59 protein-coding genes (2 of these 59 running past the window's edge) are annotated in these 54,653 nt (G+C 67.8%); 38 read left to right on the top strand and 21 right to left on the bottom strand.

Annotated features, from left to right (window positions below):
* The 9 genes from BLT73_RS13780 to BLT73_RS13740 all read left to right on the top strand — a co-directional run.
* Positions 1–692, top strand: the final stretch of a protein-coding gene (locus tag BLT73_RS13780) for a carboxyl transferase domain-containing protein (protein WP_090524746.1). 913 nt of this gene lie to the left of the window's left edge; only the last 692 of its 1,605 coding nucleotides appear in the window; its start codon lies beyond the left edge, outside the window; its stop codon occupies positions 690–692.
* 55 nt (positions 693–747) lie between these two features.
* Positions 748–1,122: an ASCH domain-containing protein gene (locus BLT73_RS13775; protein WP_090524745.1), complete on the top strand. Its 375-nt coding sequence runs from the start codon at positions 748–750 to the stop codon at positions 1,120–1,122.
* A 121-nt stretch (positions 1,123–1,243) separates the two neighbouring features.
* Positions 1,244–3,178 carry an acetyl-CoA carboxylase biotin carboxylase subunit gene (locus BLT73_RS13770; RefSeq protein WP_090524743.1) on the top strand — a complete coding sequence of 645 codons (1,935 nt, stop codon included), beginning with the start codon at positions 1,244–1,246 and terminating at the stop codon, positions 3,176–3,178.
* Positions 3,175–4,038 (top strand): hydroxymethylglutaryl-CoA lyase, encoded by an 864-nt coding sequence (locus BLT73_RS13765; protein ID WP_090524741.1) that lies wholly within the window; start codon positions 3,175–3,177, stop codon positions 4,036–4,038. The genes BLT73_RS13770 and BLT73_RS13765 overlap by 4 nt, the downstream gene beginning before the upstream one ends.
* Positions 4,035–4,823: a crotonase/enoyl-CoA hydratase family protein gene (locus BLT73_RS13760; protein WP_090524739.1), complete on the top strand. Its 789-nt coding sequence runs from the start codon at positions 4,035–4,037 to the stop codon at positions 4,821–4,823. The genes BLT73_RS13765 and BLT73_RS13760 overlap by 4 nt, the downstream gene beginning before the upstream one ends.
* A 131-nt stretch (positions 4,824–4,954) precedes the next feature.
* Entirely contained in the window at positions 4,955–5,965 is a 1,011-nt protein-coding gene (locus BLT73_RS13755) for an NADP-dependent oxidoreductase (protein ID WP_090524738.1), read from the top strand.
* 364 nt (positions 5,966–6,329) lie between these two features.
* The gene (fabF, locus tag BLT73_RS13750) at positions 6,330–7,592 is read left to right on the top strand and encodes a beta-ketoacyl-ACP synthase II (RefSeq protein ID WP_090524736.1); all 1,263 of its coding nucleotides are present in this window, start codon (positions 6,330–6,332) and stop codon (positions 7,590–7,592) included.
* Positions 7,592–8,764 carry an endolytic transglycosylase MltG gene (gene mltG / locus BLT73_RS13745; RefSeq protein ID WP_090524733.1) on the top strand — a complete coding sequence of 391 codons (1,173 nt, stop codon included), beginning with the start codon at positions 7,592–7,594 and terminating at the stop codon, positions 8,762–8,764. The genes fabF and mltG overlap by 1 nt, the downstream gene beginning before the upstream one ends.
* A gap of 112 nt (positions 8,765–8,876) precedes the next feature.
* A complete protein-coding gene (locus BLT73_RS13740; RefSeq protein ID WP_090524732.1) occupies positions 8,877–9,359 on the top strand; it encodes a hypothetical protein in 483 nt (160 codons plus the stop codon).
* A gap of 46 nt (positions 9,360–9,405) precedes the next feature.
* Here BLT73_RS13740 and BLT73_RS13735 read toward each other — a convergent pair whose 3' ends face one another.
* Positions 9,406–9,795: a hypothetical protein gene (locus BLT73_RS13735; RefSeq protein ID WP_090524730.1), complete on the bottom strand. Its 390-nt coding sequence runs from the start codon at positions 9,793–9,795 to the stop codon at positions 9,406–9,408.
* A gap of 524 nt (positions 9,796–10,319) precedes the next feature.
* Between BLT73_RS13735 and BLT73_RS13730 the strand changes: the two genes are divergently transcribed.
* From BLT73_RS13730 to cysE, 19 genes are all read left to right on the top strand, one after another.
* Complete coding sequence (locus BLT73_RS13730) at positions 10,320–10,607, top strand: permease (protein ID WP_245727335.1); 288 nt, start codon at positions 10,320–10,322, stop codon at positions 10,605–10,607.
* A complete protein-coding gene (locus BLT73_RS13725; RefSeq protein WP_090524727.1) occupies positions 10,558–11,904 on the top strand; it encodes a DNA-packaging protein in 1,347 nt (448 codons plus the stop codon). Before BLT73_RS13730 ends, BLT73_RS13725 begins: the two co-directional genes overlap by 50 nt.
* A 332-nt stretch (positions 11,905–12,236) precedes the next feature.
* Entirely contained in the window at positions 12,237–13,421 is a 1,185-nt protein-coding gene (locus tag BLT73_RS13720) for a phage portal protein (RefSeq protein ID WP_090524724.1), read from the top strand.
* A gap of 1 nt (position 13,422) precedes the next feature.
* Positions 13,423–13,653 (top strand): GTA head formation protein, RCAP_rcc01685 family, encoded by a 231-nt coding sequence (locus BLT73_RS13715; RefSeq protein ID WP_090524722.1) that lies wholly within the window; start codon positions 13,423–13,425, stop codon positions 13,651–13,653.
* A gap of 19 nt (positions 13,654–13,672) precedes the next feature.
* Positions 13,673–14,221 carry an HK97 family phage prohead protease gene (locus BLT73_RS13710; protein ID WP_090524721.1) on the top strand — a complete coding sequence of 183 codons (549 nt, stop codon included), beginning with the start codon at positions 13,673–13,675 and terminating at the stop codon, positions 14,219–14,221.
* Positions 14,222–14,308: 87 nt separating this feature from the next.
* Complete coding sequence (locus tag BLT73_RS13705) at positions 14,309–15,472, top strand: phage major capsid protein (RefSeq protein WP_090524719.1); 1,164 nt, start codon at positions 14,309–14,311, stop codon at positions 15,470–15,472.
* 142 nt (positions 15,473–15,614) lie between these two features.
* The gene (locus tag BLT73_RS13700; protein ID WP_090524717.1) at positions 15,615–16,220 is read left to right on the top strand and encodes a head-tail connector protein; all 606 of its coding nucleotides are present in this window, start codon (positions 15,615–15,617) and stop codon (positions 16,218–16,220) included.
* Positions 16,220–16,555, top strand: coding sequence for a head-tail adaptor protein (locus BLT73_RS13695; RefSeq protein WP_090524786.1), 336 nt, complete (start codon positions 16,220–16,222; stop codon positions 16,553–16,555). Before BLT73_RS13700 ends, BLT73_RS13695 begins: the two co-directional genes overlap by 1 nt.
* Positions 16,552–16,971 (top strand): DUF3168 domain-containing protein, encoded by a 420-nt coding sequence (locus BLT73_RS13690; RefSeq protein ID WP_090524716.1) that lies wholly within the window; start codon positions 16,552–16,554, stop codon positions 16,969–16,971. Before BLT73_RS13695 ends, BLT73_RS13690 begins: the two co-directional genes overlap by 4 nt.
* A gap of 12 nt (positions 16,972–16,983) precedes the next feature.
* Positions 16,984–17,397 carry a phage major tail protein, TP901-1 family gene (locus BLT73_RS13685; protein WP_090524714.1) on the top strand — a complete coding sequence of 138 codons (414 nt, stop codon included), beginning with the start codon at positions 16,984–16,986 and terminating at the stop codon, positions 17,395–17,397.
* Entirely contained in the window at positions 17,397–17,711 is a 315-nt protein-coding gene (locus BLT73_RS13680) for a gene transfer agent family protein (RefSeq protein ID WP_090524711.1), read from the top strand. Before BLT73_RS13685 ends, BLT73_RS13680 begins: the two co-directional genes overlap by 1 nt.
* 5 nt (positions 17,712–17,716) lie before the next feature.
* Positions 17,717–17,983, top strand: coding sequence for a rcc01693 family protein (locus BLT73_RS13675; protein ID WP_342705175.1), 267 nt, complete (start codon positions 17,717–17,719; stop codon positions 17,981–17,983).
* A complete protein-coding gene (locus BLT73_RS13670; RefSeq protein ID WP_425438826.1) occupies positions 17,937–18,635 on the top strand; it encodes a phage tail tape measure protein in 699 nt (232 codons plus the stop codon). The genes BLT73_RS13675 and BLT73_RS13670 overlap by 47 nt, the downstream gene beginning before the upstream one ends.
* 9 nt (positions 18,636–18,644) lie before the next feature.
* On the top strand, positions 18,645–19,274 hold the full coding sequence (locus BLT73_RS13665) for a DUF2460 domain-containing protein (protein ID WP_090524707.1): 630 nt from the start codon (positions 18,645–18,647) through the stop codon (positions 19,272–19,274).
* Positions 19,271–20,167 (top strand): DUF2163 domain-containing protein, encoded by an 897-nt coding sequence (locus BLT73_RS13660; RefSeq protein ID WP_090524705.1) that lies wholly within the window; start codon positions 19,271–19,273, stop codon positions 20,165–20,167. The genes BLT73_RS13665 and BLT73_RS13660 overlap by 4 nt, the downstream gene beginning before the upstream one ends.
* Complete coding sequence (locus BLT73_RS13655; RefSeq protein WP_090524703.1) at positions 20,164–20,598, top strand: C40 family peptidase; 435 nt, start codon at positions 20,164–20,166, stop codon at positions 20,596–20,598. The genes BLT73_RS13660 and BLT73_RS13655 overlap by 4 nt, the downstream gene beginning before the upstream one ends.
* A gap of 11 nt (positions 20,599–20,609) precedes the next feature.
* Complete coding sequence (locus BLT73_RS13650; RefSeq protein ID WP_090524701.1) at positions 20,610–24,470, top strand: baseplate multidomain protein megatron; 3,861 nt, start codon at positions 20,610–20,612, stop codon at positions 24,468–24,470.
* Positions 24,470–25,183 (top strand): DUF2793 domain-containing protein, encoded by a 714-nt coding sequence (locus BLT73_RS13645; protein WP_090524699.1) that lies wholly within the window; start codon positions 24,470–24,472, stop codon positions 25,181–25,183. The genes BLT73_RS13650 and BLT73_RS13645 overlap by 1 nt, the downstream gene beginning before the upstream one ends.
* Positions 25,184–25,236: 53 nt before the next feature.
* The gene (gene cysE, locus BLT73_RS13640; RefSeq protein ID WP_090524697.1) at positions 25,237–26,088 is read left to right on the top strand and encodes a serine O-acetyltransferase; all 852 of its coding nucleotides are present in this window, start codon (positions 25,237–25,239) and stop codon (positions 26,086–26,088) included.
* Here cysE and BLT73_RS13635 read toward each other — a convergent pair.
* The 4 genes from BLT73_RS13635 to ade form a co-directional block, all read right to left on the bottom strand.
* The gene (locus BLT73_RS13635) at positions 26,085–26,759 is read right to left on the bottom strand and encodes an NAD-dependent deacylase (RefSeq protein ID WP_090524695.1); all 675 of its coding nucleotides are present in this window, start codon (positions 26,757–26,759) and stop codon (positions 26,085–26,087) included. The two genes, cysE and BLT73_RS13635, sit on opposite strands and share 4 nt — an antisense overlap.
* A 1-nt stretch (position 26,760) precedes the next feature.
* Positions 26,761–27,060, bottom strand: a complete 300-nt coding sequence (locus tag BLT73_RS13630) for a hypothetical protein (protein WP_090524693.1) — start codon at positions 27,058–27,060, stop codon at positions 26,761–26,763.
* 176 nt (positions 27,061–27,236) lie between these two features.
* Complete coding sequence (locus BLT73_RS13625; protein WP_090524782.1) at positions 27,237–27,422, bottom strand: heavy-metal-associated domain-containing protein; 186 nt, start codon at positions 27,420–27,422, stop codon at positions 27,237–27,239.
* Positions 27,423–27,505: 83 nt separating this feature from the next.
* Positions 27,506–29,209, bottom strand: a complete 1,704-nt coding sequence (gene ade, locus BLT73_RS13620; RefSeq protein WP_090524691.1) for an adenine deaminase — start codon at positions 29,207–29,209, stop codon at positions 27,506–27,508.
* Positions 29,210–29,315: 106 nt separating this feature from the next.
* Here ade and lepA point away from each other — a divergent pair, with 106 nt between their 5' ends.
* Positions 29,316–31,115 (top strand): translation elongation factor 4, encoded by a 1,800-nt coding sequence (gene lepA / locus BLT73_RS13615; RefSeq protein WP_090524689.1) that lies wholly within the window; start codon positions 29,316–29,318, stop codon positions 31,113–31,115.
* Between the two features lie 451 nt (positions 31,116–31,566).
* Entirely contained in the window at positions 31,567–32,667 is a 1,101-nt protein-coding gene (locus BLT73_RS13610; RefSeq protein WP_245727334.1) for a Hint domain-containing protein, read from the top strand.
* A 121-nt stretch (positions 32,668–32,788) separates the two neighbouring features.
* Here the strand turns inward: BLT73_RS13610 and BLT73_RS13605 are convergent, their stop codons facing one another.
* From BLT73_RS13605 to BLT73_RS13580, 7 genes are all read right to left on the bottom strand, one after another.
* Entirely contained in the window at positions 32,789–32,932 is a 144-nt protein-coding gene (locus BLT73_RS13605) for an entericidin A/B family lipoprotein (RefSeq protein WP_090524687.1), read from the bottom strand.
* 78 nt (positions 32,933–33,010) lie between these two features.
* Positions 33,011–33,412, bottom strand: a complete 402-nt coding sequence (locus tag BLT73_RS13600) for a hypothetical protein (RefSeq protein WP_090524685.1) — start codon at positions 33,410–33,412, stop codon at positions 33,011–33,013.
* A gap of 9 nt (positions 33,413–33,421) precedes the next feature.
* Positions 33,422–33,589: a hypothetical protein gene (locus BLT73_RS17360; RefSeq protein ID WP_176805104.1), complete on the bottom strand. Its 168-nt coding sequence runs from the start codon at positions 33,587–33,589 to the stop codon at positions 33,422–33,424.
* A gap of 110 nt (positions 33,590–33,699) precedes the next feature.
* Positions 33,700–34,176 (bottom strand): hypothetical protein, encoded by a 477-nt coding sequence (locus BLT73_RS17355; protein WP_176805102.1) that lies wholly within the window; start codon positions 34,174–34,176, stop codon positions 33,700–33,702.
* A 71-nt stretch (positions 34,177–34,247) separates the two neighbouring features.
* On the bottom strand, positions 34,248–34,997 hold the full coding sequence (locus BLT73_RS17350) for a hypothetical protein (protein WP_176805100.1): 750 nt from the start codon (positions 34,995–34,997) through the stop codon (positions 34,248–34,250).
* Complete coding sequence (locus BLT73_RS13585; protein WP_090524679.1) at positions 34,934–35,620, bottom strand: hypothetical protein; 687 nt, start codon at positions 35,618–35,620, stop codon at positions 34,934–34,936. The genes BLT73_RS17350 and BLT73_RS13585 overlap by 64 nt, the downstream gene beginning before the upstream one ends.
* Before the next feature lie 171 nt (positions 35,621–35,791).
* The gene (locus BLT73_RS13580) at positions 35,792–36,565 is read right to left on the bottom strand and encodes an alpha/beta fold hydrolase (protein ID WP_090524677.1); all 774 of its coding nucleotides are present in this window, start codon (positions 36,563–36,565) and stop codon (positions 35,792–35,794) included.
* Positions 36,566–36,632: 67 nt separating this feature from the next.
* Here BLT73_RS13580 and BLT73_RS13575 point away from each other — a divergent pair, with 67 nt between their 5' ends.
* The 3 genes from BLT73_RS13575 to BLT73_RS13565 all read left to right on the top strand — a co-directional run bounded on the left by BLT73_RS13575 (position 36,633) and on the right by BLT73_RS13565 (position 38,743).
* Positions 36,633–37,016 carry a hypothetical protein gene (locus BLT73_RS13575; protein WP_090524675.1) on the top strand — a complete coding sequence of 128 codons (384 nt, stop codon included), beginning with the start codon at positions 36,633–36,635 and terminating at the stop codon, positions 37,014–37,016.
* A gap of 81 nt (positions 37,017–37,097) precedes the next feature.
* Positions 37,098–38,411, top strand: coding sequence for a tRNA (N6-isopentenyl adenosine(37)-C2)-methylthiotransferase MiaB (gene miaB, locus BLT73_RS13570; protein WP_090524673.1), 1,314 nt, complete (start codon positions 37,098–37,100; stop codon positions 38,409–38,411).
* Positions 38,411–38,743, top strand: coding sequence for a DMT family transporter (locus tag BLT73_RS13565; protein WP_090524672.1), 333 nt, complete (start codon positions 38,411–38,413; stop codon positions 38,741–38,743). Before miaB ends, BLT73_RS13565 begins: the two co-directional genes overlap by 1 nt.
* A gap of 29 nt (positions 38,744–38,772) precedes the next feature.
* On the opposite strand, the gene BLT73_RS13560 is transcribed toward BLT73_RS13565, so the two are convergent.
* From BLT73_RS13560 to gatB, 3 genes are all read right to left on the bottom strand, one after another.
* Complete coding sequence (locus tag BLT73_RS13560; RefSeq protein ID WP_090524671.1) at positions 38,773–39,402, bottom strand: DUF4177 domain-containing protein; 630 nt, start codon at positions 39,400–39,402, stop codon at positions 38,773–38,775.
* Between the two features lie 61 nt (positions 39,403–39,463).
* Positions 39,464–39,949, bottom strand: coding sequence for a hypothetical protein (locus BLT73_RS13555; RefSeq protein WP_218132547.1), 486 nt, complete (start codon positions 39,947–39,949; stop codon positions 39,464–39,466).
* On the bottom strand, positions 39,946–41,460 hold the full coding sequence (gene gatB, locus BLT73_RS13550; RefSeq protein WP_090524667.1) for an Asp-tRNA(Asn)/Glu-tRNA(Gln) amidotransferase subunit GatB: 1,515 nt from the start codon (positions 41,458–41,460) through the stop codon (positions 39,946–39,948). The genes BLT73_RS13555 and gatB overlap by 4 nt, the downstream gene beginning before the upstream one ends.
* Before the next feature lie 258 nt (positions 41,461–41,718).
* On the opposite strand from gatB, the gene BLT73_RS17345 reads away from it, so the two are divergent.
* Positions 41,719–42,366: a lytic transglycosylase domain-containing protein gene (locus tag BLT73_RS17345; RefSeq protein WP_176805098.1), complete on the top strand. Its 648-nt coding sequence runs from the start codon at positions 41,719–41,721 to the stop codon at positions 42,364–42,366.
* 62 nt (positions 42,367–42,428) lie between these two features.
* Here BLT73_RS17345 and BLT73_RS13540 read toward each other — a convergent pair whose 3' ends face one another.
* Positions 42,429–43,811: a M20/M25/M40 family metallo-hydrolase gene (locus tag BLT73_RS13540; RefSeq protein WP_090524666.1), complete on the bottom strand. Its 1,383-nt coding sequence runs from the start codon at positions 43,809–43,811 to the stop codon at positions 42,429–42,431.
* Between the two features lie 155 nt (positions 43,812–43,966).
* On the opposite strand from BLT73_RS13540, the gene hemA reads away from it, so the two are divergent.
* The 3 genes from hemA to fnrL all read left to right on the top strand — a co-directional run bounded on the left by hemA (position 43,967) and on the right by fnrL (position 47,571).
* Positions 43,967–45,196: a 5-aminolevulinate synthase gene (hemA, locus tag BLT73_RS13535; protein WP_090524663.1), complete on the top strand. Its 1,230-nt coding sequence runs from the start codon at positions 43,967–43,969 to the stop codon at positions 45,194–45,196.
* A gap of 114 nt (positions 45,197–45,310) precedes the next feature.
* The gene (locus BLT73_RS13530) at positions 45,311–46,597 is read left to right on the top strand and encodes a helix-turn-helix domain-containing protein (protein ID WP_090524662.1); all 1,287 of its coding nucleotides are present in this window, start codon (positions 45,311–45,313) and stop codon (positions 46,595–46,597) included.
* 212 nt (positions 46,598–46,809) lie between these two features.
* Positions 46,810–47,571: a transcriptional regulator FnrL gene (gene fnrL, locus BLT73_RS13525; protein ID WP_090524661.1), complete on the top strand. Its 762-nt coding sequence runs from the start codon at positions 46,810–46,812 to the stop codon at positions 47,569–47,571.
* A 5-nt stretch (positions 47,572–47,576) separates the two neighbouring features.
* On the opposite strand, the gene BLT73_RS13520 is transcribed toward fnrL, so the two are convergent.
* From BLT73_RS13520 to BLT73_RS13510, 4 genes are all read right to left on the bottom strand, one after another.
* Positions 47,577–48,284, bottom strand: a complete 708-nt coding sequence (locus BLT73_RS13520; RefSeq protein ID WP_090524658.1) for a M48 family metallopeptidase — start codon at positions 48,282–48,284, stop codon at positions 47,577–47,579.
* A gap of 145 nt (positions 48,285–48,429) precedes the next feature.
* The gene (locus tag BLT73_RS13515) at positions 48,430–49,611 is read right to left on the bottom strand and encodes a vWA domain-containing protein (protein WP_090524656.1); all 1,182 of its coding nucleotides are present in this window, start codon (positions 49,609–49,611) and stop codon (positions 48,430–48,432) included.
* A complete protein-coding gene (locus tag BLT73_RS17340; protein ID WP_176805096.1) occupies positions 49,611–49,775 on the bottom strand; it encodes a hypothetical protein in 165 nt (54 codons plus the stop codon). Before BLT73_RS17340 ends, BLT73_RS13515 begins: the two co-directional genes overlap by 1 nt.
* Complete coding sequence (locus BLT73_RS13510) at positions 49,772–51,436, bottom strand: 2-isopropylmalate synthase (protein ID WP_090524655.1); 1,665 nt, start codon at positions 51,434–51,436, stop codon at positions 49,772–49,774. The genes BLT73_RS17340 and BLT73_RS13510 overlap by 4 nt, the downstream gene beginning before the upstream one ends.
* A 117-nt stretch (positions 51,437–51,553) precedes the next feature.
* Here BLT73_RS13510 and BLT73_RS13505 point away from each other — a divergent pair, with 117 nt between their 5' ends.
* Positions 51,554–53,224 (top strand): NAD+ synthase, encoded by a 1,671-nt coding sequence (locus tag BLT73_RS13505; protein WP_090524653.1) that lies wholly within the window; start codon positions 51,554–51,556, stop codon positions 53,222–53,224.
* 126 nt (positions 53,225–53,350) lie between these two features.
* On the opposite strand, the gene BLT73_RS13500 is transcribed toward BLT73_RS13505, so the two are convergent.
* Positions 53,351–54,653: the 3' portion of an FkbM family methyltransferase gene (locus tag BLT73_RS13500; RefSeq protein WP_090524651.1), read on the bottom strand. It continues 158 nt past the right edge of the window; the window shows 1,303 of its 1,461 coding nt (coding positions 159–1,461); its start codon lies beyond the right edge, outside the window; its stop codon occupies positions 53,351–53,353.

Genomic DNA, 54,653 nt, shown 5'->3' with positions numbered 1-54,653 from the left:
TGATCGCGCGCGTCGTGGACGGCTCGCGCTTCGACGAGTTCAAGGCGCGGTTCGGCGAAACGCTGGTCACCGGTTTCGCCCATATCGAGGGCTGCCCGGTCGGGATCATCGCCAATAACGGCGTGCTGTTCTCCGAAGCGGCGCAGAAAGGCGCGCATTTCGTCGAGCTGTGTTCGCAGCGCGGCACGCCGCTGATCTTCTTGCAGAACATCACCGGCTTCATGGTCGGGCGCAAATATGAAAACGAGGGCATTGCCCGCCACGGCGCCAAGATGGTGACAGCGGTCGCCACGACGAATGTGCCGAAAATCACCATGCTGGTCGGCGGCAGCTTCGGGGCCGGCAATTACGGCATGTCCGGCCGCGCCTATTCCCCTCGCTTCCTGTGGACATGGCCCAATTCACGCATTTCCGTGATGGGCGGCGAACAGGCGGCGGGCGTGCTCGCCACCGTCCGCCGCGACGGGATCGAACGCAAGGGCGGCACATGGTCGGCGGAGGAAGAGGCCGATTTCAAGCGGCCCACTATCGAGATGTTCGAACGGCAGAGCCATCCACTCTATGCAAGCGCAAGGCTGTGGGATGACGGGATCATCGACCCGCGCAAGACCCGAGACGTGTTGTCGCTGAGCCTTCGCGCCAGCCTGAACGCGCCGGTTGAACCGACGCGCTTCGGTGTGTTCCGGATGTGAGTGTTGCCAGCATGGATGCCTCCGGCGGGGATATTTTGACCAGGATGAATGGGCAATGACAGTCAGTTTCAAATTCGGGGATACGCGTGAACTGAACGAACGGCTGTTGCAGCTGGTCCGGTCCGGCACGAAAACCGCAACATGCGGTGCGCTGCGCGATTTTCAGGAAGGTGAGGAAGAACTGCCCAAGGTCGGGCGGCGTGATCTGGCGCTTGACTGGGACGGAAACCCGGCCTTACTGATCGAGACGACCGAGGTGACGATCCGCCGTTTCTGCGATGTCCCCGAAGACTTCGCTTTGGCAGAAGGCGAAGGCAGTTTCGAGGATTGGCGACAGGCCCATATCGAGTTCTTTACCCGCAATGGCGGCTTCGCTTCTGACATGGATCTGGTCTGCGAACGTTTCCGTCTGGTGGAGGATTACGGATGATTTCTGTTTTCACTGACCCCGTAAACAGGCCGCCAACCGCGCCCGTTTCTTCTTCATGTAAATACCCCGCGGGGGTCCGGGGGCGCGAAGCCCCCGTCTGCCGCCAGCCACAGGAGCCGATATGTTCCGCAAGATCCTGATCGCCAACCGCGGCGAAATCGCCTGCCGTGTCATTGATACCTGCCGTCGCATGGGTGTCGCGACGGTTGCGGTTTATTCCGATGCCGACCGCGACGCGCGGCATGTCGCCTTGGCCGATGAGGCCGTGCATTTGGGCGGGCCCGCGCCGAAGGACAGCTATCTGCGGGGTGACGCGATCATAAAGGCGGCGCGGGACACGGGTGCCGAGGCGATCCATCCCGGCTATGGCTTCCTGTCCGAGAACCCTGATTTCGTGGATGCGGTTGAGGCGGCGGGGCTGGTCTTTATCGGGCCTTCGGCAAAGGCCATCCGGGCCATGGGGTTGAAGGATGCGGCGAAAGCCCTGATGGAGAAGGCGGGCGTGCCTGTCGTGCCCGGCTATCACGGTGCGGATCAGGATCCGGATCACCTGGCGCAGCAGGCCGAAAAGATCGGCTATCCGGTGCTGATCAAGGCCGTGGCCGGGGGCGGCGGCAAGGGGATGCGCCGCGTCGATGATGCAAAGGATTTCAGCGATGCGCTCGCCTCGGCCCGGTCCGAGGCGCAGAACGCTTTCGGCAATCCCGATGTGCTGATCGAGAAATATATCCTCCAGCCCCGCCATATCGAGGTGCAGGTCTTTGGCGACGGGGTGCGCGCCGTGCATCTGTTCGAGCGGGACTGTTCGCTGCAACGCCGCCACCAGAAGGTGATCGAGGAGGCGCCGGCCCCCGACATGCCGGCGCAGGTCCGCAAGGTGATGGGGGCCGCCGCCGTGCGCGCCGCCGAGGCGATCGGCTATAAGGGCGCGGGCACGATCGAATTCATCGTGGATGGCGCGGACGGGCTGCGCGAGGACGGGTTCTGGTTCATGGAGATGAACACCCGCCTGCAGGTCGAGCATCCGGTGACCGAGCTGATCACCGGTGTCGATCTGGTCGAATGGCAGCTCCGCGTCGCCTCGGGCGAGATGCTGCCGGCGAAACAGGCCGATCTGTCGATCACAGGCCATGCTTTCGAGGCGCGGCTCTATGCCGAGGATGTGCCGGCGGGGTTTTTGCCCGCCACAGGCACGCTCGCGCATCTACAATTTCCCGATCACGCGCGGATCGAGACGGGCGTGCGCCCCGGCGACACGATCAGCCCGTGGTATGACCCGATGATTGCCAAGATCGTGACATACGGGCCGACCCGTGCCATCGCGCTGCGCGCGCTGGAAACGGCGCTGTTCGACACCGAGGTGGCGGGCAGCGTCACCAATCTGGAATTCCTCATCGCGCTGACCCGGCATGAGGGGTTCCGCCGCGGCGAGGTCGATACCGGTCTGATCGGGCGCGATCTGGACGATCTGATTGCCGGGTCCGAACCCGATCCGCGCACGCTGGCGCTCGGCGCGTTGGGCGTGGCCGGTCTGGAAGATCCCGACACGCGCGCCGGGGTGACGCTGTGGCAGCCCCTGCGCCGCACCGTCACCTGGGAGGGCGGCGCGGCGGTGATCGAGGCGATGGGGCCGGGCCGGGCCGATGTCACGCTGGACGGCACCACCCATGAGGTCCGCCAGCAGGGCGGCCGCTGGTGGGTCGATGGCAGCCCGCGCCGCTCTCGCGTGGTGCGCCACGCCGCCGGGGTCAGCGTGTTCGGCGGGCGTTCGGTGACGCTCAAACCGCTCGATCCGCTGGATGTGGCGGGTGAGGAGGCGGGCGATGCGCTGACGCTGTCGCCCATGCCGGGGCTGGTCAAGGCGGTGTTTGTCGAACCCGGTCAGCAGGTCGCGGCGGGGGACCGTCTGGCGATCCTCGAGGCGATGAAGATGGAACACACGCTGACCGCCGCCCGCGACGGGGTGGTGGCCGAGGTGCTGGCCGCCGCGGGCGATCAGGTCGAGGCGGGTGCCGCGCTGATCCGGCTGGAAGAGGATGACGAGGCCGCGGCATGAGCGGCCCGGTCGAGATTTTCGAGATGGGCCCGCGCGACGGGCTGCAGAATGAAAAGCGGATGATCCCCGCGGCGGACAAGATCGCGCTTGTCGACAGGCTGTCGCAGGCCGGGTTCCGGCGCATCGAGGTGACCAGCTTCGTCTCGCCCAAATGGGTGCCGCAACTGGCCGATGCCGCCGAGGTCATGGCAGGCATCGCGCGGGTTCCGGGCATCAGCTATGCGGTGCTGACGCCCAATATGAAGGGCTATGCGGGCGCGCGTGCGGCGCGGGCCGACGAGGTGGCGGTGTTCGCCTCGGCCTCGGAAGGGTTCAGCCGGGCCAATCTGAACGCGAGCATCGACGAAAGCCTGGCCCGTTTCGCGCCGCTGACGGCGGCGGCACGGGCGGATGGCATCCCCGTGCGCGGCTATGTCAGCGTGGTGACGGATTGCCCCTTCGACGGGCCGACTCCGCCGGAGAATGTGGCGCGGGTGGCCGCCGCGCTGTGGAAGATGGGCTGCTATGAGATCAGCCTCGGCGACACGATCGGGCAGGGCCGGCCCGAGACGATCGACGCGATGCTCTCTGCGGTGCTGGACGCGGTGCCGGCCGGGCGGCTGGCCGGGCATTACCACGACACGGCGGGGCGGGCGCTGGAGAATATCGATGCGAGCCTGGCGCGCGGGGTGCGGGTCTTTGACGCTGCCGTCGGCGGTCTGGGCGGCTGCCCCTATGCGCCCGGCGCGGCGGGGAACGTGGCCACTGAAAAAGTCGCCGCCCATCTGGAGGCGGCGGGATACCGCACCGGGCTGGACCGGGCGGCGATTGACGCGGCCGCGCAGTTCGCCCGCAGCCTGCGAGAGGGAGAGACGGCATGAGCCATGAGACGATCCGTATCGAGACCGATCCGCGCGGTGTGGCCACGCTGAGCCTCGCCCTGCCGGAGAAGCGCAACGCGCTGTCCGAACAGATGCTGGATGAGCTGATCGGGGCGGCGGGCGCGCTGAGCGGCGACGCCTCGGTGCGCGCGGTGATCCTGGCCGCGGACGGGCCGGTCTTCTGCGCCGGGGGCGATCTGGGCTGGATGCGCCGCCAGATCGACGCCGATGCGGAGACGCGGCGGGCGGGGGCGCGCAAGTTGGCCACCATGCTGCACGCGATGAACACCATGTCGAAGCCGCTGATCGGACGGGTTCATGGCAACGCCTTTGGCGGCGGGGTGGGCATGATGTCGGTCTGCGATGTGGTCATCGCCGCGCGCGACGCGAAATTCGGCCTGACCGAGACGCGGCTGGGGCTGATCCCGGCCACGATCGGGCCTTACGTGCTGGCCCGGATGGGCGAGGACAAGGCGCGGCGGGTCTTCATGTCGGGGCGGATCTTCGATGCGGCGGAGGCGGTGACGCTGAACCTCGTCACGCGACTGGCCGATGCCGAGGATCTGGACGACGCCGTCGAGGCGGAGGTGGCGCCCTATCTGCACTGCGCGCCCGGCGCCGTGGCCGAGGCCAAGCGGCTGGCCCGCGCGCTCGGCCCGCGCATCGACGAGGCGGTGATCGAGGACACTATCGACCGGCTGATCGCCATGTGGGAGGGCGACGAGGCGCCCGAGGGGATCGCGGCGTTCTTCGACAAGCGCAAGCCGCGCTGGCAGCAGGGTTAGCGCACCCGGCTGGGCTGTGAAGATTGCATGAAAAGACGCTGGCCGGGCGAGGTTTCCGCGCCGGACGGGCTTGAACTTCGCGCGGCGCGGCTTTCATCGGGAACGGGGAGGCTGCGCGTGAGAGGGCGACGATGAAAAGCTTTGCAATGACCGGCTATGGCGGGCCGGAGATGTCCGGGTTCCGCGAGATTGACCGGCCCCGGCCCGGCCCCGGAGAGATGTTGGTGCGGGTCCATGCCGCGGGGCTGAACCCGCTGGATTACAAGATCCGCCGGGGCGATCTGAAGGCGGTAGAGCGGTTCAAGATGCCGGCGGTGATGGGCAATGAGATCGCCGGGATCGTCGAGGCGGCCGGCGAGGGCGCGACCCGCTTCGCCCCCGGCGACCGGGTCTTTGCGCGCATGCCGAAGGACCGGCTGGGCGCGTTTGCCGAATACGCGGTGGTGCCCGAGGATCTTCTGGCGCTTGTGCCCGACGGGCTGGATCTGGTGACGGCGGCGTCTGTGCCGCTGGCCGGGCTGACCGCGTTGCAGGCGCTGCGCGACGAGTTGGGGGTGAAACCGGGGGACCGGATCTTCATCTCGGCCGGGGCGGGCGGGGTCGGCACGTTCGCGATCCAGATCGCCAAATGGTTCGGGGCCGAGGTCTCCACCACCGCCTCGCCGCGTGGCCGCGATCTGGTGGAACGCCTCGGCGCGGATCATGTGATCGATTACACGCAGCCGCGGTTTCAGGATCATCTGCGCGAGATGGACGGGGCGTTCGATCTTCTGGGCGGCGCGGCGCTGGAGGCGACATTTGGCGTGGTCAAGCCGGGCGGGATGGTGCTGTCGATTGCCGGGCTGCCGGAGCCCGCGACGGCGCGCAAGGATCTGAACGCGGGGCCGGTCATGGCGGCGGCATTCTGGTTTGTTTCCAGAAGGCTACGTAATAAAGCTCGAGATCACGGCGTCCGCTATCGCTTCCTGCTCATGCATCCGAGCGGGGCGGAGCTGGCAGAGCTCGCCGATCTGATCGCGCAGGGGAGGCTGCGCCCGGTGGTGGACCGGGTGTTTCCCTTTGCCGAGACGTGCGCGGCGATGGCATATCTCGAAAGCGGGCGCGCCAAGGGCAAGGTCGTGGTGCAGATGGCGGAGGAATAAGGGCGCGGCGCTGCGCCCCGTGCGCCGGGAATGCGGCGCAACATGGCACGTCCGGCAGCGAGGGCAATAGAGGACGATAGAGGGCAACAGAGGGCAGCGTCGGGCCGCCGGGTGGACGCGCTGCGCTGTCTCGCGATGCACTTTATCGTGCAATCCCGCTGAACAGATGTTCGGCGTGGATCGGCACCAAAGCGTCCGCCCGAGGGGGCGGCCGGACGCTGCCCGGCGGGGCTTCGCCCCTTGATTCCGGGCTGGGTGCTGGTGGCGATGCAGGGGCGGGTGATCGCCCCGCATCCTCCTTGCAACATTGCGCCAACTGCGCCCTGCGTGTATCAGATCGCGAAACGAGCAGAAGGAATTCGCGATGCGCAGGGTTGTTGTCACCGGGCTGGGTATGGTCACGCCGCTGGCGTCTGGCGTCGAGCCAAGCTGGAAGCGTCTGCTGGATGGCCAGTCGGGCGCCGGGCCGATCACCCGCTTCGACGCGGGACAGGTGACGACGAAATATGCCTGCGAGATCCCGATGGGCGATGGCAGCGACGGCACGTTCAACCCCGATGAGTGGATGGACGCCAAGGACCGGCGCAAGGTCGATGATTTCATCCTCTACGGCATGGCGGCGGCCACGCAGGCGGTGCGCGATGCCGGGTGGGAGGAGATTTCCGACGAAGAAAAACTCCGCACGGGTGTGATGATCGGCTCTGGCATCGGCGGGCTGACCTCGATTGCCGAAACTGCCGTGCTGATCAAGGAGCGCGGGCCGAAACGGGTGTCGCCCTTCTTCATTCCCGGCGCGCTGATCAACCTGATCTCGGGTCAGGTCTCGATCCGCTTCGGCTATAAGGGGCCGAACCATTCGGTCGTCACGGCGTGTTCAACCGGGGCGCATGCGATCGGGGACGCCGCACGGCTGATCATGCTGGGCGATGCCGATGTGATGGTGGCGGGCGGCGCGGAGAGTCCGATCAGCGAGATCGGTATTGCCGGGTTCAACGCCTGCAAGGCGCTGTCGACCAAGCGCGGCGATGATCCGCAGGCCGCGAGCCGCCCCTATGACGCCGACCGCGACGGGTTCGTGATGGGAGAGGGCGCGGGCTGTGTCGTGCTTGAGGAATATGAACACGCGAAAGCGCGCGGGGCCAAGATCTATGCCGAGGTGCTGGGTTACGGGCTGTCGGGCGATGCCTATCACATCACCGCACCCAGCGAGGATGGCGATGGCGGGTTCCGCGCCATGCAGGCCGCGCTGAAGAATGGCGGGCTGGCGCCTTCGGATATTGATTATGTGAACGCGCATGGCACCTCGACCATGGCCGACACGATCGAGCTGGGCGCGGTGGAGCGTCTGCTGGGCGATCATGCGAAGAACGTCACCATGTCCTCGACCAAATCCAGCATCGGCCATCTGCTGGGCGCGGCCGGCGCGGTGGAGGCGATCTTCTGCATTCTGGCCGTGCGTGACCAGATCGCGCCGCCGACGATCAATCTGGACAATCCGGCGGTGGAGCCTGTGCTCGATCTCGCCGCCAATGCCGCCGTGCGCCGCAAGATCGACGTGGCGCTGTCGAACAGTTTCGGGTTTGGCGGCACCAATGCCTGCCTGATCGTGGGCAAGGTGCGCGACTGATGTGGAAGAACATCGTTTCCAATTTCCTGACGCTGGCGATTGTCCTGCTGATCGCCGCGGCGGCGGTGATTGCCTGGGGCAAGGCGCAGTATGGCGGCGCGGGTCCGAGCCAGATCGCGCAATGCGTGCAGGTGGCGCGGGGGGCGAGCCTGTCGGCGGTCAGCAAGCAGTTGGAAGAGCAGGGGGCGATTTCCAACGCCTATATCTTCCGCGCCGGGGCTGACGCCGAAGGCAAGTCGCGCGAGCTGAAATTCGGCTCCTACCTGGTGCAGCCCGAGGCGAGCATGTCCGACATCGTCGGCGTCATCACCGAGGGCGGGCCGTCGACCTGCGGCACGGAAGTGATCTATCGCATCGGGGTCAGGGCGGATTCGGTGGTGCTGCGCGACATCAACCCCGAAACCGGCGCCTATGAGGAGCGGGTGAAATACGACCCGGCGGCGGAGACCAAGCCCGCCCCCATCGCCGATGCCGAGGAGCAGCCCGATGCGCGGCTGCGCGTGGCCGTGGCCGAGGGGGTGACGAGCTGGCAGATCGTGGAGGGGCTGAAGCGCGCCGCCTTCCTGTCGGGCGAGCCGGGCGAGGTGCCGGACGAAGGCACGCTGGCCCCCGACAGCTACGAGGTCTCGCAGGGCGAGGACCGGCAGGCGCTGCTGGACCAGATGGCGGCGCGGCAGGCGACGATCCTGCAGGCGGCCTGGGACGAGCGGCCCTTCGGGCTGCCCTACGAGTCGCCGCAGGACGCGCTGATCATGGCCTCCATCGTCGAGAAGGAGACCGGCATCCCCGAGGAGCGGACCGAGGTGGCCAGCGTCTTCGTCAACCGGCTGGAACAGGGGATGCGGCTGCAGACCGACCCGACGGTGATCTATGGCGTGACCGAGGGGCGCGGCGTGCTGGGTCGCGGGCTGCGCCGGTCGGAGCTGGATACAAGGACCGACTGGAACACCTATCAGATCGACGGGCTGCCGGCGACGCCGATCGCCAATCCCGGCCGCGCCGCGATCGAGGCGGCGCTGAATCCGGCGGATACGGATTACCTGTTCTTCGTGGCGGATGGCACTGGCGGTCACGCCTTTGCGCGCACGCTGGAGGAGCATAACGCGAATGTCGCCCGCTGGCGCGAGATCGAGGCGGAGCGCGCCGCCGCGGACACGTCTGCCGACGGCTGATCCGGGCGGCCGCTTGCTTGCGCCCCGACGCCCCGCTTGCCCCCGCCCGGAACCCGGTGCGGGGGCTTTTGGTTGATCTTGCGTCACGCCGCAGGCTCATCAGGAGGATCCCATGAAGCTGTCCGACATGTTTTCCACCCTCGCGCGCAATGCCGAGGATTTCGAGAAGCGCCTGGCCAAGTGGCAGGAGGACATGCGCGATCGCGGCGGTGATTTCGCCGAGAACATGCGCAAATGGCGGGAATCGGCCTCCGAGCGGCAGGCGGATCTGAACCAGCAGATCCAGGGCTATTTCGACGAGGCCAGCGAAGAGGTGAAGGCGCAGTGGAGCCAGGCCAAGGCTGATTGGGACAAGTCCGTGGCCGACACCCGCGCCAAGGCCGACGAAATGCGTCGCAAGGCCGAAACCATGCAGGCCGAGGAGACCGCCGACTGGTACGAGGCATACGCCGCCAACATGGTCGCCTATGCCCAGCAGGTGCAAGAAGAGGCCAGCAATGCCGTGGCCGAGGCCGCGGAAGCGCGGGCCAAGGCCGGGGGCGATGCGGCGACAGGTGACGGCAAGCCTGGGGACGGCACGACCGGCACGGTCTGATCCGGCGTGATGTCGGGCGCGCCGCGGGGCGGCGCGACCGCACCCTTCAGCCCCGCTGGGCGTGCTGCGTGCCGACGCCGTGGCGGAACACGGTCAGCGCGAAGATCGCCATTGCCGCCAGCGACAGCACTGATCCGAGCTTGGCCAGGACCTCCTGCCCCTGTGCGATCGCCAGGGCGATGCCCGGCACGATGACCATCACCGCGATAAGCGAGACGGCGAAATGGATCTGCGCCAGCCGGGTTTCGGCTGCCTGCGGGGTCAGCGCGTAATATGTACCGAACACCGCCATCGCCACGAAGCCGATCAGGTTCAGATGGCCGTGCGCGGGGGACATGCTGTGGTCGGCACTGGCCGACATCACGATCCCCCAGACCATGCCGATCAGCGCGAAGATGGCGGCCGAGATGAAGAAGCGTTTGGGTAGTGCGTTCATGGTTCGTCCTGTTCTTGTCGTCTGCGCGGCCGGAAAGACATGCGGGCCGGCGCGGGCAGCATAGCACGAAACTGTTAATATAAGTTAATTTTCAGCCTGTTGCCGCAAGACGAGCTGCGCGGCTTGGGGCTGAGCCGGGGCAGTTGGCGGCATGATTCCGGGGGCGGGCCCGTCGGACTCGCCCGTCGATTCGGGCGAATCGAGCGGGCGCTGCGGGGCTGTTGCGCGGCAAGGCGCGGTGCTGTTGCAGCGCGGTTTCGGCCAGCCGAGGCTGGGTGAAACTTGGTTAAGACGTTGACCTAAGATGATTAATCTTGACCCGGCGCACGGTCCGGGGTAGAAATTTTCCATGCTGGGAGAAATGGGCAAGCCGCCGGGTCGCTGACCTTTGGCGGTTTTTTCGTTTCTTGGCTCGTGCGGACAGATCACGAGGCGGGGCATGTTGGATGACAGTGAATTTCGGACCGGGGACGTTCGATCCGGGGACGGAGCAGCCGGAGGGGCCGTTCCAGCCCCGATCGGCCATGGATGACATCGAGATCGCGGGGCAGTTGTTCCGCGGCTGCGCGGAGGATCTGACCCTGCTGCGGCAAAGGTTGCGGGCGGGGGAGATGGGCGAGCTGAAGGATGCGGTCAGAACCGCGCGGGAGCTTCGCTCGGCCACGCAGCTCATGCTCGAGGAAAGGAACAAGGTTGAAAAACTACGCAAGGAAGCTGCTGGAGCCGTCGGGGACGGTCAGTTCGACCTCGACGCCGCACGCGATGAAATCGGGCGCCGCCTGGCTTGCCTCCGCCGCGCCGCAGGAGGTTGACGCGTTCCTGGAGGGGTTGAGCGACAATGCGCTGGCGAGCCTGCCCTGGCTGTTCGAGTTCTGGGCCCTGCCGCATCAGTTGCCGCCCGAGGGCGACTGGAAAAGCTGGGTGATCCTGGGCGGGCGCGGGGCGGGCAAGACCCGTGCCGGCTCGGAATGGGTGCGCGCCCGCGTCGAGGGGGCGGTGCCCGATGCGCCCGGCGCCTGTTCACGGGTGGCTCTGGTGGGCGAGACCTTCGATCAGGTGCGCGAGGTGATGGTGTTCGGCGACAGCGGCATCCTGGCCTGTTCGCCGCCCGACCGCCGCCCGGTCTGGGAGGCGACGCGGCGGCGGCTGGTCTGGCCCAACGGCGCGGTGGCGATGGCGTTTTCGGCCCATGAGCCCGAGGCGCTGCGCGGCCCGCAATTCGACGCGGCCTGGGTCGATGAGCTGGCCAAGTGGAAAAAGGCCGAGGCGGCGTGGGACATGCTGCAATTCGCGCTGCGGCTGGGGGATCATCCCCAGCAGGTCGTGACCACCACGCCGAAGAATGTCGAGGTGCTGAAGCGGATCCTGCACAGCGCCTCGACCGTGACGACGCACGCGCCGACCGATGCCAACCGGGCCTATCTGGCGGAGAGTTTCCTGGCCGAGGTCGCCGCGCGCTATGGCGGCACGCGGCTGGGCCGGCAGGAGCTGGAGGGCGTGCTCCTGGAGGATGTGGAGGGGGCGCTCTGGACCGGCGAGATGGTCGAGAGCGCCCGTGTGGACCGTCTGCCGACGCTCGACCGGGTGGTGGTGGCGCTGGATCCGGCGGTGTCCTCGGGCGCGCAATCGGATGAATGCGGGATCGTGGTGGCCGGGGTGGTGGCGCAGGGCGCGCCGTCCGACTGGCGGGCTTATGTGATCGAGGATGCGAGCGTGAAGGGCAGCCCGCTCGACTGGGCCCGCGCCGCCATCGCCGCGATGGACCGCCACAAGGCCGAGCGGCTGGTGGCGGAGGTCAACCAGGGCGGCGATCTGATCGAGAGCGTGATCCGCCAGGTCGATCCGCTGGTGCCGTTCCGCGGCTTGCGGGCCGGGCGCGGCAAGGCGCTCAGGGCCGAGCCGGTGGCGGCGCTCTATGAGCAGGGGCGGGTGAAGCATCTGCGCGGGCCGTCCTTAGGCGTGCTGGAGGACCAGATGTGCCGGATGAGCCTGCGCGGCTATCAAGGGAAGGGCTCGCCCGACCGGCTGGATGCGATGGTCTGGGCGATCCACGCGCTGATGATCGAGCCGGCGGGGTCGTATCGGCGGCCGCGGATGCGGGGGTTGTGAGAGGGGCGATGTGCCCGTGCGGCGTGGGCTGCAGCAGAGGGCCAGCGGGCGACCGCGGGGGGACGCTTCATAGGTTTGAGCGATGCGCTTTATGGTGCCATCCCGCTGAACGGATGTTTGGTGTGGACCGGTGACGAAGCGTCCGCCCGGGGGGCGGTCGGACGCTGGCCCGGCGGGGCTGCGCCCCTTGGTTCCGGGCCGGGGGTTTATCGGCGGTGTCGGGATTTGGGTATTTGGGTGAAGAAGAACCCGGTCGCTGTGATCGGGTGACGCGAGGCGAGGGGCCGTCCGTTCGGGCAGCCCTTTTTCATGGAACGACACGGAGGCGAGGCATGGCGTTTCGTTTGTTTTCCCGGCAGGCAGAGGCCGCGCCGGTGATGGAGAAGAAGGCGCGGGCGGCCTCGGGGCGGGTCGCGGCGCTGGCGGCGGCGCCGGGGCGCGCGATCTGGTCGGCGCGCGATACGGCGACGCTGACGAAGGCCGGGTTCATCGGCAATCCGGTCGGGTTCCGCGCCGTGCGGCTGATTGCCGAGGCCGCCGCCGCGGTGCCGCTGATCTGCCAGGATGCCGCGCGGCGGTACGAGACCCATCCGGTTCTGGATCTGCTGCGCCGGCCCAACCCGGCGCAGGGACGGGCCGAGCTGTTCGAGGCGCTGTATGGCCAGATCCTGCTGAGCGGCAATGGCTACCTGGAGGCGGTCGGCGCGGGTGCGGGGCTGCCTGCGGAGCTGCATGTTCTGCGATCCGACCGGATGAGGGTGGTGCCGGGCGCGGATGGCTGGCCGGTGGCGTATGAATACGCGGTGGGCGGGCGCACGCATCGCTTCGACATGACCGGCGCGCCCGATCCGGTCTGTCATATCCGCAGCTTTCACCCCTCGGACGATCATTACGGGCTGTCGCCCCTGCAGGCGGCGGCGGTGGCGGTGGATGTGCATAACAGCGCCTCTGCCTGGTCGAAGGCGCTGCTGGACAATGCCGCGCGGCCCTCGGGCGCGATCGTCTATTCCGGGCCGGACGGGCAGGGGAACCTGTCGGCCGAGCAATATGAGCGGCTGACGGTGGAGATGGAGATGCATCACCAGGGCGCGCGCAATGCCGGGCGGCCGATGCTGCTGGAGGGCGGGCTGGACTGGAAGCCGATGGGGTTTTCGCCGTCGGATATGGAGTTCCACCAGACCAAGCAGGCGGCGGCGCGCGAGATCGCGCAGGCCTTCGGCGTGCCGCCGATGCTGATCGGGATACCGGGCGATGCGACCTATGCCAATTACGCCGAGGCGCATCGGGCGTTCTACCGGCTGACCGTGCTGCCGCTGGTCGGCCGGGTCGCGGCCGCGGTGGCGTGGTTCCTGTCGGAGCATCTGGGGGCGGAGGTCGATCTGCGGCCCGACCCGGACCAGATCCCGGCGCTGGCGGCCGAACGCGACCAGCAATGGCGGCGCATCGGCGAGGTGTCGTTTCTGAGCGATCCCGAGAAGCGCGCGCTTCTGGGCCTGCCGCCGCTGGCGGAGGGCTGAGATGGAGGGGTCGCGTTTCATGGACGGTCTCGATCCGCATCATCTGCGCTTCGAGGCGCAGGAACGGGTCATGGCGCTGCAATTCGGCGCTGTCGAGAAGCGGCTGGAGCGGATCGAGGCGCTGATCGCGGGGCTGGAGCGGCGGTTGTGGATGACGGTCTACGGCGTCGTGGCCGTGATCCTGACCCAGGCCGTGCAGTCGCTGATCGAGTTTGCATCGCAAGGGGGCTGAGGTGGACAGGGCAACGGAGATGAGATTTTCGGCCGGCGACCCGCCGCGGCGCGGCGATGATGCCGCGATCGAGGGCTATGCCAGCCGCTTCGGCCTGCCGGATCGGGGCGGCGATATCGTGGCGCGGGGGGCGTTTGCGGCCTCGCTCAGCCGGATTGCCGCGCAGGGCGGCAAGGTGCGGATGCTGTGGCAGCATGACCCGGCCCGGCCCATCGGCGTCTGGGACGAGGTGCGCGAGGATGCGACCGGGCTGTTCGTGCGCGGCCGGCTGCTGGCGGATGTGGCGCGGGCGCGCGAGGCGGCGGCGCTGATCGCGGCGGGGGCGATTGACGGGCTGTCCATCGGCTATCGCGCGATCCGGGCCGAGCGGGACGCGACGGGCCGCCGGGTGCTGCGCGAGGTCGAGCTGTGGGAGGTGTCGCTGGTGACCTTCCCGATGCTGCCCGAGGCCAAGCTGGACCGGAAGCAGGGCCGGGTGCAGGGCCGGACGCACAGCCCGACCCATGGCGGGCCGGACAGGGAATTCGCGGCGGCGCTGATCGCCGCGACCGAGGCGCTGCGGGTCTGAACCGCGCGGCCGCAGCGGGGCCGGGCGGGATTACTGCCTGGCGCCGGACCGGGGCGGAGGGCCCCAGACACCAATAAGGAGACGCTGATGAGCGAGACCAGGACCGCGGCGCCGGGCGCGCCCGGAGAGCTGAAGGCGGCATTGCTTGGGTTCGTCGATGAACTCAAGGGGTTCCGCCAGGATATCCAGACGAAACTCGATGCACAGGATCACCGCATGACCATGTTGGACCGCAAGACCGCCTTTCGCCCGCGCAGCCCGCTGGCCACCGAGCCGGCCGGGGAGGCGCCGGAGCGCAAGGCGTTTCATGCCTATCTGCGGCGCGGCGACGATGCCGCGCTGCGCGGCCCCGAGATCGAGGGCAAGGCGATGACCGCGGCGGCGCTGCCGGGCGTGGAGGCGGCGCCGCAACTGGCCGAGACGGTGCAATCGGCGCTGTCGGGGTCGGTCTCGCTCCGGGCGCTGTGCAATGTCGTGCAGGTGGAGTCGTCGGCTTACGAGGTGCTGGTGGATCGCGACGATCTGGGCACTGGCTGGGCGGGCGAGACCGAGGCGGTGGAGACCGACTCGCCCGGCATGGAAAAGATCACCATCCGTCTGCATGAGCTCTCTGCCATGCCGAAGGCGAGCCAGCGTCTGCTGGACGACGCCGCCTTCGACATCGAGGCCTGGCTGGCCGAGCGGATCGCGGACAAGTTCGCCCGCGCCGAAGCCCATGCCCTGCTGAACGGCGACGGGTTCGACAAGCCGGTGGGGCTGCTTCAGGCGGAGGTCGATGTCACCGGCGCAGGCGAGATCCACCGGCTGGGCGAGTTCGCCACCGGGGTGAGCGGCGGGTTTGCCGCGGCCAACCCGACCGAGGTGCTGATCGACATGGTCTATGCGCTGGATTCGCGGCACCGGGTCAATGCGCATTTCGTGATGAACTCCAAGACCGCATCGGTGATGCGCAAGCTGAAGGATGCAGACGGCCGCTTCGTCTGGGCCGACAGCCTGTCGGCGGGCCTGCCGGCGCGGCTGCTGGGGCATCCGGTGGTGCTGGCCGAGGAGATGCCGGATATCGCGCCGGATGCGCGGGCCATCCTGTTCGGGGATTTCAAGGCCGCCTACACCATCGCCGAACGTCCCGATCTGCGCATCCTTCGCGATCCGTTCTCGGCCAAGCCGAACGTGCTGTTCTATGCCACCAAGCGGATCGGCGGCGGGCTGGTCGACGGCCGCGCGATGAAGGTGCTGAAGTTCGGCGCCTGATCCGTCAGGTCGTCGAGGCCGCGCCGGCCGGCCCCCTGCCGGCTCAGCAACTGTCCGCGCATGCCTCGGGGCGCGCGGGCCGGCGCGGTTTTTCCCTGTGGACACGCGGCCAGACTGGCCCGGCTCGGACGGGAGGTTCGGGATGATACTAGTCGAGGAGACGACACCGGCGGATGCGGCGCTGCCGGTGGCGGAATTGCGGGCGCATCTGCGGCTCGGCTCCGGCTTCGCGCTGGAGGCGGGCGCGGCGGAGGACCGGGCGCTGGCCGGGTTCCTGCGCGCCGCCATCGCGATGATCGAGGGGCGGACCGGCAAGGTGCTGCTGCGCCGCGATTACCGGCTGCTGCTGGAGGGCTGGCGCGATCCGGCCTGCCAGCCCCTGCCGATGGCGCCGGTGGGCCGGGTGGCCGAGCTGGCCTTCGAGGCGCGCGACGGGGCGCGCCGCGCCGTGCCGCAGGCGGGCTGGCGGCTGGTCGAGGACGCGATGCGCCCCTGGATCGCGCCGCGGGGCGCGGTGCTGCCGTCGCCGCCGGAGGGCGGGCGGGTGCTGATCCGGTTCACCGCCGGGTTCGCGGATAACTGGACGGGCGTGCCGCCGGATCTGGCGCAGGCGGTGGTGATGCTGGCCACGCGCTATTACGAGGATCGCGGCGATGACGCGGCGCGGCTTGCCCTGCCGGTGGGGGTCAGCGCGCTGATCGAGCGGTGGCGGGCGGTGCGCGTGCTGTGCGGCCGGGGGGCGCGGTGATGGCGGTGCCGCGGCTGAACGTGCCGCTGACGCTGGAGACGGCGGAGCGGGAACCCGATGGCATGGGCGGGCAGCGCCTGGTCTGGCGCGCCTTGGGCGTCGTTTATGCGCAGATGCTGAGCGGGGCCGGGCGGCTGCGCGGGGCGCAGGCCGGCGCCGAAAGCCGCCTGGCCTGGCGGATCATCCTGCGCGCCGCCCCGCCGGGTGATCCGCGCCGCCCCGCGCCGGGCCAGAGGCTGCGCAGCGGTGCGCGCCTGTTCCGCATCGACGCGGTGGCGGAGGACGGGCCGGACGGGCGCTATCTGCGCATCAACGCTGTGGAGGAACCGGCATGAGCTATCGCGTCTCGGCGGCGCTGCAGGCGGCCGTCTATCGGAAATTGCGCGACGACGCGGAACTGGCCGCGCTGGTGGGGGACGCGGTGTTCGACGCGCTGCCCATCGCGCCGCCGGGTGGCGTTCATATCGCGATCGGGCCCGAGGAGGTGAGCGGGACGGCCGACAGCTCCGGCACGGTGTCGCGCCATGATTTCACCGTCTCGGTCCTGGCCGGGCGGGATGCGGCGACCGGGTTTGACGCGGTCAAGCGGGCCGCGATGGCGGTCAGCGCCGCGCTGGAGGATGCCGATCTGGCGATGGAGCGCGGCCGTCTGGCCGGTTTGTGGTTTCTGAAGGCCCGCGCGACGCGGGTGGAGCACAGCGCCGAGCGGCGGGTCGATCTGACCTTCCGGGCGCTGGTGGACCTGATCTGAGGAGAAAGTGACATGACGGTTCAAAACGGACGCGATCTGCTGATCAAGATGGATATGAGCGGTGCGGGACAGTTCGAGACGGTGGCCGGGCTGCGCGCCACGCGGCTGTCCTTCAACGCCGAGACGGTCGATGTGACCAGCCTGGAGAGCCAGGGCGGCTGGCGCGAGCTGCTTGGCGGGGCCGGGGTGCGCTCGGCCGCGCTGTCGGGCTCGGGCGTGTTCCGCGACGCGGCGACGGATGGGCGTGCGCGGCAGGTCTTCTTCGACGGCGAGGTGCCGCGCTGCCAGATCATCATCCCCGATTTCGGCATTGTCGAGGGACCTTTCCAGATCACCGCGCTGGAATATGCCGGCAGCCATAATGGCGAGGCGACCTATGAGCTGGCGCTGGCCAGTGCCGGGGCGCTGAGCTTCGTGGCGCTGTGATGGCCAATCCGATGCGCGGAGAGGTCGAGGTCACGCTGGACGGCGTGGCCCATCCGGCGCGGCTGACGCTGGGGGCATTGGCCGAGCTGGAGGCGGAATTGCAGGCCGCGTCGCTGATCGCGCTCGCCGAGCGGTTCGAGGCGGGGCGGTTCTCGGCCGCGGATGTGCTGGCGGTGCTGGTGGCCGGGCTGCGCGGGGCGGGCTGGAACGGGGACCGGGCCGTGCTGATGCGGGTCGAGATCGGCGGCGGGCCGGTGGGTGCTGCGCAGGCGGCGGCGCGGCTGCTGCACCTGGCCTTCGCGCTGCCGGAGTGAGCCGGGTGGCGGCGGAGCGGGCGGGGCAGGCTGGGCTGGACTGGCCGGGGCTGATGCGCGCCGGGATGCGGCATTTGCGGCTGACGCCGGACCAGTTCTGGGCGCTGACCCCGGCCGAGCTGGCGCTGATGCTGGGCACGGCGCCGGGCGGCAGGCCGATGACGCGGGCGCGGCTGGCGGCGCTGGCGCGGGACTGGCCGGATGAACATGCAATGGCGGGGGATGATGACGATGACGGACAGGGTGATGCCGGACACGGGGCGGCAGGATGACCCGGACGGGCAGATCGACAAGGCGGCCCGGATGACCGCGGCCTTCACGGCGGAGCTGGGCCGGATGCAGAAGCAGATGTGGCTGACCGGGCGCGAGGTTGACGGCTTCGCCCGCGGCATCCGCAGCGCCTTGGGTCGGGCCTTCGACGGAATGGTGCTGGACGGGCTGAGCCTGCGCGATGCGATGGGCGGGGTGGCGCGCGGCATGGCCGATACCGCCTATGGGATTGCCACCAAACTGGTGAAGCAGGCCCTGGCGGGGGTTCTGGCGCAGGGCGTGAACCAGCTCATGTCGGGGGCGATGCCGGCGGCGGCGCAGCAGGGGGCCACGCCTTTCGCCGCCGGTGCCGCATTCTCGCAGGGTCGGGTCGCGGCTTTCGCGAAAGGAGGGATTGTCACCAGCCCCACCCGGTTTCCCATGCGCGGCGGTGTCGGGCTGATGGGGGAGGCCGGGCCGGAGGCGATCATGCCGCTGTCGCGCGGCGCGGATGGACGGTTGGGCGTGGCCGCGACGGGCGGTGGCGCCGCGGCGCGGCCGGTGAATGTCTCGATCACCGTCAACACCCCCGACGTGGCCGGGTTCGCCCGCAGCCAGAGCCAGATTGCTGCGCACATGGGCCGGGCGCTCGCGCGCGGGCAGCGCAACCTGTGAGGTATAGCCATGTTCCACGAGATCCGATTTCCAGCCAATCTGTCCTTCGGCTCGGTCGGCGGGCCGGAGCGGCGCACCGAGATCGTCGCGCTGAGCAGCGGGCATGAGGAGCGCAACACCCCCTGGGCGCATTCGCGGCGCCATTACGATGCCGGGATCGGGCTGCGCTCGCTGGACGACATCGCCGCGCTGATCGCGTTTTTCGAGGCGCGGGGCGGGCAGTTGCACGGGTTCCGCTGGAAGGACTGGGCGGATTTCAAGAGCTGCGCACCAAGCGGCGCGCCGGAGTTCCGCGACCAGGTCATTGGCCATGGCGACGGGGCGCGCACGCAGTTCCGGCTGCGGCGGCGCTATGCCTCGGGACCGGCGGCCTATCTGCGCCCGATCGCCAAGCCGGTCGAGGGCACGGTGCGGGTCGGGGTGGGCGGCATCGAGCTGCGCGAGGGGCCGGATTACCGCGTTGATACGGCCACCGGCATCGTGACGCTGAGCGAGCCGCCGGGGCAGGATGCAGCGGTTACGGCGGGATTCGAGTTCGATGTGCCGGTGCGGTTCGACACGGACCGGATCGCGGTCTCGGTGGCCTCGTTCCAGGCGGGCGACATGCCGCAGGTGCCGGTGGTGGAGCTGCGGATATGACGGTCACGACATTGGCGCGGGCCTGGGCGGTGACGCGGGCGGACGGGGTGGTGCTGGGCTTCACCGATCACGATACGGCGCTGTCCTTCGCGGGGATCAGTTTCCGGCCGCAGGCGGGGATGGAGGCGCAGGCGGTGGTGCAGGGGGCCGGGCTCGCGGTGGATAACAGCGAGGCCATCGGCGCGCTGAGCGACGCGGCGATCGACGAGGCCGACATCATCGCCGGACGCTGGGATGGGGCGGAGATACGGCTGTGGGAGGTGGATTGGGCCGATCCGGCCGCGCATCGGCTGGTGTTTCGCGGCTCGCTGGGCGAGGTGACGCGGGCGGGCGGGGCCTTCCGCGCCGAGCTGCGCGGCCTGTCCGAGGCGCTGAACCGGCCGGTGGGCCGGGTCTATCACCCGCGATGCAGCGCGGTGCTGGGCGATGGCGCCTGCAAGGCCGATCTGTCGCGGCCGGGGCTGTCGGGCGAGGCGCGGATCGAGCAGGTCTCTGGCGCGCGGCTGGTTCTGTCGGGGCTGCATGGCCGTGACGACCGCTGGTTCGAGCGCGGCACGCTGCGCATCACCTCCGGCGCGGCGTCGGGGATCGCGGGGCATATCAAGAATGACCGCGCCCGGCCCGAGGGGCGGCGCGAGGTCGATCTGTGGGCGGCGCCGGGGATCCTGCCTTCGCCGGGGGACGCCGTCAGGCTGGAGGTGGGCTGCGACAAATCCGCATCACAGTGCCGGTTGAAATTCGGCAATTTCGCCAATTTCCGCGGGTTTCCGCATCTGCCGCAGGAGGACTGGCTGCTGGCGCCCGGCGCGCCGCAGCCGCGGCGGGCGGAGGCGCAGCCCAGCTTTCAGCCCGCCGAAGACCCCGAGCCGGGAGAGGCGGGGGCGGGCGCATGACCCCGCGCGAGGCCGAGATCCTGCGCCTTGCGCGGGGCTGGATCGGCACGCCTTATCAGCATCAGGCCTCCCGTCGCGGGACGGGCTGCGATTGCCTAGGGCTGATCCGGGGGATCTGGCGCGGGCTTTATGGCGATGAGCCGGAGGCGGCACCGAACTACACCCCGGATTGGGGCGAATATAGCGGGGACGAGACTCTGTTGTCCGGGGCCGCGCGTCATCTGTTGCCCGCGCCGGGTCCGATGAGGGCGGCCGATGTGCTGCTGTTCCGGATGCGGCCGGGCGGGGTCGCGAAACATCTGGGCGTGGTCTCCGCCATCGGGGCCGCGCCCGCGTTCATTCATGCCTATGACCGGCACGGCGTCGTGGAAAGCCCGCTTTCCGCGCCCTGGCGGCGGCGGATCGCGGCGCGGTTCCGCTTTCCCGACTGAAAGGAGTCCTCATGGCGACGATCCTGTTATCCGCGGCTGGTGCCTCGCTGGGTGCGGGGGTCGGTGGAACTGTGCTGGGGCTGGGCGGCGCGGTGATCGGCCGCGCGGTCGGCGCGACGGTCGGGCGGGTCATCGATCAGCGCCTGCTGGGGGTCGGCGCGCAGGCGGTGGAGACGGGCCGGATCGACCGGCTGCGGCTTCAGGGCGCGGGCGAGGGCGCGCCGATTGCGCGGCTCTGGGGGCAGATGCGGCTGCCGGGGCATGTGATCTGGGCCGGACCCTTGACCGAGACCTCATCGCGGCAGGGCGGCGGCAAGGGGGCGGGGCCACGGGTGACGCAGATCTCCTATCGACTCAGCTTCGCGCTGGCGCTGTGCGAAGGGCCGATCCTGGGCGTCGGGCGGGTCTGGGCCGATGGCGAGGAGATTCCGCCCGGCGATCTGAACATGCGGGTCTATCACGGTGGTGAGGCGCAGCTTGCCGATCCCTGCATCGTCGCGCATGAGGGCGAGGCCGCGCCGGCCTATCGCGGCACCGCCTATGTCGTGCTGGAGGAGCTGGAGCTGGACCGCTGGGGCAACCGGCTGCCGCAGCTGAGCTTCGAGGTGACGCGCGAGGCGCGCTCGGGCGGCGGGCTGTCGCGGCTGGTGGAGGCGGTGGCGCTGATCCCCGGCACCGGGGAGTATTCGCTGGCGACCACCCCGGTCAGCTATGATCTGGGGCTGGGCGCGCGGCAGGCGGCCAACAGTGCGACGCCGCTGGCCGCGACGGATTTCGCGGCGTCGATGGACAGTCTGGGACGCGAATTGCCGCGTGTCGGCTCGGTCTCGCTGATCGTGTCCTGGTTCGGGGATGATCTGCGCGTGGGGCAGTGCCGATTGCGCCCGAAGGTCGAGGATGGGAGCCGCGACGGCGCCGAGATGGCGTGGCGCGCGGGCGGCATCGCGCGCGAGGCAGCGCAGGAGGTGGCGCGGGTGAATGATCGGCCGATTTATGGCGGCACACCCGCCGATGCCTCGGTCATCGAGGCGCTGCGCGCGATCGCCGCCTCGGGGCGCAGGGCGGTGTTCTATCCGTTCATCCTGATGGAGCAGCTGGCCGGGAATGGCCGGACCGATCCCTGGACGGGCGCGGCAGATCAGCCGGTGATGCCGTGGCGGGGCCGGATCACCGCCGAGATCGCGCCGGGGCGTGACGGCTCGCCCGATGGCACGGCCCAGAACAGCGCGGCGGTGCGGCGGTTCTTTGGCCAGGCGGCGCGCGGGGATTTCCGGGTCGAGGGTGAGGAGGTGCATTATGACGGGCCGGAGGAATGGTCCTATCGCCGTTTCATCCTGCATTACGCGCATCTCTGTGCCGTGGCGGGCGGGATTGACGCGTTTCTGATCGGATCGGAGATGCGCGGGCTGACCCAGCTTCGCGGGCCGGGCGATCATTTCGTGGCGGTCGAGGAGTTGCGCCGGCTCGCGGCGGATGTACGCGCGATCCTGGGGCCCGGGGTGAAGATCAGCTATGCTGCCGACTGGTCGGAATATTTCGGCTATCACCCCGGCGGGGGCGAGGCGTTCTACAATCTCGACCCGCTCTGGGCCGACAGAAATGTCGATTTCATCGGCATCGACAATTACATGCCGCTGTCGGATTGGCGCGAGGGCGAGGATCACGCCGACGCGCATTGGGGCCGGATCGACGCGCCCGGCTATCTGGAGGCGAATGTCGCGGGGGGCGAGGGGTATGACTGGTACTACGCCGATCCCGCCCATCGCGCGGCGCAGATCCGCACGCCGATCACCGATGGGGCGCATGGCGAGCCCTGGGTCTGGCGCTACAAGGATCTGGCGAATTGGTGGGGGCGGAGCCATCACGAGCGGATCGGGGGCGCGCGGATGGCGACGCCCACCGCCTGGGTGCCGCGCTCCAAGCCGATCTGGTTCACCGAGATGGGGTGCGCGGCGCTCGACAAGGGGACCAACCAGCCCAACAAGTTCCTGGACGCGATGAGCTCGGAATCGCGCCTGCCGCATTATTCGACCGGGCGGCGCGACGATGCGGTGCAGGCGGCCTATGTGGCGGCGATGACCCGCTATTGGGGCGACCCGGCGCATAATCCGGTGGGGCTTTATGGCGGGCGGATGGTGGACATGGCGCGGGCGCATGTCTGGTGCTGGGATGCGCGGCCCTATCCGGCCTTTCCCGGCCGCGACGATCTGTGGTCGGACGGACCGGCCTGGGACCGGGGGCATTGGCTGAACGGGCGGGCGGGCGCGGTGCCGCTGGGGGCGGTGGTGGCGGATCTGTGCCATGCGGCGGGGCTGCGGGGTGCCGATGTCAGCGGGCTGTCCGGGGTGGTGCGCGGCTATGTCTCCGGGGCGGTGGATACGCCGCGGGCCAGCCTTCAGCCGCTGATGCTGGCCTACGGTTTCGATGCGGTGGAGCGCGATGGCAGGCTGGTCTTCCGGATGCGCGACGCCCGCATCGCTGCCGAGCTGACCGAGGATGATCTGGCCGAGGGCGCGGAGGGTGCACACGACACCGCGCGCGCCGCCGAGGCCGAGATCGGCGGGCGGGTCCGGCTGACCCATCTGGCGGCTGGGGGCTATGCCCCTTCGACCGTCGAGGCGGCGATGCCGGGTGACGGCGTGGCGGCGGTGACGGACAGCGAGATGCCGCTGCTGCTGACCGTACCGGAGGCGCGGGCGGTTGCCGAACGCTGGCTGGCCGAGGCGCGGCTGGGACGGGAGACGATCCGGTTTGCCCTGCCGCCGTCGCGCGCGGGGCTCGGGCCGGGCGACGTGGTGTCGCTGCGCCGGCGCGGCGATGACGCTGCGCGCCGCTGGCGCATCGACCGGGTGGAGCGGGCCGGCGCGATCACCGTCGAGGCGGTGCTGACCGAGCCGGGGATCTATCGCCCCGCCGACCACATGGAGGGGGGCCTCGCCGTGCCGCGCTACCGCCCGCCGATGCCGGTCTGGCCGGTGATCCTGGATTTGCCGCTGATGGCCGGAAGCGAGGTGCCGCATGCGCCCCATATCGCGGTGGCGGCCACCCCCTGGCCCGGCTCGGTCGCGATATATGGATCGGCCAGCCGGGACAGCGATTTCCGCCTGAACCGGGTGCTGCCGCGGGGCGCGATGGTCGGGCTGACGGAGAGCCCGCTTCGCCGCGCGCGGCATGGGCTGATCGACCGGGGCGCGGGTCTGCGGGTGCGATTTGCCTCGGGCGGGCTGTCTGGCGTGGCGATGGAGCGGCTGCTGCGTGGCGCGAACCTGATCGCGATCGGCGACGGCACGGCAAATGGCTGGGAGATCCTGCAATTCGCCCGTGCCGAGCCGCTTTCGCCGGGCCTGTGGTCGCTGCGCGAGCGGCTTCGCGGGCAGTTCGGCACCGATGCGCTGATCCCGGCGGTTTGGCCCGCGGGCTCGCTGGTGGTGGTGCTGGACGGGGCGGTCAGGCAACTGGACATGGCGCCGGAGGAGCTGGGGCTGATGCGGCACTGGCGGATCGGGCCTGCATCGCGCCCGGCGGATGATCCGCGTTACCGGTTGCGCAGCACGCAGAGCTTCGGGGCCGGGTTGCGCCCCTATGCGCCCTGCCATCTGCGGCTGGATGGCGCGCGGCTGAGCTGGGTGCGGCGGACGCGGGTGAACGGGGACCGCTGGGATCTGGCCGAGGTGCCGCTGGGGGAGACGCGGGAGGAATATCTGGTCCGGGTCGAGACCGGGGGCGCGCTGCGCGATTTCACCTGCGACCGGCCCTGGCTGGATCTGCCGGCGGAGATGGCCGCTGCCGCCGGGCAGGGCGGGTTGGTCGTGCGGGTTGCGCAGATCTCGGACCGCTACGGGCATGGATCTTTCGTCAAGAGGAGCTTCTGATGAGCAACGACACCACATCGCGCCTGTCCCTGCCGCTATTGCAGGCGGCGCAGGCGCAGAAACATGTCACCGTGAACGAGGCGATGGCGCGGCTTGACGGGCTGGTCAATCTGGTGCTGGTGAGCGTGACCCGGCCCCAGCCGCCGGAGGCGGTGGCCGACGGCGCCTGCTACGGCGTGCCGGAGGGCGCGGGCGGGGACTGGGCCGGCCAGGCGGGTCAGATCGCCGTCGCGTCGAACGGCGGCTGGGTGTTCACCAGGCCGCAGGCCGGGATGCGCGGCTTCATCGCCGATCGCGGGGTCACCGCCATCCATGACGGCGGAGACTGGGTCGCCGGGGCGGTGACGCTTGGCGGGTTCGGATCGGCGCTTGCCGCCCGCACCGCCGAGGCCGAAGTCGAGATCGCTGCCGGCGCGCGCATGACCACCTCGCTGGTCCTGCCTGCGGCGGGCATGGTCATCGGGGTGACCGCGCGGGTGACGGAGGCGATCACCGGCTCGCTCAGCGGCTGGCAGATGGGGACGGATGGCGCGTTCGACCGGTTCGGATCGGGCCTGGGCCTTCCGGCGGGAAGCTGGGCGCGGGGGATGCTGTCGCAGCCCTTTACCTACTGGTCGCCCGCGCCGATCATGCTGAGCGCGACCGGGGGCGCCTTTGCCGGGGGGCGGCTGCGCATCGCCGCGCATTGGCTGGAGCTGACATTGCCGCGCTGACGGGTTTCGCATGGCGCGGCATTGCGGTAGCTTGACGTCAAAAGGAGACCGCCATGAACCGTCCCGCGACACCCCAACCCGCTGCCGCGTCTGCGCCGCTGTCCGGCGTGGCATTATGGGCGCAGATCTGCACCGAGGCGCGCGCGGCGATCCAGACCGAGCCGCTTCTGGGGGCGCTGATCCATGGCGGGCTGCTGCATCACGACAACCTGCAATCCGCCCTGGCCTATCGCTTCGCGCTGAAGCTGAATTCGGGCGAGATGTCCGAGCAGCTTCTGCGCGAAATCGCGGATTCCGCCTATGCGCAGCGCCCCGAGTTGGTCTCCGCCGCCGAGGCCGATCTGCGTGCCGTTTACGAGCGTGACCCGGCCACGCACCGGATGATCCAGCCGCTGCTGTTCTTCAAGGGGTTCCAGGCGTTGCAGGCCTACCGGATCGGGCATTGGCTGTGGACCGAGGGACGCCGCGACATGGCCTATTTCGTGCAGATGCGCTGCTCGGAAGCGTTCGGGGTGGATATTCACCCCGCAGCACGGGTCGGACAGGGGGTGATGATGGATCATGCCCATTCCATCGTGATCGGGGAGACCGCGGTGGTCGGTGACAATGTCTCGATGCTGCATTCGGTGACGCTTGGCGGGACCGGCAAGGCCGATGGCGACCGGCATCCCAAGATCGGCAATGGCGTGCTGATCGGGGCGGGCGCGAAGGTTTTGGGCAATATCACCGTCGGGCGGTGCAGCCGGATCGCGGCGGGCTCGGTCGTCTTGCAGGACGTGCCGCCCTGCAAGACCGTGGCCGGGGTCCCCGCACAGCTTGTCGGCGATGCGGGCTGCACCGATCCGGCCTTTGCGATGGATCACCTGATTGAGGTGACCGGGATCGAAGGCGAGGATGGCGGCTAGAGCGAGGCCACCCAGCCCGGGACGATCTCAGTCGCCGGGCCGGTCAGATGTTCCTGAAAATCGCTGCTGACCGCCGAGCGGTCGAGATTGAGTTCCACGCAATGCGCCCGGAACTGCCGCGCCATCCGCACGAAGCCGGCGGCGGGATAGACATTGCCGGAGGTGCCGATGGCAGCGAACAGGTCGGCCCGTTCCAGCTCCTCGGTGATGTCGTCCAGATCATAGGGCATTTCCCCGAACCAGACGACATCGGGCCGCGCGCTGCGGCTGCCGCAATCCGGGCAGGCGGTCGTCACATCCATCACCGCCGGGCTTGGCCAGCGATGCCCGCAGGCGGCGCAGAGCGCGCGGTTGAGCCGCCCATGCATGTGGATCACGTAAGGCGCGCCGCCGCGTTCGTGCAGATCGTCGACATTCTGGGTGACCAGCGTGACGTCATGCTTGCGGGCGAGATCCGCGAGTGCACGATGCGCGGCGTTGGGCTGCGCCGCGGCGGCCGCCGCCCGGCGGGCATTGTAGAAGCGATGGACGAGGGCCGGATCACGGGCATAGGCCTCGGGCGTGGCGACATCTTCGAGACGATGTTCCTCCCACAGCCCATCCTCGGCGCGGAAGGTGCGCAAGCCGCTTTCGGCCGAGATCCCCGCCCCGGTCAGGACGGTGATGCGCATGTCAGCGGCAATAGGCCTCGGCCGCGCCGGCAAAGCGCTTGTAACGGGCCCAGAAGGCGTTGTCGCGGTCGCTTTTCGACATGCGGACCACCTGCGCCTCATGCGGGTCGCGGAAGAAGCGCGCGGCGCGGCGCTGATCGGCGCGCGACAGCGTCTGGTTGGCCACCTGCTGCACGCAGCTGCACAGCGCCGTCTGCCGTGCGCCGCGGTCGGACCGCACGCAGGCATTGTCGATCGGCCCGGCCATGGCCAGCGGCGTGGTCAGAACGATCGCGGCTGCGGCGATAATCAATCGGTTCATCTCTGTCTCCTCGGGTCTGCCTGTTTCGCCTTTGCGGCGTGTTTTGGGGGCGGCGGCGAGCGCCTGCCCCGATCCGGCCAGACTAGCAAGAAAGCCCGAATCGCTCAATCGCCGGGCGCGGGGCAGGAGTCGCGCAGCGCCGCCGGGCGGGGGGGCATATCTTGTGTCGCCACGGATCAGGCCGGGCGCGGGTCGTAGCCGGCGTCGCGAATCACCTGCCGGGCGCGGTCCGGGTCCAGCCCTTCGACCGTGACTTCATGCGTTTCGAGCGAGACCTGCGCCGTGCCGCCGGCCCCGGCGACGGCCTGTTCGATGGTGGTCTTGCAGTGAGTGCAGCTCATGTCGGGAACGTGCAGCTTCATCGAATCCTCCCAGTCAAATGCCGCCAGCATGGCGGGGCGGGCGGGATGGGGCAAGGGCGGGATCGGGCAGGGTTGCGGCCGGATCAGATCACCCGGAAGAGGTCCACGTCGATCATGCCGTGATCGGTGATCTTGAGATGCGGGATCACCGGCAGCGCGAGAAAGGCCAGTTGCAGGAATGGTTCGTGCAGCACGATACCCAGATCCTGCGCCGCGCGGCGCAGATCCGTGAGCGCATCATGCACCGTCTCGAAGGGCGCCGCGCTCATCAGACCGGCGATTTCCAGCGGCAGTTCGGCCCGCACCGCGCCGCCCTCCACCACGACGAAGCCGCCGCCCATCTGTGCCAGGCGTTCCGCCGCGCGGGTCATGTCGGCGTAATCCATGCCGACAAGGGCGATATTGTGGTGGTCATGGCAGACGGTGGAGCCGATGGCGCCGCGCTGCATTCCGAAGCCGCGCACGACCCCATTGGCGATATTGCCGTTCTGCCCATGCCGCTCGATAATGGTGATGCGGGCGAGGTCGCGGGCCGGATCGGGGCGGCGGTCGCCATCCGTCGTTGCGATATCCTCGCGCAGATGATCGGTGAGGATGCGGCCCGGCTGGATGCCGATGACCGGGGTGTCGCCGGAGCCGGGCAGGCGGAAATCATCGGGCGAGAGCGGCGGCAGATGGACCGATCCGAGGCCGACCGGCGCGGGGGGCGGGCGATCCGCGAAGGCCTGCGCATCGACCGGCACCCCGCCGCAGATGACCTGCCGCACGCTGCATTGCGTCACATCCTCCAGCACGACGATATCGGCGCGGCGGCCCGGCGCGATCTGGCCGCGATCCTTCAGCCCGAAAGCCTCGGCCGCCGACAGGGAGGCGGCGCGATAGACCGCGAGCGGGTCGCAGCCATGCGCGATCAGGCGGCGGATCATGCTGTCGAGATGGCCCTCCTCGGCAATGTCGAGCGGGTTGCGGTCATCGGTGCACAGGCAGATATAGGGTGCGGTGACGGGCGTCAGCACCGGCGCGAGCGCGTCGAGATCCTTGGACACCGAGCCTTCGCGGATCAGGATGCGCATCCCTTTTTGCAGTTTCTCCGCCGCCTCGGCCGCCGTCGTCGCCTCATGCTCGGTGCGGATTCCCGCGGCGAGATAGGCGTTCAGATCGCGCCCCGACAGCAGCGGCGCATGGCCGTCGATATGGCGGCCGGCAAAGGCGCGCAGCTTGTCCATGCAGCCGGGATCGCGGTGGATGACGCCGGGGTAGTTCATGAATTCCGCCAGACCGATCACCGACGGGTGATCCGCAAGCGCGCTCAGCGCCGCGGCGTCGAGCGCGGCCCCCGATGTCTCCATCGCGGTCGACGGCACGCAGGAGGACAGGTTCACGCGCAGATCCATCAGCATCGTCTCGGCCGCCTGCTGGAAATAGCGCACCCCGGCCGCGCCGGTGACATTTGCGATCTCATGGGGGTCGCAGATCGCGGTGGTGATGCCGCGCGGGGTCACGCAGCGGTCGAATTCGGCGGGCGTGATGCAGGAGCTTTCGATATGCAGATGCGTGTCGATGAAGCCGGGCACGAGGATCGCGCCGGTGACGTCGATCTCTGCCCGCCCGTCATAGGCCGCGCCGATGCCCACGATCATGTCGCCGCAGATCGCCACGTCGCCCGCGATGCGCGCGCCGCTGGCCATGCACCAGACCGTGCCGCCTTTCAGCACCAGATCGGCGGGGGCGTCGCCGCGCCCCTGCGCGATGCGGGTTTCGAGATCGGGTCGGGCGCTGTCTGGCATCGGTTTTCTCCTGCATTGCCGCGATGATCGGCTGCGCGGCGGGCGGAGTAAAGCCCGGCGCACGCGGGCTCTTCCAGCGGGTCGCGCGGGGCTGTATACGCGCTCCATGACCGAGCTTAACCTGATCCGCAATTTCTCCATCGTGGCGCATATCGACCACGGCAAATCCACGCTGGCCGACCGGCTGATCCAACTGACCGGCACGGTGGCCGAGCGGGACATGAAGGCGCAGATGCTGGATGCGATGGATATCGAGCGGGAACGCGGCATCACAATCAAGGCGAACACGGTGCGGATTTCCTATCCGGCGCAAGACGGGCAGACCTATGTGCTCAACCTGATCGACACGCCCGGCCATGTCGATTTCGCCTATGAGGTCAGCCGGTCGATGCGCGCGGTCGAGGGGTCTCTGCTGGTGGTCGATGCTACGCAGGGGGTCGAGGCGCAGACGCTGGCCAATGTCTATCAGGCCATCGACGCGGATCACGAGATCGTGCCGGTGCTGAACAAGATCGACCTGCCCGCCGCCGAGCCGGACCGGGTGAAGGAGCAGATCGAGGATGTGATCGGCATCGACGCATCGGAGGCCGTGCCGATTTCCGCCAAGACCGGCCTCGGCATCCCCGATGTGCTGGAGGCGATTGTCACGCGCCTGCCCGCGCCGACCGGCGACCGGGACGCGGCGCTGAAGGCGATGCTGGTCGATAGCTGGTATGACCCTTATCTGGGCGTCGTGGTGATGATCCGGGTCATGGACGGGGTCATCCGCAAGGGCGATCAGGTCAAGATGATGCAGACCGGGGCGAGCTACAGGCTCGACAAGCTGGCGGTTCTGACGCCGGCGATGAAGGATATTGCGGAACTCGGGCCGGGCGAGATCGGGGTCTTTACGGCCTCGATCAAGCAGGTGCGCGACACCCGCGTCGGTGACACGATCACCCATGAGAAGAAGCCCACCGACAGGCCGCTGGCCGGGTTCAAGCCCGCGCAGCCCGTGGTGTTCTGCGGCCTCTTCCCGGTCGATGCGAATGATTTCGAGGCGCTGCGCGACGCCATCGAGAAGCTGGCGCTGAACGATGCGTCCTTCAGCTATGAGATGGAGACCTCGGCCGCGCTCGGCTTCGGGTTCCGCTGCGGCTTCCTGGGGCTGTTGCATCTGGAGGTGATCCGCGACCGGCTGGAACGCGAATATGATCTGGATCTCATCACCACCGCGCCTTCGGTCGTGTTCCGCCTGCATATGCGCGACGGCGAGGTGATCGAGTTGCACAACCCCGCCGACATGCCCGATCTGACCCTGGTCGATCATATCGAGGAGCCGCGCATCAAGGCCACGATCATGGTGCCGGACGAATACCTGGGCGATGTGCTGAAGCTGTGTCAGGACCGGCGCGGGATCCAGATGGATCTGACCTATGCCGGTAGTCGTGCCATGGTGGTCTATGACCTGCCGCTGGCCGAGGTGGTGTTCGATTTCTACGACCGGCTGAAATCGGTGACCAAGGGTTATGCAAGTTTCGACTACCAGATAAGCGAATATCGCGAGGATTACCTCGTGAAGATGTCGATCCTGGTGAATGACGAGCCGGTCGATGCGCTGTCCATCATGGTCCATCGCGACCGCGCCGAGGCGCGCGGCCGGGTGATGGTCGAGAAGCTGAAAGAGCTGATCCCGCGCCATATGTTCAAGATCCCGATCCAGGCCGCCATCGGGTCGCGGGTGATCGCCCGCGAAACGCTGAGTGCCATGCGCAAGGATGTGACCGCGAAATGCTATGGCGGGGACGCGACGCGCAAGAAGAAGCTGCTGGAAAAGCAGAAGGCCGGCAAGAAGAAGATGCGGCAATTCGGCAAGGTCGAAATCCCGCAGACGGCGTTCATTCAGGCGTTGAAGATGGATAGCTGAGGCGGCGGGCGCGGCCCCGCGCCGCGCCTGTCATTCCATCGCTTCGCCCGCGTCGGATGATCGGCGCGGTCGCGTCATGCTGGCCGCGGACCGCGCCTGACGTCATGACGATCTGCACGGCGTCTCGGGTCAGCCGATGCGGCCCGACCCGGCCGGTGGCTGGCATTGCCCTGTCGCTGTCGCGGCGCCTTTGTCCGCCCCTCCCTCAGCTTATCGGCTCCCCGCGGCGGCTTGGATGACTTTCGGGCGGGCTGCCGGCGCGGTTGTCCTGTTGTAACGTCGCGTTATACCTGCAAATGCTATGGAAAGTGCCTGGTTGCGGGGTTCCGCGCTGGACAAAACTGACATATATGCCAAATCAAAGCCTATCGAATCGTTAGAGTTTGGTTCCCAGTACACCGCGTCCATGCAGGCTTTGCTTATTTGCGATTAGCGTTCGGGGGGGAACCAGTTGGCGTTCATTTCTGAAATTCATTATCAGAACACCTACTCCAACAATAGCGGCGTGGCGGAGTATGTCGAGGTTGCGCTGACCACGGCCGAAGTCGAGGCGATGCAGGCCGGGGATCTGACCTTCACCATCTCGACCTATGAGCAGAATGGCAGCCTGGCGCAGGTCTTCGTGCTGGACCCGGACGATGTCGTTGTGGACCCGGTGACCGGCGTGCCGACCATTCTGGTCCCGGCGGCGCTCTCCGGCCCGGCGGCCACCTCGGAGCCGGAGGCGGTGGCGCTGACCCGCAGCGAGGGCGGCGGTCCCGAACAGGTCATCAGCTTCTACGATATCGCGCCTGCAAACGGCACGATCGAGGCGGACGGCGGTCCCGCCAACGGCGCGACGGCTGAACTGCTCCCTGCCAGCAATAACGGCCAGAGCATCCAGTTCGACCGGGCTGGCAACCGGATCGACGGCAAAGTGACGCCGAACCAGGCGGTGTGTTTCGCTGCCGGCACGCGGATCGAGACGGCCTCGGGCGAGGTGGCGATCGAGGATCTGTCGGCAGGCGCGATGGTGCGCACCCGCGATCACGGATTGCAGCGCCTGAGCTGGATCGGACGGCAGCATCTGGATGACGCAGCACTGCACCGCGCGCCGCATCTGCGCCCGGTGCGCATCCGCGCGGGATCGCTGGGCGACGGGCTGCCGTCGCGGGATCTGGTCGTCAGCCCGCAGCATCGCATTCTGGTCAACTCGAAAATTGCGCAGCGCATGTTCGGCGCGGCGGAGGTCCTGGTCGCGGCCAAGCAGCTTTGCGGGATAGGCGGGATCGGGATCGACATGCAGGCGCGCGGCGTCACCTATTACCACATGCTGTTCCGCCGCCACGAGATCGTGTTCTCCAACGGTGCGGAGACGGAGAGCCTGTTCACCGGGCCGGAGGCGCTTGCCTCGGTCGGGACGGCCGCGCGGGACGAGATCGCCGCCCTTTTCCCCGAAATCACCCGTCCCGATTTCAACCCGCGCCCGGCCCGCCCGCTGGTCCCCGGCGCGCGCGGCAGGCGGCTGGCGGCGCGCCATGTCCGCAACAGCCGCCCGTTGCTGATGTCGTGACGCCCAGCCTTCGGGCGGTGTCTGCATGGTGGACGGCGCGGCCTGCCTCGCCGCCCTGCCGGATGTGCAAACGGCGGCCCTCGCGGGGCCGCCGGTCAGAGGCGTGGATGGCGGTGCGGGATCACAGCCCGCTTTGCACTTCCTGGCTTTCGGTGGTGATCGCCTCGCCGGCGCTCTGCATGTCGCGGCCCGCGCCCTGGATGGTCTCGCAGGCGGTCAGCGCCAGCAGCGCAAGGGCGGGGACGATCAGACGGACACTCTTCATCGGGATACTCCTGCTGTGTTGCGGGGCGCCAACGCGACCGCAGGGGCGGGGGTTTCCGCCGATGGGCGGCCGCCGCGCTCAGTCGCGCCAGATCAGCAGCGCGGGGCGGCAGTAATTGACCGAGGCCATGGCGAGCGAGACCGAGCCGTCATCCGGCCCGGCGCCGAAATGGGACGGGCCCGTGCCCTCGGCCTTCAGATCGGGGTTCAGGGTGAAGGTGATGCCCTGTCCCGCGCCGCGCGGCTCGGGCGAGGCGCGCCAGATCCGTGTCTTGCCGGGCAGGCCCAGGGCGCGGCGGGCGAAATCGCCGGCCGCGCACCAGTAATCGGTCGCATCATGCAGGGGCGCATAGGCGACGGAGATCTCGGTCGGGCCGGTCTGAGCCGCGACCATGCCGTTCTTGGCGGTAAAGCCCGCGGCCTGCGCGGCCGGTAGCGCCGCCAGCAGGGCGAGGCTCAGCAGGGTCGCAGTCCGTGCCATCGGGCAGCCCTATCGCTTGTTGCGGGTGGTGGACGGGAACCACATGCCCATCCAGGCATCCAGCCAGAGCTGCTGCCATTCCTTCATCATCTGCGTCTGCGCCTTGCTCATCTCGGCCATCATCTGGCCGCGTGCGGCGCCGGTCATGCTGTTGGCGGCGGACAGCCAGGCGCTCATCCAGGGGTTTTTCAACGCTCTCTCCTCAACGAAGGTTAAAGACCATCAATGCGGCGGGGGGCGGCCGGGTTCCGAAGCCGCACGCGCGGCGCGGCACCTGCGCGGACCGATCAGCCGGGACAGTCGCCCATCGCAGTGGCGAACTCGGTGTCGGTTGCCTGCAGAGACCCGCGCTCGATCCGGATCGGGCGATAGGGCGGGGTGGCCTGATTGGCGGGCTGCACCATGCTGAGCGCGTAGCAGCCGATGAAGACGGTCCGGCTGCCATCCCTGCCCGTGGCGCGGATCGCGACCGGGACCGAGAAGCGCAAGGTGCCCGCCGCGCCGTCGCTTTCGGTCGGGCCAAGCCGCAGCTCGACCTGCGCCGTGTCGGCATAGCCGTCGCGGAAGCGCTCAAAGGGCGGGGCGGCGCCGGGTGCGAAATAGCTCCAGCCCCGCAGATATTCGCCCCGGTCGATGGCATTATAGAGCGAGGTGACGACGCGGGCGGCAGAGGAACGGTCGTCGATGAAGTCATCACTCTGTGCGGTCGCGGCGGGGGGCGCGGCGATCAAAACGAGGCAAAGGAGGGTGCGGCGGAGGGTCATGTCGGTCCGGTCTGGTGGCGAGGTTACGGGAGACCGGGCCTGTTGGACCGGCCGGGCGGCGCGGTGGGATGCTACATGTCCATTTCCATGTCCATGTCCTGCGCGGCGGCGGCGGCCTCCTGCGCGACCTCTTCTTCATGCAGCGCGGTTGCCACTTCGGCGGCCTGCTGGATCTCCATCGCCGCCTGCGCCGCGCTGTAATCACGCGCGAGCTTGTCGATCTGCTCTGCCTTCTCGCGCGGCAGCAGCACGGCCAGCTCGCCATCTTCCTGCAGCATATACTCGATGCCGGGATCGGCGAGATCGAGCATCACCGGCACGGCAGACATGGCGCCGAACACCTCCCAATCGGCCGAGATCGTGGCATTGCCCGCGGCGATTTCGTCGTAGCGCGGCGGGGCGATCTGCCCGCGCGGCTCGTATCCGGTCTGGCCTGCGGCCATATCCGCGACTTCGGTGTAGATCGGGGCGAGGCGCAGATCCTCGCGGGTGAAGCTGTGCACCCGCCTGATCCCGTCGGGCGGGCAGCTTTCGCCGCGCTTGACGAAGTCGTTCATATTCTCGGTCCCGGTGTCGCCATTGCAGTAGCGGAAATTATGCCCGTCATCGCCGATATCGGCGGGGCTGATGCGCGTGCCCTTGACCGGCATGTTGCGATCCTTGTGCGACCAGACGATGGGCGCGAGCGTCGCGGTCTCTGTCGCGGCGCCGGTCTGGGCCCATGCCGGCGCGGTGGCCGCCATTTGCGCGGCCGCGATCAGCGCGCCTGCGGCGAGTTGGCCAGGATCAATTCGTCGCGGCGGGGCAGGCGGATGGTCCATCTTAATTGCTCCCTCAGAACATGGCGGGCGATCAGGAAATGCTGGGTGTCGTTGGATTCGAGATAGTAGAGCCCCCAGCAGAGGCGCAGCGCGTCTTTCGGCGCGGCGCCCTGGCAGGCGTCGATATCGGCATGGCTGCCCGACAATTCGGCCAGGCCGGGGATGGATGCGGTCTCGGGCGCGGGCGCGATCTGGACCCAGTCGAGCGCCGGAAGATAGGCGCGCGCCGTGTTGCGCCCGATGTTCCAGGACAGGCACAGAAACAGCACCGACATGGCGGCGAGCACGCCGAAGCTGATCTGGGCGAGGCCAGGCGGGCGGGTGTGCCGCGCGCGGCGGCCGTGATCCTCGATCAGGCACTGGATGGCCCTGGCGGCGGTGACGATGAAGGCGGCGAAACCTGCGATGCGCAGCGCATAGCTGGCCCATCCGGGATCGCTGCCGCCGAAGATGCTGGCATAGACCGAGACGGATTGCGCCAGCACGTCCTCGAATCCCAGCCCCATCTCGCCCATGCGGATGCCGTAGAAGTCGTAATAGGCCGAGGAATAGACATAGCCGGTCAGATAGAAGATCGCCGTGACCGCCGCGACGAGCAGCGCATCGACCAGTTTCGCGAACATATACCATCCCCCGCGGACCGGCCCGGCGGGTGCGGGTTGCCTGGCGGCAATGCCCGTCACACGGCGGTCAGTCAGCCAAGTTTCGACTTTTCTTCCATGATCTTAGCAGAATCGCGGCCGCCCGGCACCATCCGAATGAACGGGGCGGTGCCGACTGCGTGGCGGGGTCGCTCAGCCGAGGAACCCGGCCACCGCCTCGCCCACCTCTTTCGGCTTCTCGGCATGGATCCAGTGTCCGCAGCCGTCCAGATAGCGCAGCTCCGCCTGCGGGAAATAGCGGCGGATCGCATCTGCGGCGGGGCCTTCGGCGGCGTAATCCGAGGCCGCGCCGGCCAGAAACAGGGCCGGTCCGTCGAACGCGCCGGGGTTCAGCCCGTCGGGCCAGCCGGTCAGGCTGGACATCTGGTCGGACAGCACGTCGAGATTGAGCTTCCATTCCGGCGGATCGGCCTTCAGGTCGAGGCTTTGCAGCAGAAACGCCCGCACGCCGGGATCGTCGATCTCGGCCGCCAGCCGCTTGTCGGCGTCGGAGCGCAGCTTGAGACCGGTCAGATCCATTCCCTGCATGGCGTCGATATATTCCTGCTGGCTGTGGCTGTAGGTCACGGGCGCGATGTCCATCACCACCAGCCGCCGCACCAGTTCGGGGCGGCTCAGCGCCAGGGTCATCGCGGCCTTGCCGCCCATGGAATGGCCGACCACATCCGCCACCCCTCCGTGCGCCTCGATCACCCGGGCCAGATCGCCGGCAAGCGCGGGATAGGAATGGTCCGGGTCATGCGGCGAATCGCCGTGATTGCGCATATCGACCGAAATGACCTGGCGGGCATCATCCAGCCGCCGGGCCAGCCCGCCCAGATTGCGCGCCTGGCCGAACAGACCATGCACGAGGAGGACGGGCGGGGCGTCGCCGGGGCTGCCGGAGATGATCGTGTTCAGCTTCATTCCGGCACTCTAGCCGCTCTGGCAGGGCTGTGCCAGCCGGGCTATGCTGCGCCGCAGGAGGTGCCGCATGACGCCACTGAACGTGAGAAGCTGGGCCGAGGAGGTCGCGGTGCTGATGGCCACGCGGCTGGGGGGCGTGCGCCGGGGCGAGAGCTATGATCTGGGGGTGATGATCCGCCGCCGGGGCGGGGCGCTGCCGCGCAAGCTGCTGAAACAGGCCGAGACGCTGCGCGACGCCGAGCGGGTCACGAACGCGCCCAAGATCGCCCGGCAGACCGATTTCGGTGATGCCGCCCAGGCCCATGCCGACCTGGTCGCCTATCTGAAACCCTTCGGGCGGGTGACGCGGATGCAGGAACGGGCGACGAATTTCGCCGCCTCGGTGCTGTTTGGGCTGCTGGTTCTGGGCATCGTGATCGTCTGGGTTCTGGTCTGGCAGGGCTTCGTCTGACCGCCACGCGGCCGTGATCCGGCCCGGCTTTGCTTTGCCGCCGGTTTCGGCTAGAAGCCGCGCTTGCAGAGGAACCCGATCATGGCCGAACCCAAGAAGCTTTTCATCAAGACCTATGGCTGTCAGATGAATGTCTATGACAGCGCGCGCATGGCCGAGGCGATGGGCGCGGATGGCTATGTGCTGACCGAGGATCAGGCGCAGGCCGACATGGTGCTGCTGAACACCTGCCATATCCGGGAAAAGGCGGCGGAGAAGCTGTATTCCGATCTGGGCCGGCTGAAGCCGGTGAAGGCCGAGAAACCCGATCTGAAGATCGCCGTGGCGGGCTGCGTGGCGCAGGCCGAGGGCGAGGAGATCGTGAACCGGATGCCGCTGGTGGATCTGGTCGTCGGCCCGCAAAGCTATCACAAGCTGCCCGCCATGGCGCGTGGCGAAGGCCCGCGCGTGCTGACCGAGTTCCCCGAGGAAGACAAGTTCGACCATCTGCCGAAAGCCCGCGCCACCCGCCGCGCGCCGACGGCGTTTCTGACCGTGCAGGAAGGCTGCGACAAGTTCTGCGCCTTCTGCGTGGTGCCCTATACGCGCGGCGCCGAGGTCTCGCGCCCGGTGGACCGCATCCTGGCCGAGGCGCGTGATCTGGTCGGAAGGGGCGTGCGCGAGATCACGCTGCTGGGGCAGAACGTCAACGGCTGGCACGGGGCCGGGCCGGATGGACGCGAATGGCAGTTCGGCCGGCTGATCCGCGCCATTGCCGAGATCGACGGGCTGGACCGCATCCGCTACACGACCAGCCATCCCAATGACATGACCGACGATCTGATCGCGGCGCATGGCGATGAGCCGAAGCTGATGCCCTATCTGCATCTGCCGGTGCAATCCGGCAGCGACCGCGTGCTCAAGGCGATGAACCGCAAGCACACGGCGGATGCGTATCTGCGCCTGATCGACCGCATTCGCGCGGCGCGGCCCGATATCATGCTGACCTCGGATTTCATTGCCGGTTTCCCCGGCGAGACGGATCAGGACCACCGCGACACGCTGCGGCTGATCGAGGCGGTCGGTTACGGCAGCGCCTTCAGCTTCAAATACTCGGCCCGCCCCGGCACCCCCGCTGCAGGGCGCGAAGAGGTGCCGTCGGAGGTCGCCGATGCGCGGTTGCAGGAATTGCAGGCGCTGCTGAGCCGTCAGCAGAAGGCGGCGCAGCAATCGATGGTGGGTCGCCGCCTCGGCGTGCTGTTCGAGAAAAAGGGCCGCGAGGCCGGGCAGATGGTCGGCAAATCCGATTACCTGCATTCGGTCTTTGTCGCGGCGCCGGAGGCGAAAATCGGGGAACTGGTCGAGGTGGAGATCACCCATTCCGCGCCCAACTCGCTGGCAGGCAGGCTGGTCTGATGCCGGTCTGGATGTGGCTGGCAGGCGCGGTGGGGCTGGAGGTCGTGGGCACCACGGCGCTGCAGCAATCGGCGCAATTCACCCGCACCGGCCCTACCGTGCTGATGGCGGTCTGCTATGGGCTCAGCTTCTATGCGCTGTCGGTCGTGGTGCAGTCCATGCCGGTCGGCGTGATGTATGCGGTCTGGTCGGGGGCGGGGATCGCGCTGATTTCGCTGATCGGCTGGGCGTTCCTGGGTCAGCGTCTGGATGGCCCGGCGGTGATCGGCATCGGGCTGATCGCCGCCGGGGTCATTGTCATCAACCTGTTCTCGCGCGCCAACCCGCATTGAGACGGCGCGTCCCGCCCCGCTCTGCCCCGTCAGTCGGCAGAGGAGGCGCCGCCATCTCTCGAACCGCTCGCGGCGCTGCCTGACGACTCGCCGCCGCTTTCGCCGGTCGCGGGCGCGCCGTCGGTCCTGTCCGCTGGCTGGCGGGGCTTGTCCGTCACCCGCATCTTCTCGGAAAAGACCGGAGAGCCGGTGGGGCGGTCGCGGCTGTCATGTGCGGGGATCGACGCCGTCGGCAGGCTGGTCTCGGGATCGCCCGCGGGCGGGGTGACCGGCGCTTCGCGCCCGCGCGCGGGGCCGGGTGCAGACCGGGCTGCGAGGCCGGATGCGGCGATGGCGGGCTCCGGCTGCGCCGCGCCGGCCTCGTTTCGGGTCGATATGGCGGGGGAAGCGGCATCCCCGGCCGATCCGGCCGGGCGCGCGGCCGCCGTCAGCGGGCGGCGGAAGATCAGCAGATTGTGGAACAGCGTGGTGCGCCCGGTCAGCCCGCTGCGCTCCTCCGATGGCAGCGTCTCGGCGCGCAGATACTCCCACCCCTCGGCCGCCACCCGGTTGATCGCCTCGGTCAGCGTGACGGCATAGCGGTCGGCGGGGGTCTTGGCGCCCTTCGCCTTCTCGCTGCGGGCGGGGGCCGGGACGGTGCGGTATTCGTAATGCTGCATAGGCGTTCCCCGTTGCGTTGCCCGATGTTTAGAGCATTCGTAACCCGAAAGGCCAGACCCGTCAGATGGTGCCGTCGCGGCCGGCCGCGCCCCGCCCGCCCAGCCAGCAGCCGAGCCAGATGCCGGCGGCGGTCTGGATCAGGCTCAGCAGGCTCAGCGCAAGCAATGCGGGTAGCATCGACAGCACATGCGATGGCGCGAGGCTGCCCAGATACTCCAGCGGTCCGGGCGGGTCGGGCTCGCGCGGGCCGAAATCGGTGGCAAACATGTAGGAGACATACAGCCCGGCGGACAAATAGATGGCCATCAGCCCCGCGGTCATCATCAGGCTGGCGGTCATGCGCGCCGACCGGCTTGGCATCGCGCGCCGACGGCGGCGCCACAGGACGCCGACCAGACAGGCCGCCGCCACCGGCGCGAGCAGAAAGGCGGGCCGGATCAGCCAATCCGCGAAGGGGATCCCAAGGATAAAGGGCAGCGCAACGAGCCCGAACGCGGCGAGACACGCGAGCCCGGCAAGCAGGGCGAGCAACAAGGTCCGCCTCACCCGCCCAGCTTCTTCGCGACCAGTTCGTTCACCGCTGCCGGGTTGGCCTTGCCGCCGGTGGCCTTGAGCACCTGGCCCACGAACCAGCCGGCGAGTTTCGGGTTCTGCTTGGCCTTTTCCACCTGGGCGGGGTTGGCGGCGATGATCTCATCGACAACCTTCTCGATCTCGCCCAGATCGGTGACCTGCTTCATGCCGCGCGCCTCGACGATCTGGGCCGGCTCGCCGCCCTCCGTCCAGACGATCTCGAACAGATCCTTGGCGATTTTGCCCGAGATGTCGCCCTTGGCGATCAGGTCGATGATGCCGCCAAGCTGAGCGGCGGAGACGGGCGAGGTCTCGATGGTCAGGTCTTCCTTGTTCAGCCGGCCGAACAGCTCGTTGATGACCCAGTTCGCCGCGGCCTTGCCGTCGCGGCCCGCCGCCACCTTCTCGAAGTAATCGGCATTCTCGACTTCGGCGGTCAGCACGCCCGCGTCATATTCCGACAGGCCCAGCTCCTTGACGAAGCGGGCCTTCTTGGCGTCGGGCAGCTCGGGCATGTCGGCGCCGATCGCGTCCACCCAAGCCTGCTCGATCTCCAGCGGCAGCAGGTCGGGATCGGGGAAATAGCGGTAGTCATGCGCCTCTTCCTTGGAGCGCATGGAGCGGGTCTCGCCGCGATCGGGATCGTAGAGCCGGGTTTCCTGCACGATCTCGCCGCCATCCTCGATGATGGCGATCTGGCGGCGCGCCTCGTATTCGATGGCCTGCTGGATAAAGCGCAGCGAATTCATGTTCTTGATCTCGCAGCGCGTGCCGAGATGGCTGAAATCCTGCGTTTCCTGATAGCGTTCGTAATCGCCCGGCTTGCAGACCGAGACGTTGACATCGGCGCGCAGATTGCCGTTCTGCATATTGCCGTCGCAGGTTCCCAGATAGCGCAGGATCTGGCGCAGCTTGGCGACATAGGCCGCGGCTTCTTCGGGCCCGCGCAGATCGGGGCGGCTGACGATCTCCATCAACGCGACACCGGTGCGGTTGAAATCGACGAAGGACATATTCGGGTCCATGTCGTGAATCGATTTGCCGGCATCCTGTTCCAGATGGATGCGCTCGATACGGACCTTCCGGCCCACGCCCGGACCCATATCGATGATGATTTCACCTTCTCCCACGATGGGATGGTAAAGCTGGCTGATCTGATAGCCCTGCGGCAGGTCGGGATAGAAGTAATTCTTCCGGTCGAAGGCGCTGCGCAGATTGATCTCCGCCATCAGGCCCAGCCCGGTTTTCACCGCCTGCGCCACGCAGAATTCGTTGATGACCGGCAGCATTCCCGGCATGGCGGCATCAACGAAGGCGACATTGCTGTTGGGTTCGGCCCCGAATGCGGTCGAGGCGCCGGAGAACAGCTTGGCGTTGGAGGAGACCTGGGCATGGACCTCCAGCCCGATGACGAGTTCCCAGTCCGAGGTCGCCCCGGCGATGCGCTTGGGGTCCGGCGTGGTGAAGTCGAGATGGTCGAGCATGAATCCGTCCTGTCTGGCTGCCCCGGTTTCTATGCCGCGCGGGGGGCGCGGGCAAGGGTGCCTCTGAACCGGTGCAGCGCCGACGGGGGTGCGCCGCGGGGTTGGCCGGGCGCGCCGTGCCGCAACGTCACGCGGCTTGCGGGGGTGTTCACCGCCCGCTCGCGGCCTGTTGAGCGGCACGCCCGTATCCGGCGGCGGTTTTTTCGGCTAGCGCCGGGGCAGGGACAACAGACTCCGGCGGGACAGATGAGACATCGGGTGAAACTGGCAGTCATGGCGGCCGCGCTGCTGAGCGTGGCAGGCTGCGACAGTGCGGATATCGGCCGCGCGGCGGTCGAGGCGCCGACGCTGGCCGCGAACAAGCCGGGACTGGCGCGGCGCGCGGTGGCGGCGCTGCCGGGGACCGCGCCGCTGCCGCCGATGCGGTGGGACGGACGGCAGAACAGCGCGGAATGGACCAGGGCGACGCTGGCCGCGCTTGACGCCGAAGGGGCGGTGCTGATGTCGCGCGTGCCGTCGGATGTGATGGAGTTCTGCCCGGCCTACGAACGCCAGAGTGCGGAGAATCGGCGCGCCTTCTGGGCCGGGCTGCTGTCGGCGCTGGCACGGCACGAAAGCAGTCACAACCCGAAGGCCAGCGGCGCGGGCGGGCGTTACCTGGGGCTGATGCAGATCTCGCCACGCACGGCAAAGGGTTACGGCTGCGCGGCGGGGGCGTTGCTGGACCCGCGGGCCAACATGGCCTGCGCGGTCAGGATCGCGGCGAAGCAGGTCGCGCGCGACAACGCCATTGCGCGGGCGGGCGGCGGCTGGCGCGGGGTGGCGCGGGACTGGATGCCGATGCGCAGCCGCACCAAGCGCGCCGAGATTGCCGGCTGGACGCGCCAGCAGGAGTATTGCCGCTAGAGGTTCAAGTCACGCGACGCAGCGGACCGGCGCCGCGTCGCGCATCGCAAGGGGATGCCGCCTCAGCGCAGCGTCGCGAGAATGCGCGCCCAGCTTCGCGCGCCCTTGGCGAAGCTTTCGACATCGTATTTCTCGTTGGGCGAGTGGATGCGGTCATCGTCGCGCCCGAAGCCGATCAGCATCGAATCCATGCCGAGGATGCGCTTGAAATCCCCCGCGATCGGGATCGAGCCGCCCATGCCGATGAACACCGCCTCGCGGTCCCATTCCTCGCTGAGCGCGGTCTTCGCCGCCTCGAAGGCCGGGTCGGATGTGTCCATCACCGCCGCGGGAGAGCCGCCATGTTCGTGGAATTCGACGCTGCAATCCCCGGGCAGATGGGCGCGGATATGGGCGCGGAACGCCTCGCGGATGCGGGCCGGATCCTGGGTGCCGGTCAGCCGGAAACTGACCTTGGCGCGGGCCTCGGCCGGCAGGACCGTCTTGAACCCGTCGCCGGTATAGCCGCCGGTGATGCCGTTGATCTCCGCCGTCGGCTGGTTCCAGACCATTTCCAGCGGCATCCGGCCCTGTTCGCCCACCGGGTGTTTCAGCCCGACGCGGGACAGGAACTCCCCGGCGTCGAAATCGAGCGCCTCCCAGTCGCGGCGCAGATCGTCCGACAACTCCTCGACCCCGTCATAGAAGCCGGGCAGGGTGACGCGGCCCGTGTCGTCCTTCAGCGCGGCAAGCGCGTTGCACAGGATCTGGATGGGATTCGCCGCCAGCCCGCCGAAACTGCCCGAATGCAGGTCGCGATCGGCGCCGCGCAGCACGATTTCCTCTCCCAGCAAGCCGCGAAGCTGGGTCGAGATGGCCGGGCGGCCGTCCGATGACATTCCGGTGTCGCAGATCAGCGCCAACGACTGCGCCAATTCGTCGCGGTTGCCTTCGAGGAAGGGCACGAGCGATGGCGAGCCGGATTCCTCCTCGCCCTCGAACAGCAGCGTCAGACCTTCGGGCAGCGCGCCATGCGCGTGCTTCCACGCCCGGCAGGCCTCGACGAAGGTCATCAGCTGGCCCTTGTCATCGGATGCGCCGCGGCCGCGGATTACCTGCCCGTCGGGCGTGTCCTCAAGCGCGGGCTCAAACGGCGGGCGGTCCCACAGATCCAGCGGATCGACCGGCTGAACATCGTAATGACCGTAGAAAAGCAGGGGCCTGGCCTCGCCCGGCGGGGTTTTCGCCACCACCATCGGATGGCCCGTGGTGTCGCGGATCTCGGCCGCGAAACCCATCGAGGCAAGCTCGTCGCGCAGCCATTCCGCGGCCCGCCGGACATCGCCGTCATGGGCCGGATCGGTGGAGATGGAGGGGATGCGCAAAAACCCCATCAGCCGGTCAATGGCCTGCGGAAGTCCGGCATCGAGGTGATCCAGAACCTGGTCGATTTTCGCGTCGCTCATGGCGTTCCTGACTGTTTCACTTGGGCAAGGCACGGGTAACGCGGAACAGTTTTCGGAAAAAATGGCCTGTAACTCGCGCCGTTTGACCCGTATCAAGGGATGGTCCGCCCGATTTGACATGATCGCCCCCAGCAAGCAAGGCAAGGGACCCCGCGATGAACTATGACGCCGCCCTCGATCAGGCCATCAGCAAGCTGCACGACGAAGGCCGCTACCGCACCTTCATCGATATCGAGCGGCGCAAGGGGGCCTTCCCGAAAGCGGTCTGGACCCGGCCGGACGGGACCGAGCAGGACATCACCGTGTGGTGCGGCAATGACTATCTGGGCATGGGCCAGCACCCGGTCGTGCTGAACGCGATGCACGAGGCGCTCGATGCGACCGGCGCGGGCTCGGGCGGGACGCGCAATATCTCGGGCACGACGGTCTATCACAAGCGGCTGGAGTCGGAGCTGGCCGATCTGCACGGCAAGGCGGCGGCGCTTGTCTTTTCCAGCGCCTATATCGCCAATGACGCGACGCTCTCGACGCTGCGCAAGCTGTTCCCCGGCCTCATCATCTATTCGGATGAACTCAACCACGCCTCGATGATCGAGGGGATCAAGCGCTTCGACGGGGCCAAGCGGATCTTCCGGCATAACGACTTCGCCCATCTGCGCGAGCTGCTGGAGGCCGACGACCCGGCCGCGCCGAAGCTGATCGCCTTCGAATCGATCTATTCCATGGATGGCGATTTCGGCCCGATTGCCGATATCTGCGATCTGGCCGAGGAGTTCGGCGCGCTGACCTATCTGGATGAGGTGCATGCGGTCGGCATGTACGGCCCGCGCGGTGGCGGCGTGGCCGAGCGGGACGGGCTGACGGACCGGATCGACATCTTCAACGGCACGCTCGGCAAGGCGTTCGGCGTGTTCGGCGGCTATATTGCTGCAAGCGCGCGCATGGTCGATGCCATCCGCTCCTACGCGCCGGGGTTCATCTTCACCACCTCGCTGCCGCCGGCCGTGGCGGCGGGGGCGGCGGCCTCCATCGCGTTCCTGAAGACAGAAGACGGACAGGCGCTGCGGGACACGCAGCAGTTGCATGCCCGCATCCTGAAGATGCGGCTCAAGGGGCTGGGGATGCCGATCATCGATCACGGCAGCCATATCGTGCCGGTCCATGTCGGAAACCCGGTCCACTGCAAGGCGCTGTCGGACATGTTGCTGAATGATTTCGGGGTCTATGTGCAGCCGATCAACTTCCCGACCGTGCCGCGCGGCACCGAACGGCTGCGCTTCACGCCGTCGCCGGTGCACAGCCCCGACCAGATCGACGCGCTCGTCCGCGGCATGGATGCGCTGTGGTCACAGTGCCAATTGAACCGTTCGGTCGCCGTCGCGTGATTTCGCTTGCGGGGTGATCAACTCTCGCCACTGTGATAAGCTTGCCTTAATTAAGCCATGCAAAGTTGCGATTCGCGCGACTTGCGACGAGCAGGGAAGCATAGGGCAGGCGAAATGATCGGGCTGAAGGCAAAGGCGACGCCACAGCGTGACGACGCGACCGCGCATGCGGGCGGGTTCGACGATTTCGAGACATGTCTGGGCGATCTGATGCGGGGCGAGCGGGCGACGCTCGGCAAGTCCCTGCTGGATGTTCAGCGCGAATTGCGCATCCGCGCCAGCTATATCGCCGCCATCGAGAATTGCGACATCTCCGCCTTCGACGCGCCCAGCTTCATCTCCGGCTATGTGCGCTCCTATGCGCGCTATCTGAAGATGGATGCGGACTGGGTGTTTGCGCGGTTCTGCGCCGAATCGGGATTCGAGCCGACCCATGGCATGTCGCCCATCGCCTCGGGCCCGAAGCCGCAGCGCCGCCCGGCCGATCCGGCCGAGGCCCTGGCCAACCCGCGGGCGCTGTTCATCCCGCAGCCCGAATCCTTCTGGTCCTCGGTCGAGCCGCGGGCCATCGGATCGGTGATGGTGCTGGTGGCGCTCGTCGCCGGGCTGGGCTATGGCGGATGGTCGGTTCTGCAGGAGTTGCAGAAGGTCAACCTGACGCCGGGCGATGAGCCACCCGGCATCACTGCCGCGCTCGACCCGGCCGAAACCGCGGCTCAACCGGCGATGGAGGAGGTGGATGATCTGGCCGTCAACCTGCCCCAGCCCGAGGGGATCGACCGCATCTATCGCCCGCAAGTTCTTGAAATTCCTGTGCTGACCGCGCGGGACGGGCCGATCGCCGCAATCGATCCCGAACTGCCCGACCCGACGGAGATCGCGGCGGTGACGCCTGCTGCCTCTGATGCCGGGCCGACGGCGGATGCGGGTACGCCGCCGCGCGATTATGCCGGGGCGATGGATTACGGCCCGCAATTGCCGCCCGAGCAGATGGCGGTGCGCACCGTGGCGCCCGACGCGCCTGAACTGGAATTGCTGGCCGCGCGCCCGGCCTGGGTGCGCGTGACCTCGGCCGATGGCACGGTGCTGCTGGAAAAAACCATGGATGCGGGCGAACGCTTCGCCATGCCCAAGCTGGAATCGCCGCCGATCCTGCGGGCGGGGAATTCCGGCGCGGTGTATTTCTCGGTCAATGGCCGCACCTATGGCCCCGCGGCGCCGGGGGCGCAGGTGGTCAAGAACCTGGAATTGTCGCCGGCCAATCTGACCGCGCGCTACGCCTTCGCCGATATCAGCAAGGATGAGGATCTGGCCAGCATGGTTGCCATGGCCGCCGCCGATCCGGCGCTGATGCGCGGAGATGAAGGCGATGCCCAGCCCGTGCCGCTGAGCCAGGAATAAGCCACGCGAATTGCTGCACCCGCCGATGCGCGTCGAGAGCCGCCGCGCTGCCTGCGCCTGCCTGCGCACCCGACGCGCGGCGCTCGTCCCTTCGGCTGGATGCGGACGCTGCCGCTGCGGAACTGACCTCCGCGTCAATTCGCCCCGTTCGTGACAGTTGCAAGATCGGCCCTGTCCCGTTAACCATTTTCGGGCGAACAGGACAGCCCGCCATGACGATCAGCGCCGCCCCCATACATGCCGGCCCGCCGCCCTTGCGCGACAGGCCATCCTGCGCCGACTGCCCGATCCGCTACCGCGCCGTCTGCGCCCATTGCGAGGGCGAGGAGCTGCTGCGCCTCGAGCGCGCGAAGTATTACCGCCGCATCCCCGCCGGCCAGGTCATCCTGTGCGCGGGAGAGCGGATGGATTTTGTCGCCTCGCTGATCGACGGGGTGGCGACTCTGACCCAGACGCTGGAGGACGGGCGCACCCAGATGGTCGGGCTGATGCTGCCCAGCGATTTCCTGGGTCGGCCGGGGCGGGACCGCGCCGGCTATACCGTCACCGCGATCACCGATCTGAATCTCTGCTGCTTCCGGCGCGCGCCGTTCGAGGCGATGATGCGCGACACGCCGCGCCTGCCCGCGCGGCTGCTGGAGATGACACTGGACGAGCTGGACGCGGCGCGCGAATGGATGGTGATCCTGGGCCGCAAGACGGCGCGGGAGCGCATCGCCTCCTTCCTGGCCATCCTGGCCCGGCGCGCAGCGGCGCTGAAACGGCTGGAGCCGCGGGGGCAGATCCGCCTGGCCCTGCCGCTGACCCGCGAGGCGATGGCCGATTACCTGGGGCTGACGCTGGAGACGGTCAGCCGCCAGTTCTCGGCGCTCAAACGCGACGGGGTGATCCGGCTGCGCGAGAAGCGCGAGGTGGAGATCCTCGATTTCGACCGGCTGCTGGTGGAATGCGGCGATGGCGAGGGGGCGGGCTGAGGCGTTCAGCCAGGCCGATCATCACTGCCGCCGGATTGCCAGCGATGCTCATGGGTGCGAATGGCCGCGATGCGCCGCTCGGTCGCCGGGTGCGACAGAAGCCAGGCCGGGGCGGTGGCGCCGCGACCGCCCGACAGGCGGTTCAGCTTCTCGAACAGGCTGATCTGCGGCGCGGCACCGATGCCTGCGCGGATCATCAGCGCGGTGGCAAAGCGGTCCGCCTCGAACTCGTCGCCCTGTGACAGCCGGGCGGCGAGCGCCATTGTCGCCAGGTTGACCAGCCACGGGCCGATGAACGGGATGAACCGCCCGATCGTGCCGATCAGCACGCTGCGGATCACGTTCTGCCCGGCGAAATCGATCAGCCGCCGCTTGGTGTGGCCATGGGCGACATGGCCCAGCTCATGGGCGATGACAGAGGCGATCTCCTCGGGCGTGACCTCGCCCGCCTTCATCCGGTCCAGGAATCCGCGGGTCACGAAGATCCGCCCATCCGGCGCGGCCAGCCCGTTGATCGCCGGGATTTCGTAGACGAAGGCCCGGATGCGCGGCAGGTCCATCGCCCCGCCGAGCCGGTCGAGCAGCGGGTTCAGCCGCGCATGGTCGAGCGGGGTCGAATGTTCCGCCAGCTCCCGCTTCAGCCGCCAGACCGAGAAGAACCACATCACGGCGGTATAGGCGAGGATCAGCAGGATCGGGGTGAATTTCAGCATGGACCTTATCTGGGTCGGGACCGCGCCGCGATCAAGCTATCCGGCCGGCGCGCGGGGCGGGCCGCGCCGCAAGCGGGTATTTGGATGAAGAAGAATAGGGCGGCTTTCTTCTTCACCGAAATACCCGGGCGGCGGTCGGACCGGGTCAGCCCAGCACCCGCATGGCGCGGGTCAGCCCGTCGAGCGTCAGCGGCATCATCCGGTTCTCGAATATCTCGCCGATCATCCCGATCGACGGCGTGGCGCGCCAGTGCCGTTCCGGCACCGGGTTCAGCCAGACATGATCGGGCCAGGTTTCGGTGACGCGGCGCAGCCACAGCTCGCCCGGCTCGGCATTCCAGTGCTCGTTCGCGCCGCCGGGCACGGCGATCTCGTAGGGCGACATGGCGGCGTCGCCCACGAAGATGCATTTATAGTCGCGCCCGTAGAGGTGCAGCAGATCCCAGGTCGGCGTGGTCTCGGTCCAACGCCGCCGCGAGTCGGTCCACACCGATTCGTAAAGGCAGTTATGAAAGAAGAAATGCGCCATGTGCTTGAACTCGGCCCGCGCGGCGCTGAACAGCTCGTCCACGCCGCGGACATGGTCATCCATCGAGCCGCCGACATCCAGAAACAGCAGCACCTTCACTGCGTTGCGCCGCTCGGGCCGGGTCTGCACGTCGATATAGCCGTGATCGGCGGTGGCGCGGATCGTGGCGGGCAGGTCCAGCTCATCGGCAGCACCATGCCGCGCCCATTGCCGCAGCCGCTTCAGCGCCAGCTTGATATTGCGGGTGCCCAGCTCGACCTGGTCGTCGAAATCGCGGAATTCGCGCCGGTCCCAGACCTTGACCGCCCGGCGGTGGCGGGACTCGTGCTGGCCGATGCGCACCCCTTCGGGGTTATAGCCATATGCGCCGAAGGGTGAGGTGCCGGCCGTGCCGATCCATTTATTGCCGCCCTGATGGCGGCTTTGCTGTTCGGCCAGCCGGTCGCGCAGCTTCTCCATCAGCGCCTCGAAACTGCCGCTGGAGGAGATCTCGGCCATCTCCTCGGGGGAGAGGAATTTCTCGGCCAGCTTCTCCAGCCAGTCCTGTGGCAGGTCGACCTGCTCGATCAGCGCGTCGAGCGCGATCTCCTCGACCCCGGAGAAGCTTTCGGCAAAGGCGCGGTCGAAGCGGTCGATATGGCGTTCGTCCTTGACCAGGCAGGCGCGGGCGAAATGGTAGAAATCGTCCGGGTTCGCGGCGGACAGCCCCGCCGCCAGCCCGGCCAGCAGGTCGAGATATTCTCGCAGGCTGACCGGGACGCCGTGGCGGCGCAGCGAGTCCAGGAACGGCCGGTACATCAGACCATGCGGTCGAGGATGAGGGTCGCGAACAGCGCCACGAGGGTGAAGATCAGCAGATGGGCAAGCGCCCATTGCCAGCGGTCCTTGCGGTCGCCCCCGGCGCGCCCGGCGCGGGTCCAGCCCATCCAGAAGCCGAGAATCGCGGCGATGATGACGATCATGGGGCGGACTCCTCGGTCTCGGTTTGAGGTTCGGCCGCGTCTTGCGCGGGCTGGTCGGAGGCAGGGCCGGGGCCGGGGCCGGGATCGGAGGTCGCGACGTCCGGGTCTGATGCCGCTGCCGTCCCGGTGTTGTCCTGCGGCAGATCTGGGGTTTCGGCGCGCTCGCCGCCGGTCTGCGGGGCGGCTGGGACCGCCGCATCGTCCTGCGGGGCGCCGTCTTCGCGGTTTGTCTGCTGCGGGGCTGGGCCTTCGGTCGTAACCGGCCCGGCCGCGCTCAGCCGGTTCTCCTCCCACAGCCCGGATGCGATCTGGCCGGTGGCATAGCGCATCACCCCCTGGCCCTGGCGCTTTCCGGCGACGAAATTGCCGGTATAGCTGTCGCCGGTGGCATAGGTGGCGACGCCTTCGCCGTCGATCTCGCCATTCTTCCAGCCGCCCTCATAGATGAACCCGTCCGGCGTGGTCAGCTTGCCCTGGCCTTCGCGCAGCCCGCCCGCGAACTGGCCGGTATAGACGGTGCCGTCTGGATAGGTCGCCTGTCCGCGCCCGTCGCGCTGCCCGTCCTTCCACTCGCCGTTATAGACATAGCCGTCGGGATAGGTCATCCGGCCCTGCCCGTCGATGCGCGCGCCGCGAAACGATCCCTCATAGACCATGCCGTTGGCGTATTCCGCCCGGCCCTGGCCCTCGATCACGCCATCCGTCCAGTCCCCGTCGTAGATCGCGCCGTCGGGATAGGTGATCCGGCCGCGCCCGTTGGGCTGATCCGCCGACATCCGGCCTTCATAGACCGATCCGTCGGGATAGGTGATCCGCCCCTCGCCCTGCATCTGGCCCTCGGCCCATTGCCCCTCATAGACATAGCCATCCGTGCCGGTGAAGCTGCCGGTGCCGTGGCGGCGGTCATCGCGGAACTGGCCCTCATAGACATCGCCATTGGCATAGGTGGCGATGCCCTGGCCCTCGCGCTTGCCGCCGCGCATCTCGCCCTCGTAGCGGTCGCCGGATTGCTGGGTCAGCGCGCCGCGCCCCGACATCTGCCCGGCCTCCCAGACGCCGTCATATTCCAGCCCGTCCGGCATGGTCAGCTTGCCGCGGCCGGCGCGCTGCCCGGCCAGCATCTGGCCCTCATACACCGCGCCGTCGGGATAGGTGATCCGGCCCTGGCCTTCCTTGACCCCGTTCACCCAGTCGCCGTCATAGCGATAGCCGTTGGCCTGGGTCAGCACGCCCTTGCCGTGATGCATGGCATTCAGGAATCCGCCCTCGTAGCGCGCGCCATTGGCGTATTGCGCCACGCCCTCGCCGGTGATCTGGCCGTTTTGCCACTGGCCCTCATAGGTGCCGCCATCGGCATAGGTGATCTTGCCCTGGCCATGCGGCTTGCCCTGCGCGAAGGCGCCCTCATAGACCGAGCCGTTGGGAAACCGCGCCCGGCCCTGGCCGAGGATCTCGCCCTCGACCCAATCGCCCTCATATTGATAGCCCGAAGGCAGGGTGTAGGTGCCGCGCCCGTGCTGCAGTCCGCCGCGGAACGTGCCCTCATAGATCCCGCCATCGTCATACTGCTTGGTCACGACATTCGCCGCCGGTTCCGCGCTGCCCTGCGCGTAAACCGGCCCGGCCGCCGCCAGGACCAACGCTGCGAGTGCTGCCTTCATGCCCGCCTCCGTTCTTTGCCCCATCGTTTATCGCAAGCACGGGCGCAGCGCAAAGCCTGCCGTTCCCCTTCGCCGCCGGCTGCGCTAAGGCTGAGCCAGCAGAATGAGGGACCGCACATGACCGACCGCATCCGCATCACCCTTGCCCAGCTGAACCCCACGCTGGGCGATCTGGAAGGCAATGCCGCCAAGGCCCGCTCGGCCTGGGCGCAGGGCAGGGACGCCGGGGCCGATTACGTGGTCCTGCCGGAGATGTTCATTACCGGCTACCAGACCCAGGATCTGGTGCTGAAGGCGGGCTTCACCGATGCCGCGGTGGCCCAGGTCGAGGCGCTGGCGCGGGACTGCGCGGAGGGCCCGGCGCTCGGCATCGGCACGCCGTTCCGGTCGGAGGGCAAGCTCTACAACGCCTATTTCGTGCTCCACGGCGGGAAGATCGTCGCGCGGGTGCTGAAACACGACCTGCCGCACAAGCAGCTTTTCGACGAGATGCGGCTGTTCGACGCAGGCCCCGTCTCCGGCCCCTACGTGGTGGGCGGGGTCCGCATCGGCTCGCCCATCTGTGAGGATGCGTGGTGGCCCGAGGTCGCCGAGACGCTGGAGGAATCGGGCGCGGAGATCCTGGTCGTGCCCAACGGCTCGCCCTATCACCGCAACAAGCTGGATCTGCGCATGGGCCATATGGTCGCCCGCGTGGTCGAGAACCGGCTGCCGCTGGTGTACCTGAACTCGGTCGGCGGGCAGGACGATCAGATCTATGACGGGGCGAGCTTTGTTCTGAACCCCGGAGCCGATGGCGGGGCCGACAAGGTGGTGCAGCTCCCGCCCTTCGACGAGGTGATCGAACATGTCGATTTCACCCGCACCGATCGCGGCTGGCGCGCCGCGCCGGGCCGGATGGACAGCCAGCCCGATGAATGGGAGCAGGATTACCGCGCCATGATGACGGGATTGCGCGACTATCTGCGCAAGAACGGGTTCCGCAAGGTGCTGCTCGGCATGTCGGGCGGCATCGATTCGGCGCTCGTCGCGACCATCGCCTGCGACGCGATCGGCCCGGAGAATGTGCGCTGCGTGATGCTGCCCTCGGAATATACCTCTCAGGCCAGCCTCGACGATGCGGCGGATTGCGCCGGGCGGCTTGGCGCGCGGCTCGATACCGTCATGATCGACGGCGCGCGGGATGCGGTGTCGGACGCGCTCGCTCATCTGATGGAAGGCACCAAACCCGACACGACCGAGGAGAATATCCAGTCCCGCCTGCGCGGGCTGATGCTGATGGCGATTTCCAACAAATTCGGGGAAATGCTGCTGACCACCGGCAATAAATCCGAGGTCGCGGTGGGCTATGCCACGATTTATGGCGACATGGCGGGCGGCTATAACCCGATCAAGGATCTCTACAAGACCCGCGTCTTCGAGACCTGCCGCTGGCGCAACCAGAACCATCGCGGCTGGATGATGGGCCGAACGGGTGAGGTAATCCCGCCCCGCATCATATCCAAGCCCCCAAGCGCGGAACTGCGCCCCGATCAGAAGGACAGCGACTCCCTGCCACCTTATGACGTGCTGGATGCGATCCTGTTCGGCCTGGTCGAAGAGGATCTGTCGCTGAAGGAACTCGTCGCGCGCGGCTTCGATATCGAGACGGTGAAAAAGGTCGAGAAACTGCTCTATCAAAGCGAATGGAAACGCTACCAGGCCGCGCCGGGGCCGCGCATCTCGACCAAGGCCTTCTGGCTGGACCGCCGCTATCCGCTGGTGAACCGGTGGCGGGATGAGTTGTAGCGGTTCTGGTGCAGTGCTGGAAACCGCTTATTTTGGTCGAAATGTCATATCACGAACGTGAGCAAATCAATGGTCGCTAATTCAATCCTAAATATTCGGGTTTCGAAATGGCGTACAGATCAAGCATCAAGTCATTGAGTCTCTGCGACGCAGGAAGAAAGTTCCCCGCTTCAAGAAGCAGGACAGTATCTCAAAGCCAGAGCCTGTCAGAAGATTCAGCACGCCGGGCACTGTATTCTCTCCGCCGCGCTCTGGACCTGCATCGACTGCGATATATTCGACCTGCTTCAGGGTTTCTCGCGCACCCTGAAGAATTTCTGCCTCATAGCCTTCGGCCTCGACCTTCAGAAGTTTGATTTCTCTCGATAAGTCAAGTGCGGGTAGCAGGTCGTCCAGCCTTTCCTTTCGGACTGAAATCCTCTCTTCTATTTTTTGGGGCGCGATGAGGCTGGAGTCCGCTTCTGATGTGCTCAGGTAGAACTCCGCATATCCGGCTTCGTCGGCGAGTGCGATGTCGTAGAGCTTTCCCGTAACATTCCGGTTCAATGCGCGAAATGCGATTGGGTCAGGCTCAAATCCTACATATCTCGCGTTATTCATGTTTGCCCAGATACCCAACTCGCCGATATTGGCTCCAACGTCGAGGACCATATCGCCATCATTCAGAAGATTTCTGGGAATCTGGTAGTCGCGGAGCAGCCAATCCTGACGGTGCTGAAAGCCCTTGCGATACAGGCTGAGGCGCTTCTTGTGTGAAACGTATATCCTGCGGCCATCGGCTGGCTCCTGAAAGAAGAAGAGATCCGCTTCACTGTCATGGCCGGTGCTTGATTTTCTTGACATAGCAGTCCGTTCGATTGTTGCCTGCTGCTCCTGCTCTGGGAGCATCTCAGACTTTCCGTGATTTTTTGGATGGTTTAATTTTTTCTGAACCGGCCACTTGTGGAACTCGCTTTTTTGAAGATTTCTCTGAATAAGTCTCTTTTCGCCTTGCGCCAGGCGGCTGAGGGCTAGCGGAAGTGACAGTTGGTCACGCCTAGAATATCGTAAAGTATGTGCAAACCATAATTCCATAGCCTCTATACAGTTCGGATGTTTATGGCGCCGGGCGAGAAAGCCGCCCCAGACAGGGCGGTTCTGCAATATCTCAGCTGAATACTCTTTGTAGGCATGAAGCTGTTCATCAATGATGCTATCTTGATCCAGTCCCTTACGCTTAACTTCAATAAACTCGCCTTCCAAACTGTCACGGAAGCTGTGGAGGATCCCGCCAAACACTGTTTCGGGAGTTGGTATCAGCAACTCCCATATTTCGTTTGGGTCGGCATCCAATCTTACCTTGCTGTCGATATATATTGAACGGTCATGATTGATCAGCCAGCGATGCGGGCGAACTTTGAAATCTTTCGAACTCCGGATCGGATCACCC

This window comes from Paracoccus isoporae, assembly GCF_900101865.1.
In the GTDB taxonomy this organism is placed as follows: Bacteria; Pseudomonadota; Alphaproteobacteria; order Rhodobacterales; family Rhodobacteraceae; genus Paracoccus; species Paracoccus isoporae.
The sequence above is the reverse complement of the archived record's forward strand: the minus strand, read 5'-3'. Positions and strand labels throughout refer to the sequence as shown.

Coding starts and splice junctions, on each gene's coding strand:
- BLT73_RS13775 (WP_090524745.1), top strand. CDS start 748: ATGACAGTCAGTTTCAAATTCGGGGATACGCGTGAACTGAACGAACGG.
- BLT73_RS13770 (WP_090524743.1), top strand. CDS start 1,244: ATGTTCCGCAAGATCCTGATCGCCAACCGCGGCGAAATCGCCTGCCGT.
- BLT73_RS13765 (WP_090524741.1), top strand. CDS start 3,175: ATGAGCGGCCCGGTCGAGATTTTCGAGATGGGCCCGCGCGACGGGCTG.
- BLT73_RS13760 (WP_090524739.1), top strand. CDS start 4,035: ATGAGCCATGAGACGATCCGTATCGAGACCGATCCGCGCGGTGTGGCC.
- BLT73_RS13755 (WP_090524738.1), top strand. CDS start 4,955: ATGAAAAGCTTTGCAATGACCGGCTATGGCGGGCCGGAGATGTCCGGG.
- fabF (WP_090524736.1), top strand. CDS start 6,330: ATGCGCAGGGTTGTTGTCACCGGGCTGGGTATGGTCACGCCGCTGGCG.
- mltG (WP_090524733.1), top strand. CDS start 7,592: ATGTGGAAGAACATCGTTTCCAATTTCCTGACGCTGGCGATTGTCCTG.
- BLT73_RS13740 (WP_090524732.1), top strand. CDS start 8,877: ATGAAGCTGTCCGACATGTTTTCCACCCTCGCGCGCAATGCCGAGGAT.
- BLT73_RS13735 (WP_090524730.1), bottom strand. CDS start 9,795: ATGAACGCACTACCCAAACGCTTCTTCATCTCGGCCGCCATCTTCGCG.
- BLT73_RS13730 (WP_245727335.1), top strand. CDS start 10,320: ATGGATGACATCGAGATCGCGGGGCAGTTGTTCCGCGGCTGCGCGGAG.
- BLT73_RS13725 (WP_090524727.1), top strand. CDS start 10,558: ATGAAATCGGGCGCCGCCTGGCTTGCCTCCGCCGCGCCGCAGGAGGTT.
- BLT73_RS13720 (WP_090524724.1), top strand. CDS start 12,237: ATGGCGTTTCGTTTGTTTTCCCGGCAGGCAGAGGCCGCGCCGGTGATG.
- BLT73_RS13715 (WP_090524722.1), top strand. CDS start 13,423: ATGGAGGGGTCGCGTTTCATGGACGGTCTCGATCCGCATCATCTGCGC.
- BLT73_RS13710 (WP_090524721.1), top strand. CDS start 13,673: ATGAGATTTTCGGCCGGCGACCCGCCGCGGCGCGGCGATGATGCCGCG.
- BLT73_RS13705 (WP_090524719.1), top strand. CDS start 14,309: ATGAGCGAGACCAGGACCGCGGCGCCGGGCGCGCCCGGAGAGCTGAAG.
- BLT73_RS13700 (WP_090524717.1), top strand. CDS start 15,615: ATGATACTAGTCGAGGAGACGACACCGGCGGATGCGGCGCTGCCGGTG.
- BLT73_RS13695 (WP_090524786.1), top strand. CDS start 16,220: ATGGCGGTGCCGCGGCTGAACGTGCCGCTGACGCTGGAGACGGCGGAG.
- BLT73_RS13690 (WP_090524716.1), top strand. CDS start 16,552: ATGAGCTATCGCGTCTCGGCGGCGCTGCAGGCGGCCGTCTATCGGAAA.
- BLT73_RS13685 (WP_090524714.1), top strand. CDS start 16,984: ATGACGGTTCAAAACGGACGCGATCTGCTGATCAAGATGGATATGAGC.
- BLT73_RS13680 (WP_090524711.1), top strand. CDS start 17,397: ATGGCCAATCCGATGCGCGGAGAGGTCGAGGTCACGCTGGACGGCGTG.
- BLT73_RS13670 (WP_425438826.1), top strand. CDS start 17,937: ATGACGATGACGGACAGGGTGATGCCGGACACGGGGCGGCAGGATGAC.
- BLT73_RS13665 (WP_090524707.1), top strand. CDS start 18,645: ATGTTCCACGAGATCCGATTTCCAGCCAATCTGTCCTTCGGCTCGGTC.
- BLT73_RS13660 (WP_090524705.1), top strand. CDS start 19,271: ATGACGGTCACGACATTGGCGCGGGCCTGGGCGGTGACGCGGGCGGAC.
- BLT73_RS13655 (WP_090524703.1), top strand. CDS start 20,164: ATGACCCCGCGCGAGGCCGAGATCCTGCGCCTTGCGCGGGGCTGGATC.
- BLT73_RS13650 (WP_090524701.1), top strand. CDS start 20,610: ATGGCGACGATCCTGTTATCCGCGGCTGGTGCCTCGCTGGGTGCGGGG.
- BLT73_RS13645 (WP_090524699.1), top strand. CDS start 24,470: ATGAGCAACGACACCACATCGCGCCTGTCCCTGCCGCTATTGCAGGCG.
- cysE (WP_090524697.1), top strand. CDS start 25,237: ATGAACCGTCCCGCGACACCCCAACCCGCTGCCGCGTCTGCGCCGCTG.
- BLT73_RS13635 (WP_090524695.1), bottom strand. CDS start 26,759: ATGCGCATCACCGTCCTGACCGGGGCGGGGATCTCGGCCGAAAGCGGC.
- BLT73_RS13630 (WP_090524693.1), bottom strand. CDS start 27,060: ATGAACCGATTGATTATCGCCGCAGCCGCGATCGTTCTGACCACGCCG.
- BLT73_RS13625 (WP_090524782.1), bottom strand. CDS start 27,422: ATGAAGCTGCACGTTCCCGACATGAGCTGCACTCACTGCAAGACCACC.
- ade (WP_090524691.1), bottom strand. CDS start 29,209: ATGCCAGACAGCGCCCGACCCGATCTCGAAACCCGCATCGCGCAGGGG.
- lepA (WP_090524689.1), top strand. CDS start 29,316: ATGACCGAGCTTAACCTGATCCGCAATTTCTCCATCGTGGCGCATATC.
- BLT73_RS13605 (WP_090524687.1), bottom strand. CDS start 32,932: ATGAAGAGTGTCCGTCTGATCGTCCCCGCCCTTGCGCTGCTGGCGCTG.
- BLT73_RS13600 (WP_090524685.1), bottom strand. CDS start 33,412: ATGGCACGGACTGCGACCCTGCTGAGCCTCGCCCTGCTGGCGGCGCTA.
- BLT73_RS17360 (WP_176805104.1), bottom strand. CDS start 33,589: ATGAGCGCCTGGCTGTCCGCCGCCAACAGCATGACCGGCGCCGCACGC.
- BLT73_RS17355 (WP_176805102.1), bottom strand. CDS start 34,176: ATGACCCTCCGCCGCACCCTCCTTTGCCTCGTTTTGATCGCCGCGCCC.
- BLT73_RS17350 (WP_176805100.1), bottom strand. CDS start 34,997: ATGGACCATCCGCCTGCCCCGCCGCGACGAATTGATCCTGGCCAACTC.
- BLT73_RS13585 (WP_090524679.1), bottom strand. CDS start 35,620: ATGTTCGCGAAACTGGTCGATGCGCTGCTCGTCGCGGCGGTCACGGCG.
- BLT73_RS13580 (WP_090524677.1), bottom strand. CDS start 36,565: ATGAAGCTGAACACGATCATCTCCGGCAGCCCCGGCGACGCCCCGCCC.
- BLT73_RS13575 (WP_090524675.1), top strand. CDS start 36,633: ATGACGCCACTGAACGTGAGAAGCTGGGCCGAGGAGGTCGCGGTGCTG.
- miaB (WP_090524673.1), top strand. CDS start 37,098: ATGGCCGAACCCAAGAAGCTTTTCATCAAGACCTATGGCTGTCAGATG.
- BLT73_RS13565 (WP_090524672.1), top strand. CDS start 38,411: ATGCCGGTCTGGATGTGGCTGGCAGGCGCGGTGGGGCTGGAGGTCGTG.
- BLT73_RS13560 (WP_090524671.1), bottom strand. CDS start 39,402: ATGCAGCATTACGAATACCGCACCGTCCCGGCCCCCGCCCGCAGCGAG.
- gatB (WP_090524667.1), bottom strand. CDS start 41,460: ATGCTCGACCATCTCGACTTCACCACGCCGGACCCCAAGCGCATCGCC.
- BLT73_RS13540 (WP_090524666.1), bottom strand. CDS start 43,811: ATGAGCGACGCGAAAATCGACCAGGTTCTGGATCACCTCGATGCCGGA.
- hemA (WP_090524663.1), top strand. CDS start 43,967: ATGAACTATGACGCCGCCCTCGATCAGGCCATCAGCAAGCTGCACGAC.
- BLT73_RS13530 (WP_090524662.1), top strand. CDS start 45,311: ATGATCGGGCTGAAGGCAAAGGCGACGCCACAGCGTGACGACGCGACC.
- fnrL (WP_090524661.1), top strand. CDS start 46,810: ATGACGATCAGCGCCGCCCCCATACATGCCGGCCCGCCGCCCTTGCGC.
- BLT73_RS13520 (WP_090524658.1), bottom strand. CDS start 48,284: ATGCTGAAATTCACCCCGATCCTGCTGATCCTCGCCTATACCGCCGTG.
- BLT73_RS13515 (WP_090524656.1), bottom strand. CDS start 49,611: ATGTACCGGCCGTTCCTGGACTCGCTGCGCCGCCACGGCGTCCCGGTC.
- BLT73_RS17340 (WP_176805096.1), bottom strand. CDS start 49,775: ATGATCGTCATCATCGCCGCGATTCTCGGCTTCTGGATGGGCTGGACC.
- BLT73_RS13510 (WP_090524655.1), bottom strand. CDS start 51,436: ATGAAGGCAGCACTCGCAGCGTTGGTCCTGGCGGCGGCCGGGCCGGTT.
- BLT73_RS13505 (WP_090524653.1), top strand. CDS start 51,554: ATGACCGACCGCATCCGCATCACCCTTGCCCAGCTGAACCCCACGCTG.